We start from the raw sequence: 44,587 nt of genomic DNA, 5'->3' as shown, positions 1-44,587 counted from the left end.
TGGAGTCCAAATGATGTCCAATAGAACGTGTCTCAAGGACAAAAATGAGGGCTGAAGTCCAAATGATGTCCGATAGAACGTGCCTCAAGGACAAAAATGAGGTCTGGAAGAAGGCTTCATCACGCAATCGAAAGTGTGGAAACGGCGCTATGGCGGAGATTCGATCAGCCTGTATCCGTACAGCATTCCGGCCGACTATTATTTTGATAGACGAATAAACAAAATGGAGCAGTATTATGAAGACGCAAAGGAGCTGGCCGGACGTTTTAATTCATGCCACGGCGTTTCAACTGTGCCTTCCAGTTCCGGTTTCAAACATGTTTCACATCCATTTTAGCCTTCCGAAAGAAGAAATGGAGATGGTTCTGATCGAAGTCCAGCAACAAACGGGAATCGGCATCACCGGCTATTTAATCGAAGTCGACGAAAAAACATGCTACTTCGAAGCTAGCATGGGTGACTTGTACAAGAATGTCCCGAAAGAAGCCATCACGAACGCATTCAGCCGGCTTGATGAAGTGATGAAACAAAGATTCTACACACCAAAAGGATCGTAGGAGTAAAGTCGGCAAGGCAAGCCGGAGTCTGCAAAAATTACTATGGCTTGCCTCATTTTTGTTGCAAAACTTTTTTATTGTCTAAACTCCGTATCTTATTGCCTCATCCTCGCTATTAATTGTCCGAACCAGAAGATATATTATCCAAACTATGCGACTTATTAGCGGAATCCGAACTTTGACTTTGCCTTTAAAGCGGTTTTTGGCACTCACGGAAACGAATCAATCCTTGCCGCTTTTCTAAATGCAGCCTTGAATTTGCCCGATGATAAACAAATTACGACGGTTACGATCCTCGACCCGCAGTTTAATAAAGAAAACGACGAGGATAAAAAGTCTGTTCTGGATGTTCATGCCCAATTAGAAGATGGAAGTCGTATCAATATTGAAATTCAGCTGAAAAACAAACATGATATGGAAAAACGAACCTTGTATTATTGGTCAAGGATGTACGCGAGCCAAATGAAAGAAGGAATGGACTACGAAGACTTATGTAAAACGATAACGATTAATATTCTCGATTTTGTTTATCTTGATTCAACCTCACAGTACCACTCCGTATTCCGACCTTATGAACGAAACGAAAAATTTCTATTGACAGATATGCTGGAAATACATTTCATGGAGCTAACGAAACTGTATAAAAAGTGGCGCAAACGAGAGGTAGATCCAAAGGAAGATCGATTAGTTCGATGGCTGTTGCTGTTAGGATCTTCTGATAACGAGGAACTTACGAAAATATTGGAGGAGATCGCCATGCAAGAAGACCAGATGTTAAACAAAGCGTTTAAAGAATGGGATCGGGTAAGCCAGGATCCGGAAATGCTTCTCGCATATGAAGCTCGTCATAAAGCATTGTTAGACGAACAATCGGCCTTGAAGAGAGCGGAAAGGAAAGGCAAGGAGAAGGGTAGAGCAGAAGGCAAGGAGGAAGGAAAAATTGAAGTAGCCAAAAAAATGCTCGAAGACGGAATATCCCATGAAAAAGTAGCAGAATATACCGGGCTTTCTCTTAAGGAAATCAACAAGTTAGCGAAATCAAACTAGGTTCGATTTTAAAGGAGTCATCTTCATGCAGAACAAAGCGTTTAAAGAATGGGATCGGGTAAGCCAGGATCCGGAAATGCTGCTCGCATATGAAGCCCGTCATAAAGCATTGTTAGACGAACAATCGGCCTTGAAGAGAGCGGAAAGGAAAGGCAAGGAGAAGGGTAGAGCAGAAGGCAAGGAGGAAGGAAAAATTGAAGTAGCCAAAAAAATGCTCGAAGACGGAATATCCCATGAAAAAGTAGCAGAATATACCGGGCTTTCTCTTAAGGAAATCAACAAGTTAGCGAAGTCAAACTAGATCCGATCTAAAGGAGTAATCTGTATGCGAAAGAACTGAGGAATACAAGCACTTTAAATAGTAAAAGTCAAGTTTAGTTCTTCGCTGAATTTGCTAAACTGACAAAAATGTACGTCAAACAAATAATTTTGTAAGGAATAAAAGCCGGAGTGTGCAAAAATCACTCCGGTATTTATTTTTTGTTAGAAACTTTTATTTTATTGTCCAAACGTAACGACATATTGTCCGAATCAGGAAACATCTTGTCCAAACTAAGAGTTTATTGTCGGAAATCAACATTTTATTGTCCGATCGCCCTGGTCAGGATCGAACCTATGAAAATAGCTCCGCATTCAGGAAATTCTTTGCCCAAACAAATGCATAATCCTCCTGGGTGAAATGGTTTTCGAAGCGGCCAAACAGGTTCCAGTCACTTTTAGCGGGTCGCATGCTTATTCAACCAGGAAAGTGGCTACAATGGGAATGTAAAGCGAGCGAATTTCTGGGGGATAGACGATGTCTGACTTTATTGAAACGACTCTCCGCTCCATCGGGGCATTTTTTATTTTGATCATAACCGCGCGCATATTAGGGAAACAAACGCTGGCGCAAATGACCTATTTTAATTTTATAGCTGCGATCACGATGGGAGCGCTGGCAGCGAATATCGCGTTCAATACGACCTTAAAAGCGCGTCATCTGATCCTTGCATATGTCATTTTTGTTTGCGTCACCTATTTAATCGCACTTATTTCATTAAAAAGCCGAAAAGCCCCCAAGTTTTTTGCAGGTGATCCGACCGTTGTCATTCAAAACGGTAAAATATTGGAACATAATATGAAAAAGATGCGCTATACGCTGGATTATTTGAATCAAGAATTGCGGGAAAAAAATGTGTTCAATATTGAGGAAGTCTTATTTGCTATTCTTGAAATCAACGGGCAATTGACCATTTTGAAAAAGCCGCAGTACCGCAATGTAACGAGGCAAGACTTATGGGTAGCGACAACCCCTGAGCGCCAGTTGCCCATTGAATTGATCATGGATGGAAACGTAATCGAGAAAAATTTGAAGGAAAATCAAATTACGGATTGGTGGCTCGAGAATCAATTGAAGAACCGGAATTTACGAGTAGACGACGTGGCATACGCCGTTCTCGGAGCCAATGGAAATCTCTATATCGACACCTATGACGATCACTTGAAGTCTCCAATCGACCAGGAATAGCACGGCGATTTGGGGGGCATCGGTAAAGTGCACGGGCATATGAATTCGTGAAAGACATCGCTAAAATAGGCGGTGTCTGGGCAAACTTGTATTTCAACCGGGAGCATCTTCGTCTTATTAACCATTTAACCGCTATATTGTTCATGAAGCGTACAAGGTCCGAAGTTCGTAATTTGCATGCAAAGTCAATGACCGAGATCCAGCGACAGCCGAATCATATCCCGGCAATGGATCCCGTTTTCGATGATCGGCTCTGGATAGTGCCTGGTGAAAAAATCAAGATCGACGCCGATGATTCGAAAGCCGCATTTTTGATAGAGGGCGAGTTGTCCGATGCTTGAATTTCCGGTTCCGATTTCCATTGTTTTATAGCCTTGCGCCCGGGCTCTTTGAATAGCGTCCATCACCAGCTGTTTTCCTATGCCTTTCCCCTGATGGGCTTCAGCGACAGCAATGTTGACCAACTCCACGGTTTCGGGCCTTGTAGGAAGCAGAACATAGCACCCGACTAGTTTTCCTCCGCTTTCTGCAACAAAGCATTCCCCCCGTTTCAAATACCCTTCAACGATGGTGCGGGAAGGGTCGGCCAAAAGCAATAAATCCATCGGCGCTTTTTCATTCACACCTAGTTTTCTAATGTTCATGGTTCCTCCTTCATTCAGTAAAAATATACTTCCATTGTATCATTCCTGATCCACTATGCAGTAAGTAATCAAAGCCGAATTGAATTTCCGTCCTGGTTCGCGGAATGATTCTATAAAACAGGGCGCAGGTAGAACCAAATTTTTTGGCGGAATTATTCCACAATCCGACGGAAATCGTTCTCAGTTTGACGGAATTCTCGTTAAAATCGGCGGAATTCATTCTCGACCTGGTGAAATTAAGCAAAATCACAGTGTAAAACCCGCAAGTGTACACCCTATAAATATTTCATATAGCGAAATATTAAATATGTAACGTTATTGAACGGAAGAAGGGGTGTTGAAAGGGATGAAACGGTGCGTGATTGATAACTGTGAAAAACCGGCAGTCGGGCGCGGCATGTGCCACATGCATTACAAACGGTGGCAGCGGCATGGCGACCCTTTTGCGACGAGCGTCCGAAAAGTGTGCACGATCGAAGGCTGCGCCGGCAAGCACTTTTGCAAAGGATTTTGCCAGAATCATTATCGAAAGTGGAAAAGGAAACTTTCATCATAAAGAAGAGGGCCAAAGAAGCTCTCTTTTTTTGTCATGCCAAAATTTCGTTGCTATAAAAATAGCATTGGATAAAATGTTAAAAAATGGTGATGATAAAATGGAGAATTTTAATAGAGAAGGACTATTCAATGAAACGGTTAATATCATGTTTACTCATTTTGTCGATATCACTCATCCCGCTCGCCGGCTGCTGGGATCGTAAGGAACTGAATGAATTGGCGCTGACGATGGGACTTGGAATCGACAAAGTGGGGAATAAGTATGTCGTGACCGCCCAGGTTGTCAACCCGGGAGAAGTATCCTCGCAAAAAGGAGGGGCGGGCAGCCGCGCTCCTGTCATTACCTTCGAGTCAAAGGACCAAACCGTTTACGAAGCGATCCGGAAAATGACGAAAGAATCTCCTAGGAAAATTTACGCCTCACATCTCCGCATTCTCGTCATCGGCGAGTCAGTCGCCAGGGAAGGAATCGGCAGAGCGTTGGACTTGCTTTCAAGAAACCAGGAACTGCGGACGGACTTTTACGTCTTGATCGCCAAAGGGACAACGGCGAAAAAGGTGTTGAACGTGACGAGCAGCCTTGAGAAGATCCCTTCGAACAACATGTTTTATGCGCTTAAAACATCAGAGAAAGCATGGTCCGCCACGAGGACGGTGACATTGGATGAGCTTATCAACGAATTAGTCACCCCGGGCAAAGAACCGGTTGTGACGGGAGTGGTGATCAAAGGGGACAAGGAAAAAGGAAAAAAGTTGGAGAACATCATGAAGACGAATCCGGATGCGGCCCTCTTCATCACCCATTTGGGGGTCTTTAAAAAGGATAAACTGATCGGCTGGCTCAATCAAGTCCAAAGCAAAGCGTATGATGTTATTACGAATAAAGAAAAAACGTCGGCAGTCGGTGTGCCATGTCCTAAAGGAGGCTGGTCCGTCTATGAACTTCTTCGTTCCAACACGAAAACGAAAGTGAAGATGAAGAAAGGAAAGCCGGAGATCCATCTTAACATTACAGCAGAAGGCAATGTAGGCGAAGTCGAATGCCAGATGGATTTAATGAAAACGAGCACGATCAGGCAATGGGAGAAGAATTTCAATCAACAAACAGAGACCATCTTTACAAAAGCCATCAAAGAAGTGCAAAAAAAATACAAAGCGGACATTTTCGGATTTGGCGAGACGATTCACAGAGAGAATCCAAAAGCGTGGAAAACACTTCGGAAAAATTGGAACGATCGGTTTGCGGACTTGCCCGTCCATATCAAAGTTGATGCAAAAGTCCGGCGCGTTGGCACAATCGGCAACTCGTTCCTTGAAAAAGTGAAATAGCCAGAAGGTATCGCTATTATTCGGCGGTACCTTTTAAAAAATTGATAAATGCAGCGAAATGATTGATAAATTCCTTAAATGGATCGATAAGTGATCATTTAATTGACATCGGTGTGAAATTGATGGATAAATGTCTCAATTTGATCGATAGTTATACCGAATGGATCGAAATACAAATCGAGTGAATCTTTTTATGCCCTGCCAAAAATTCCTTGCTATTGCTGAAACCTGTCGATATGATAAAAAGAGAAGAGGGGGCATAACTAGAGATGAAAAGGGTTTTATATAGTGTCGTTTGCTTGCTTTCTATCTGCGCTGTTATTTTCGGGAATCGGTATTATCACCATAAACTCGAACAAACGGCGAAAGCGGCAAAATTAAAAATAGGAAAAACGTCCGCGGCTGAGGGCTCCAGTCCAGTCAGCCATCCCAGGGACGGCAACACGAAAAAGCTGACGAAAAACTTTCCTGATCCACTGAAAAAAATCATTCAAGCAAAAATTAAAAAAGGGGAGCCGGTCAAGCTTGCCATTATCGGTTCAGCCGATACATCGGAAGATCCCGGTTCCTGGGTTAACCAGCTGAAACAAAAGCTAGATGAACGTTACGGAGAAGGCGTTTTTGACGTAACGGCAAAAGGCTTTAAAGACGACTGGTCGATTACGATTGCCGAAAATAAAGAATACAAGGATGTCATCGAAACGAAGCCGGATATTCTTTTAATTGAACCGTTTTTGTTAAACGATAGTGGCGAAATACGCGTGGAAGACACGTTAGGCGCACTGGGCATTATTATCGATGATTTCAAGAAAAAGTCACCAAAAATGACAGTCATGGTCCAGCCATCAGTGCCAATCTATAAACCTCAAGGGTACGCTGAGCAAGTAGCGGAATTAAAAACATATGCAAAGAAAAACGGCCTCATTTATGTCAACCATTGGGACAACTGGCCGGATCCGAACTCGGAAAAAATTAAGGCCTACTATGACAAAGATTCGTTGCCAAACGAAAAAGGAAATCGTGCATGGGCTGAATACCTCGGCGATTATTTCACCGGAAACTAATAAAATCCCGTATCACCATCGGTGTGGTACGGGATTTTTATGTACGGCCTCAGCTTAATGCCATTTCTTCATTTTCTCGCGCAACGCTTCTTTAACTTCTTTCGCTTCCGCATCCGTAAGGCTTTTAAAATCGCTTTCGAATTTCACAACAAAGAAAGGGCGTTTCGGTCTGATATGGTTATAGTATAAGTTATAGCCTTCTTCAATATGGCAAACGAGCTTATAGCCGTCTTTGTAAAAGTTCAGCAGATCAACAGGGCCGCCTACCACATCTTCAAACGCTTGAGGAGAATTTTCGATCGATGTGAGGGAAAGCCGTTCTTTATTCGCCATGATTACCGTAATGTCCGACATGTATATTCCTTCTTTCTTTCATTTTGTAGATAAGTAGACCCATCCCCCGGATTCATCGTATAAAGTCAATCGATGAAACGACAAAAATACCGACCGTATCCTGGCAAAGTTTCTATTCTTTTTATCTTCTAAACTTTCCCGTTTTATCCAAAAATTAAACAAAAAACAACCAGAGAATGGATCCCTGGTTGTTCATCAAATGATTAACTCAACGACTGCTTTACTTTTTCCGTAATTTGCTTCCGCTCTTGATCAGAGACGAGCAAATACCAGATGTTGTTGATCATCTTGCCCTGGCCTTTCACTTCGAACGATTCGACATGGTGACGGACACCGGCATAGTTTTTCTGAATATCTTTCATTTCATCAAACGTTAAATTCGTCTTCACTTGATTCCCAAGCACGTCTAAAATATCGTCAATTTTCGTAAACGAAGAAAGATGGGCACCTTTATCAACAATCGCGCTAATGACCTGGCGCTGCCGCTCTTGACGGCCGAAGTCGCCGCGTGCATCTTGGTGGCGCATGCGTACAAACCCTAACGTTTCTGAACCATTCAACGAAATTTCACCTTTCTTGTAAACATGGCCATTTTCTTCATCTTTCCAACTTAACGTATTATTAACCGTAATACCGCCAAGTGAATCCACAATTTGGCTTAATGCTTCCATATTGACTTTAATATAATAATCAATGGGGACATTCAAAAACTTTTCAGCCGAATCAACTGCCATTTGTGGCCCGCCGAATGCATAGGCATGGTTAATTTTATCGACGGTTCCCTTGCCAACAATCTCCGTACGGGTATCACGCGGAATATTGAACATGAGCATTGAATTTTTCTTCGGGTTAAGCGTCATCACAATCATCGTGTCGGAACGGCCCCGGTCCCCTTTACGCTCATCCACCCCCAGGAGCAAAATCGAAATCGGCTTTTTCGCTTCCCCTGTTAACTTAGGCTTCGGTTTCGTTTCATCGCGTTTTAATGGTTCATGCATATTATTAGCAGCAGTTTTTACGGAATGGTATAAATAATACGCATACCCACCGGTTGCGACAATCAACAAACCGACAAGGCAACCGATAATGACCAACGTTTTCTTTAACATGTTTGTCCCATCCTCTACATAATTCTTACAGTCCTATGATAGAGTATAGCGGAAAAGTAAAGAATTTCAATAGTCTTGTAGAAGCCTTAGGAAAATTTGGGCACTTTACGAAATTCTCTACAAATTTTTCAAAATGGTCCCTCAATATGACAAAAATTATGCTATAATACCCTTTGTACTTATAAAAGTAAAGTTAATTAACGTAATATTGGAGGAGAGTATGGAGGAAACGATCAGTCTGAAAGACATCTATTATACGTTAAAGAAACGGCTGAACATTATTATTCTACTAACAGTAATCGCAGTAGCGGTAAGTGGGGTTGTTTCTTACTTCGTTTTAACACCGACATATGAAACGTCGACGCAAATTCTTGTCAATCAGCACCAAGAAAAGGGACAAATTGATTATAATCAGGTACAGACAAACGTACAAATGGTGAATACATACAGTACGATCATTAAGAGTCCTACCATTATGGAAAAGGTCATCGAGCAATTACATTCAAAATCTACAGTTGATGAACTAAATAACCAGGTAACTGTAAACAGTGAACAAAATAATCAGGTGTTTACCGTGACGGTACAAGATAAAGATCCAGCCCAGGCTGTGAAAATCGCAAACACGATTGCCGATGTGTTCCAAAAAGAAATTCCAAAAATCATGAAAATAGATAATGTGACCATCTTATCCAAAGCAGTTGTTAAAGACGATATGGCACCGGTAAAACCAAAACCACTCTTGAACATGGCAATTGCCGGGGTAGTTGGATTAATGGTTGGAGTCGGACTTGCGTTTTTATTAGAGTATTTGGATAACACATTAAAAACAGAGCAGGATATCGAAAATGTGCTTGAGTTGCCAGTACTCGGAACCATTCCAAAAATGAAAGCAGCAGATGAAAAAGCAGCAAAAAAAGTAACCGTGAACCAGGGGATAGGAAGTGAACCACTTTGAGCCGTAAATTACGAAAATCAATCGGTGATTTAACGCATAGAAGTTTAATCACCCATAATAATCCGATGTCGCCGATCTCAGAACAATACCGCACCATTCGGACAAATATTCAATTCTCTTCCGTTGACGGCGAATTCAAAACGTTAATGGTGACATCTGCTGGGCCGTCTGAAGGGAAATCGACAACGGCAGCGAACATTGCAGTTGTATTTGCCCAACAAGGGAAAAGCGTTCTTCTTGTTGACGCGGATCTGCGAAAGCCCACCGTACATTACACGTTTCAAGTGAGTAATATATTCGGATTGACCAATGTATTGACCCGGCAAAAATCGTTAAAAGAGGCGATTCAACCAACGAACGTTCCAGATTTAGATGTGTTGCCAAGCGGACCGATTCCGCCAAATCCTTCTGAATTATTAAACTCAAAAACGATGGATGCCGTATTGGAAGAGATGATCGCTGAATACGATTATATTATTTTCGACACACCACCGGTCTTAGCTGTTACGGATGCACAAGTGCTATCGCATCGCTGCGACGGGACATTGCTCGTCGTAACGAGCGGAAGAACAGGAAAAGACCCGGCTGTTAAGGCGAAAGAACTACTACAAACGGCAGGGGCGAAGATCGTCGGAGTCGTTCTAAACGGGAAAGAAATGGGCAAACAATCGTATTACTACTACTATGGAACGAAATAAGGGGGAATTCGACAAAATTCCCCTCTTTCGAGTGATACTAAATAATGTTATTCTTTTAAAAGAACGCTTTTTTAGGAAGTAGGAACTATTTTTTTGGCGAGATTTTGCAAAAATAGTTTATCTTTATTTTTTCTCAAACAGGAGTGAACTCTATGATTGACAGCCATTGTCATATTTTGCCCGGAATTGATGACGGGGCGCAAACAATTAACGACAGCCTGATGATGGCTCGACATGCAGCTAATGAAGGTATAACGAAAATTATCGCAACACCGCATCATCGCAACGGCCAATATGTAAATACGAAACTGGACATTTTAAAATATGTCGAACTCCTAAATGAAAAACTAAATCAAGAAAATATTCCACTTACGATTCTTCCCGGACAAGAAACAAGAATACATACCAGTCTTCTTGACGGATTTGACTCCGACGAATTACTTACATTAAACGATACAGGAAAGTATTTGTTTGTTGAACTTCCGTCGAACCACGTACCGAAGAATGCAAGTCAACTGTTTTATGAACTGTTATTAAAAGGTGTTACACCCATTATCGTTCATCCAGAGCGGAATAGTGAACTGATGGAAAAACCGGATCTATTATTTCACTTTGTAAAAGAAGGCGTTTTAACCCAGATTACATCCTCTAGTATTATCGGCAAGTTTGGGAAAAAGATTAAGTCTTTTACAGAAAAAATTTTAGAGCATCAATTAACCCATTTTATTGCCTCCGATGCCCATAATATTTCGACCCGTTCCTTCCATTTACGGGGGGCATATGACTATATTGAAAAACAATTTGGGACGCAAACGAGATACTATTTTCAAGAAAATGCCGAACAAATGGTGCTCGGACAAACTATTTTAGTAGAAGATCCGCAGCCGATCAAAAAGAAAAAGCTATTCGGTATCTTTTAAATTAGTTTATAAAACGGACCATGACATTACTAGAAATAGATTGTGTAATTTTTTTGATAAACGTTACAGAGTTGAAAGGGTGATAGGGATATGAAAAAGGTACGAAAGGCGATTATTCCGGCGGCAGGGCTTGGAACGCGTTTTCTTCCGGCAACGAAAGCGATGCCGAAAGAGATGTTGCCAATCGTGGATAAGCCAACGATCCAATACATAGTCGAAGAAGCCGTCCAATCCGGGATTGAAGACATCATCATCGTCACAGGAAAAGGAAAGCGGGCAATTGAGGACCATTTCGATCATGCGTTTGAACTCGAGCAAAACCTGTTTGAAAAAGGAAAAGTGGAGCTGCTCGAAAAGGTGAGAAAATCTTCGCAAATGGCAGACATCCATTATATCCGCCAGAAAGAGCCAAAAGGACTGGGACATGCGGTCTGGTGTGCGCGGAAATTTATCGGGGACGAGCCATTTGCCGTTCTACTAGGGGATGACATCGTTCAGGCGGATAAGCCGTGCTTAAAGCAATTAATGGAGCAATATGAAATGACAGGTGCTTCAATTATCGGAGTGAAAGAAGTTCCTCAAGAACAGACAAGCCGTTATGGGATCATCGACCCGAAATCAAAAGAAGGAAAGCTCTATGGTGTCGAAAACTTTGTTGAAAAGCCGGCGGCAGAAGAAGCACCTTCCAACCTGGCCATCATGGGCCGTTATATTCTTACCCCGCAAATTTTTACATACTTGGATAAGCAAGAAAAAGGTGCTGGCGGGGAAATTCAATTAACTGATGCCATTCAAAAATTAAATACATATCAACGAGTGTTTGCCTATGAATTTGAAGGTGTCCGGTATGATGTTGGAGAAAAGTTAGGATTCATTACCACGTCCATTGAAATTGCTTTGCAACAAAAAGAGATACGGTCGGAACTGCTCGAATTTATGCAAAAAACAATTGAGGAATCCAAGGTGAAAGTTGAAGTTTAGTCTGGGTGAACAAAACGAAGCTTGAATTTCGATGAAAGAGGGATGTGAATGGCTTATCAAAAAAGAGTGCCATTGTTGGTATTATTGGATTCAATCATTGTTTTATGTGCGGTTTATGCAGGGTATTTCACGCTAAACCCATATATGAATGTCTATACTGTACCGATGCTTTTAGTTAGTTCCGTATCGCTATTAGTAAGCCATCACCTATTCGCCTTTTTGTATCGTTTGTATCAAAAGGCATGGGAATATGCTAGTGTTGGGGAACTTATTGCCATTGTAAAAGCAGTTACTTTCTCTGTTTTAACAACGAGTCTTGTGCAATTCGCCCTTGCTCAAGATATTTATTTTCGTGTTCTGGGTATCACATGGATGCTCCATATCATTTTAATTGGTGGGTCGCGTTTTTCTTGGCGGGTCTACCGCGACCGATTTATTTCGAGTTCAACCGAGAAGAAACGGACACTAATCGTCGGTGCCGGAAAAGCCGGTACGATGCTCGTTCGGCAGCTTTTAAAAAGCAATGATACGGACTTGCAGCCAGTTGCCTTTGTTGATGATGACCCTAATAAAGTCAAGTTGCAAATCTACGGAATTACGGTAATGGGGAAAACTTCCGAAATTCCTAAAATAGTGGAAGAAAATGATATTGAAAACATCATAATTGCCATACCTTCCTTAAAAAAGGCAGCCATTAATCGCATTTACTTAGAATGCAGCAAAACGAATGCGAAGACGCAAATTATGCCGATGCTAGAGGATATCGTGTCCGGAAAAGTTTCGGTCAATCAATTCAGGGATGTTCAAGTCGAAGATTTACTCGGGCGTGATCCGGTTGAATTGGATATGGAAAGCATCTCGAAAAAATTGACAGGAAACACGATTTTAGTTACAGGAGCCGGCGGATCGATCGGATCAGAAATTTGCCGTCAGATTTGCAAGTTTAATCCGAATAAAATCGTGCTCGTAGGCCATGGGGAAAACAGCATTTACCAAATTGATATGGAGTTAAGGAATCTTTATAAAGATAAAATTACAATCATACCGGTCATTGCAGATATTCAAGACCGGGAACGGATATTTGAAGTGATTGATGAACACAAACCTGAAGTGATTTATCACGCGGCTGCACATAAACATGTGCCTCTGATGGAGTATAACCCGAGTGAAGCCGTTAAAAACAATGTGATCGGAACAAAGAACGTCGCAGAAGCAGCCGATACATACGGAGTGAAAACCTTTGTTATGATTTCTTCTGATAAAGCGGTAAACCCTACGAACGTGATGGGGGCGACGAAACGGATTGCGGAAATGGTGATTCAGCATCTTGATACGTTAAGCGAAACAAAGTTTGTTGCTGTACGGTTTGGAAATGTTCTCGGCAGCCGCGGCAGCGTCATTCCATTGTTTAAAAAACAAATCCTGGCTGGCGGGCCGGTGACTGTCACTCATCCGGATATGACGAGGTACTTCATGACGATACCGGAGGCCTCCCGCTTAGTACTGCAAGCTGGAGCATTGGCAAGAGGCGGGGAAATTTTTGTATTGGATATGGGTGAACCCGTTAAGATCACAGATCTCGCCAAAAATTTAATCAGGCTGTCAGGCTATACCGAAGACGAAATCCAAATTAAATATACAGGACTACGACCTGGAGAGAAAATGTTTGAGGAACTTTTAAATGAAAATGAAGTTCATGATAAACAAATCTACCCAAAAATCTATATCGGGAAAACGGCCAATCTCTATGTAGAAGAAGTAAATGAGATTATTAACCATCACGAAATGGATCGTGAAACATTAAAACGGAAAGTATTGGATCTAGCTAATAATCGAGTGAAGCGAAAAGAAGTTGAATTATTGGCTACTTAAATTTAAAAGTTTATTTTTTACCCAATGAATGACTTGACAATGGAAGGAAGTCAGAATTATGCCAGACAGAATATTCCTTTCATCACCACATATGAGTGATGAGGGGTATGAAAGGGAATACGTAAAGGAAGCTTTTGATACGAATTGGATTGCACCACTTGGGGAGAACGTAAACCAATTTGAAAAAGAATTAGCGGCTAAGGTAGGTTCTAAAGCAGCAGCAGCGCTTTCATCTGGAACAGCCGCAATTCATTTAGCACTTAAAGCAGCAGGAGTTGGAGAAGGAGATATTGTATTTTGTCCGACACTAACTTTTGCCGCAACGGCAAATCCAATTATATATCAAAATGCGATCCCTGTTTTTATTGATAGTGATTACAAAACATGGAATATGTGCCCGGACGCTTTAGAAGAAGCTTTCGAGAAATACCCTAATGTAAAGGCAGTAATCGTGGTGCATCTTTATGGTTTATCGGCAGACTTGGATAGAATAGTAGAAATTTGCAAAAGGCACAACGTTGCTTTAATCGAAGACGCTGCTGAATCATTAGGGACCTACTATAAAGGAAAGCATACTGGTACGTTTGGAGAGTACGGAATCTTTTCGTTTAATGGAAACAAAATCATCACGACATCAGGCGGCGGGATGCTCGTATCTGATAATGAGGAAAAAGTTGCAAAAGTACGATTTTGGGCAACACAATCAAGAGATCAAGCAAGGCATTATCAACATAGCGAACTAGGGTTTAATTACCGAATGAGCAATGTGGTTGCAGGCATTGGCAGAGGACAACTTAAAGTACTCGACCAACGAGTAGAAAAGAAAAAATACATTTTTAACTTTTACAAGAAAGAACTAGGTTCACTAGAAGGTATAGAATTTATGCCAGTAAATGAATGGGATAAACCTAATTTTTGGTTAAGTTGTATAACGTTAAACGGACAAGTAAGACCAATTGATGTAATAGAAGCACTAGAGAGGGAAAATATTGAGTCAAGGCCGATTTGGAAGCCGATGCATATGCAGCCGTTCTTTAAGAAGCATGATTTCGTTGGAACAAATGTATCAGAGAAGTTATTTGAAAACGGAGTGTGTTTGCCATCCGATACGAAAATGGCAGATAGTGATTTAGAAAGAGTCGTAGAGACAATTAAAGGATTGTGGTTAAAGTAATGAAAAAATCTAAAGGTGGTATCTATAGGCGATTAATAAAAAGGCCGATGGATTTTATATTGTCTTTAGTTGCTATTATCGTTCTTAGTCCTGTATTTTTAGTTGTTGCTATCCTTGTAAGAGTAAAACTAGGTAGTCCGGTGCTTTTTAAACAAAAAAGACCAGGTATGAATGAGAGGATTTTTACGATGTATAAGTTCAGGACAATGACGGATGAACGGGATAAGAATGGAGAGCTATTACCCGACAACGTAAGGTTGACGAAGTTTGGTAAATTTCTTCGCTCTACATCTCTTGATGAGTTGCCTGAACTCATTAATATTCTAAAAGGTGATATGTCTATAATTGGGCCAAGGCCATTATTAGTTCAATATTTACCGCTTTACAACGATTATCAAAAACGCCGTCATGAAGTAAGACCGGGTTTATCAGGCTTAGCACAGGTAAATGGTAGGAATGCTATTAGCTGGGAAGATAAATTTAACCTTGATGTTGAGTATGTTGATAACATAAGTTTTATTGGAGATTGGAAGATTATTTTTCAAACCATTAAAAAAGTTTTTGTTAGGGAAGGGATTAATTCAGAAACTTCAGCAACAATGGAGTTTTTTGAAGGTAATAATGTGGTGAACAATAAATGAAGGATATTAACATTTTAATTTTAAGTGCAGGAAGACGTGTAGAACTCATACAGCTTTTTCAAAAAGCGGCAAAAAAATTAAATGTAAAAAGTATTATTGTAGCTGGAGATTGTTCCAAAACAGCACCAGCTTTATATTTTGCAGATAGAGCTTATAAACTGCCGAGAATTAATGAGACAAATTATATTGATTCTATTATTGATGCGTGTATTCAAAATAACATTAAGTTAATTGTCCCAACCATAGATACAGATTTATTAGTTCTAGCAGAAAATAAAAATTTAATCGAAGAAAAAACGAAAGCAAAGGTATTAATATCAGATAAGAAAATTATAAAAATCTGTAGGGATAAGATTAATACACAAATATTCTTAGAAGAAAACGGATTTAGGGCTCCTAAAATGTATACGGATGAAGAACTTGTTAGTGAAAATATTAAATATCCATTATTTATCAAACCGAAATCTGGAAGTTCGAGTATAAATACGTTTAAAGTAAATAATTCTAACGAATTAGAGATTTATAAGAATATAATTGAAACCCCTATAATTCAAGATTATATAGAGGGGCAAGAATTTACAGTTGATGTATTTTTAGATTTTGGTAGCAATGTAATTACTGTAGTACCAAGACTAAGAATTGCAACTCGAAGCGGTGAAATTTCAAAAGGTAAAATCATAAAAGATAGGGAAGTTATGGATGACGTTATTCGATTAATGAAAATACTTAAGCCAATTGGCCATATAACTGTCCAACTAATGAAGACCGCAAAAGGAATAGAGTATATAGAAATAAATCCTAGGTTTGGTGGTGGTGCTCCAATGAGTATTCAAAGTGGAGCCGACTCATGTGAAAATCTCTTTAGGTTACTAATGGGACAGGAGCTTAGTTATAACGAGAATTATCGAGATAACATCATGTTTTTAAGATTTGATAAAAGTATTTGTCTTGATAAAAATATGGAGTTAATAAAATGGTAAAGGCTGTTATCTTTGATTTAGACGACACACTAATTTCCGAAAAGAAATATATTGAAAGTGGCTATCGACATATATCCAAACTGTTAAGTATTAGATTGGATAAAGATGAAATAGAACTAAATGAACTGTTAACCGAATTATTTAATCAATCTCCTACAAATGTGTTTAATAGGCTTCTTGACAAATTGGGGATTAGCTACACAAAAAACGAAATATTGGAACTTGTCGAAGAGTATCGTAATCATTTTCCGAGTATAGATTTTTTTGATGATGTATCTCCCTGTTTAAAAGTTTTAAAGGAAAAAGGGTTAAAGTTAGGTATTATAACAGATGGATATACAAATGCTCAACGCCAAAAGCTAAAGGCCATTAAAGCGTTTGATTATTTTGATGAAATTATTATTACGGATGAATTGGGAAGGGAATTCTGGAAGCCTCACCCTAAAGCATTTGAAATAATTAAAGATAAACTATGCGTGGAATTTAATGAAATGATTTATGTTGGTGATAATCCTGAAAAGGATTTTTATATTGGGAATTTATATCCAATTAAGACAATAAGGATTTTTAGAGAGGGTATTTATAAAAATAAGAGTTATTTAAAGGGTATTAGAGAAAATCATTTGCTATACAATTTAATTGAACTTACTTTAATTGTTTAAAAAAATTAAAATCATATGAAATACGAAGGCAGGTTATATCCTATACGATACCATGTTTTAGCAAAATACTACTATTTTTTGATAATTTCAAGAGAAAGTAAGTATCATTTGAGAATTTTTGAACAAGTCGATGTTAGTGGGCATGGGAAAATGGTAGCTGATGTCGCATTAAAATGAATAAATGGGATAGCAAAGCTTTCCTTGATGATGATAAAAACATTAAATTTTCAATAGGGATTGAAGTTATCAGAACAACTGCTAATATTCTAACACATATAGAAGATTATGATATTTTTGTAGGTATAGGGAATAATGCCACTAGAGAGAAAGGCTCGAAGATGAAGGAGCAAGTATTCTTACTTTTAATCCATCCAAATGCTGTGATTGGGGAACAAGTCGATTTAAAAGCTAGTGCAGTAATAATGGCTGGTGCAATAATTAACTGTTGTTCAAAATATTAGAAAAAGCTGTGTTGTTAATACTAGAGCTACAATAGATCATGATAACTTAATTGGAAATTAAGTTCATGTGTTCCCGGGTGCCATCTAGCTGGTACGGTGATTATTGGTAAAGGAACGTGTTTCGTATTGGGAGCACAATAAAAATTAGTAAGTGGATGCAAAATTAGTGCAGGTGCAGTAGTTATAAATGATTTAACTGAAACGGGAACTTATATAAGTGTTCCGGCTAGGAGAGTAAATTTTAATGAAAAAGATTCTCATATTGGCTAATAATGATATTGGCTTATATAAATTTAGAAAAGAACTTATTCAAGAGTTAGTTAATAAGTATAAGGTATATATCTCCCTCCCTTATGGTGATTTTATACCTAAGCTGCAAGAGATGGGGTGCAAATTTCTTGATACACCAATTAGCAGGAGAGGAACTAATCCAATAACTGATTTGAAACTCTTTTTAAGATATAAAAAAATCATTAAGGAAACTAATCCTGATGTAGTTTTAACGTATACGATAAAACCTAATGTTTATGGTGGCTTAGCTTGTAGAATTACTAAAACCCCATATATTTCCAATATCACCGGGTTAGGAAGCGCAGTTGAAAATGGGGGATTTCTACAAAAAATTACTTTGTTTTTGTACAAGATATCCTTAAAAAAAGCAAAGTGTGTATTTTTCCAGAATCAGGAAAATAAAGAATTCTTAAACAATAAAATCTCTATTAACAATTACAAATTATTGCCTGGTTCTGGAGTTAACCTTGAAGACTATTCATTATTAGATTATCCATCTACGAAGGTAATACATTTTCTATTTATAGGACGTGTCATGAAAGAGAAAGGGATTGATCAGTATTTAGAAGCAGCTCAATATATAAAAAAAAAATATCGAAATACAGAATTCCATATCTTAGGTTTTTGTGAAGGTGAATATCAAGATAAATTGAAAAATCTACAGGAAAAAGGAATTATTCAATATCACGGTATGCAAAGTGATATTATAAAATTTTTAAAGTTTTCGCATTGTACGATTCATCCTACTTATTATCCTGAAGGTATGTCAAATGTATTACTTGAAAGTGCTGCATCTGGAAGGCCTAGCATAACAACTAATAGAAGTGGTTGTCGAGAGATAATTGATGACAAAATAAATGGTTTTATAATTGAACAAAGGAATAGTAAAGATTTAATTGAAAAAATAGAGTATTTTCTAAGTTTAAGATATGAAATAAAAAAACAAATGGGATTAGCAGGTAGAAGAAAAGTAGAAAAAGAATTTGATAGACAGAAAGTTGTTGATTTCTACTTAAAAGAAATAGAAAAACTTGAAGTTGAAACAAAATAATAGTTGCTCTTTGTAAAACATTTTAAAACGGATTGGATCTAAGAACTTTTTTGCATTTCACATACTTTTGATCTAAGAAGCTTTAAAGTTAGAAGGAAAATATACGAATTATCAGTGATACTGTTGCCAATGAAATTTATAAAATGAGTGAGGTTTACTTTATTCTTCAGAAATTTTGAAGTGAAAGTATGATTTTTATTATCATTCTAATACAATGAATAAAGAAGACTTTAATATTTTAGAAAAAACATTATAAAACAAAAAAATTTAGTAGTTTTTACACTTAGATGTTCAGGTTTTTATGGGATTTTTAAAGATACTTTTCAAATTAACACATTCCAACTTTGCTAAGAGGTAAATAAAATGGAAAAGCCAATTAGAATATTACATGTTTTTGGTAGATTAGATCGTGGTGGAGCCGAAACAATGATTATGAATTTATATCGAAATATTGATCGATCTAAAATCCAGTTTGATTTTATAATTCATACCAATGAAAAATGTGATTATAACGATGAAATATTTAGCTTGGGTGGTAAAGTTTATAGTATTCCTCGCTACACTGGTAAAAATCATTTTATATATAAAAAGGTGTGGAAAAATTTCTTTAAAAAACATCCTGAATATAAGATTATTCATGGTCATATGAGAAGTACAGCAGCAATATATCTTAAAATAGCAAAAAAAAATGGGCTAATTACAATTGCTCATAGCCATAGTACATCTTCAGGAACTGGACTTTTATCGATTATAAAGAATACATTACAATATCCTATTAGATATATTGCAAATTATCGCTTTTCTTGTTCAGAAGCTGCAGGGATATGGTTGTTTGGTAAAAAAGGTTGCAGGAGCGAAAATTTTTATATACTTAATAATGCAATTGATACAAAAAAATTTATTTTTAATGAAACAATTAGGATAAAGAAAAGGAAAGAGTTTCAAATAGAAGGTAAGTTTGTAATAGGCCATATTGGCCGCTTTCATGCCGCGAAAAACCATGAATTCTTGGTTGAAATTTTTAAAATGATTCATGATAAAAATAAAAATACCGTATTAATGCTGGTCGGGGATGGAAGTAACCGGCAAGTGATTGAGAAAAAGGTGCAGGATTTGGGGTTAATTGACAGTGTTATTTTTGCAGGAGTACGTAGTGATATACCTGAATTACTGCAGGCTATGGACGTTTTTGTATTTCCTTCTCTCTTTGAAGGTCTTCCTGTTTCAGTTATTGAAGCGCAGGCTGCTGGTTTACCTTGTATTATATCAAAACAAATAACGCCTGAAGTGAAAGTATCTGATTTAGTAACAAGTATTTCACTTAGAGAACCGCCTGAACATTGGGCAAAAATAGTACTGAGCCATTCCGAAGGATATGATAGAGGAAATATTTATTCTGAAATAGTAAAGGCAGGCTATGATATCAAACATACAAGTAAATGGCTCCAAAAATTTTATTTAGAAAATAGAAAATGGAAATTCAATGGACGCATACAATAAATTCATTGAATTTCTAATAAAATATGTTTCATTAAGTGCTAAAATTTCACATGATAAACTTTTGAGGGTGTTAACATTTGAAGAATAGTCCTTTATCAAAAGGCTTGGTGAGCCTAATATTTGCTAATTTAATTACATTTGCTTCAAGCTTAATAAGTGGTTTTGTTGTACCTGGTATACTGGGCTTAAAAGAATATAGTTATTGGCAAACTTTCGTTCTCTATACGGCGTATGTAGGATTCTTTCATTTTGGATTTTTGGATGGTCTTTATGTTAAAAATGGAAAATATGATTATGTAGCCTTAAATAAAGGAAAATTTAAAGGTTATCTATATTTTACTGTAATTTTAGAATTAATTATTACGTGTATTGGTATTTTTATAGGAATATTTTTCTTCGATGGAATGACAAAGATCATCATCATTATGTTGTCTATTAGTGTTTTAACCCAAAATATTATTACCTATTTTAGTTATATATGCCAAATAACACAAAGATTCGGAATTTATGCCAAAAACACAATGATATCTAGATTGATTTTCTGGATATCAATAGGTTTAATTCTTCTTATAGGCTTTAAATATGCCTTACTATTTATGATTTCGCAGTTATTAATAGATTCCTTTATCATTATAAATTTTGCTATAAACAATAAAGAAATAGTGTTCGAACAAAAAGCTGAGTTCGATTTAAAAGAAATTAAACGGTTTTTTAGTATTGGGTTTATGATTTTACTGGCAAATTTTATTGTGATTTCAACCATGAGAGTTGGGAGTATTTATGTAAACAATGTATTTTCCACAACGGATTTTTCTATATACGCTTTTGCAAGCAATATTATGAGTATCATAGGATTATTTATTAATTCTCTAGCAATGTTTTTATTTCCATATCTTTCTCGCGTTGAAGAAAAATATCAGCTAAAAGATAATTACTCCAGATTTAGTAACTTAATCATTATTTCGGCAGGCTTTTTTATTAATGTATATTTTGCGGCAGAATTAATTATTAATTTATTTTTAAAAAAATTTGCTTTATCCATTGAATTATCTGCTTTTTTATTTACTACACAAATGTATACCGCACAAATTTACATTGTTTCAAATAATTACTTTAAAAGGCTTGAAAAGAAACAGACTTTTATTGTTTCCAGTCTAATAGGGTTGCTTATTAATATTATTTATATTGTAGCAGCAACTAAATTAGATAAGAGTTTATTTTCTGTAGGAATAAGTGTTTATTTAGCTGCAGTTACTTGGGTGTTTGTAAATGATCTATTATTTCATAAAATATTAGGAACCAATTTTTTTAAAAAAAACATAGGATTACTAGTACTGTCATGCTCCTTTCTAGTCATAGCTAACATGAAACAAACTATTTTTATACGAATACCACTCTATAATTTAGTATATTTCATTGTCATTAGTGTATTTTTTAGAACAGACTTTTTATGGCTTTTATCAATAATTAGAACTAAATTACCTGTTAAGAAAAAAATAACATTAAACAATTAGATAGGAGGTTTTCAATTTTGAAGGAAAAATATATTAGGTTATTTTGGAAGTTGCCTCTTTCAATTAAGGCAAAACGAAAAATTTTACAGTTAAGACGTAAAATCATTGGATATAAGAGGAGTATTTCAGAAGAAATATCAGTAGCTGCTGATGATGATTCTTTATTAAATAAGTATGTAAAACAAGTGTTGAGTATACCGGCCATTGGGAATAGAACAGACAGCTATGTTCCAGAGTCTGACGATTTTTATACTCGTGAAAATGAGGATCCAGATATTTTTGCATTTTATTTAACCCAATATCATCCAACAAGGGAAAATGATGAATGGTGGGGGAAAGGAACAACAGAATGGAATAATGTGAACAGGGGGATTCCTCAATTTTTAGGACATAATCAGCCGAGGTTGCCTGGCGAACTGGGATATTATGACTTACGAATAAAGGAAGTGTTTGAAAGACAAATTGAATTGGCTAAAAAATATGGTGTAAAAGGCTTCTGTTTTTATCACTATTGGTTTAATGGAAGGAGAATCTTAGAGAAGCCTTTAGAGATGTTTCTGTCCAATCATGATCTGGATATTCCATTTTTTTATTGCTGGGCAAACCATAGTTGGTACAAACGCTTCGAAGGGACGAGCGATGAAGTCTTGCTAAAAATGCCGGAAGATGAAGAGTCCTATCGAAACTATATACATGCCATCATTAATGATATGAAAGATAAACGGTATTATCGAATAAACGATAAGCCAGTACTAATGGTATATCAACCAACAGATGTCCCTAATACTAAAAGTACCCTTTTATATTGGAGGCAAGTAGCCAAAGTAAACGGATTTGTTGATTTATACTTGATCGCTGTTCATGAAGTAGGGGCCAACAATGATTATAGAAAATACGGTTATGACGGATCATCAGAGTTTCATCCTAAAACATTCTTTAATCTTTTAAATGTTATTAATAATCAAATAGATTTTATTAATAAAAACTTTGAAGGACGTGTATATGATTATAAGGAAATCGTGGAAAGCAAAATCTATAATCAATATCATGCTCCTGTCTTGTATAGGTCGGCCATGACTCTTTGGGATAATACAGCTAGGAAAAATAATAAGGGCCAGATTTTTTATAATGCAACCCCAGAGTTATATAAAAAATGGCTTAAAGACTTAATATTAATCACAAAGAAGAATAAGAATTTAGATGCAAAACTTATTTTTATTAATGCTTGGAATGAGTGGGGAGAAGGTGCTTATCTTGAACCGGATAGAAACTATGGATACGCAATGCTTAATGCAACTAGAAAAGCAATTGAAGAATCACGGACTGATAAATAGGGCTGCGATTCTAGTTATATGGATTTTTGTTATTTTCTATTTCCAATTAACCAATATTAACTTATTAATTATATCAATTTGCTTTTGTAGTTTATTTTTATTGAACATAGACTATTCGATTGGAACAATCATATTATGTTATGCACTGATCCCTTCTGATTATATAAATTATATGTTTGTTCCATCACCTTTTGGGAATTTTCCATTTTATGTTCTGTTAACCTTTGCTTTTCTAATTATTGAATGTATAAATAACATTTTTGTTAAAAAAAATTTCAAGATAAGTAAATCAAACTTTAAAATCACCTATTCATTTATACTACTAATTATTGCTATCCTAATCACAGTATTATTTAATGGTTTAAGTAAAGAAATGATCTCAAATACGATTAAATTTATTGTTCAAATTATGGGGATAGGCGGTTTAATTTTATTAAAAAATTTAAATAGGAAGGAAATTGATAAAATTCTCCTGTTCTGTATTTGTGTTTCTATGTCCGTGTCCTTTATTGCAGTAATTGAAGTAATTGGTAAAGTCAACATTTATAATTTTTATGGCCGTCAATATTATTCCCAATGGTATGATTATGTCTTATCCATTAATAGTTCATGGAGAGCCAAGTCCACATTGGGTAATCCGTTAGTATTTTCTTCATATTTAATTTTATCTATACCAATAATAGAATATTTCAGGCAAAAATGTTTAAATACATTTTGGCTTGTTATATTTATTTCCTCAATATCTGTGGGAATAATACTATCGGGTTCACGTAGTGCATGTTTGGCTTTGGTTATTTATTTTATTTATATTATTATCAAAAGTAAAATAAGGCAAAAAATAACTATCTTAATTTTTTCTGCTGCTGCTGTCGTAATAATCCTTTATAAAGTCGATTTAAGCCTTTTGCTGGAACGGATTTCAAATGCTGGATCAGATGGATCATTAGCTGATAGACAATTAGCATATAGTGTATTTTTAAATGTTATAGGTCTAAATATTTTTGTGGGGATAGGACTTGGAAATACTTATTCCGCTTTGGCTGGTATGGTTGGTGGCAATAATACTTTTGATAATGGGATATTAGAATTGCTTTATGCAATTGGCATCTTAGGGGTTATTCCAATTATTTATTTACTCATTACACTTAGATTTGTTCATAATAATGGACAGCAAACTTATAGATATAATTTGATCATAAATAGCCTTATAATTGCAATGCTCTATCTATCGTTCTTTTTAAATGTGACTAAATACCAATCCTTATGGGGTGTTTTCTGGGTGTATATGTTTCTTTTATATAAATTAAAAACTAGAGTGAAAGCAATAAACAAATAAATGTTTTTTTTTGAATAGGAAATTGGTAAGGGGGAATAAAAGTGGAGAATAATAAATATTACAAAGAATTAAAATCAAATGCAAAGAAAGTTGTTCTTTTTACAGCAAACTTTCAAGGAGGAATATTGCAGTTTTCAATGCAATTACATGAAGTTTTCTTAATGCTCGGATATACACCGATCCTTTTTGTGCCCTCCAATGCCAATGTGAAAAACCAAGATCATCCATCCGATTTGATTAAAAAGTTTAAAAAAGAAAAAAAAATTATTCGAAGCAAATCTTGTGAAAAAATTGCAACAGAAATTGAAAAATTAAATCCGAACTTAGTGGTTTTTTGTGATGATACCATTATTTCCACTCAGGTATTATTGTCGCTTGGTAAAAAAATTGCAACTTCGATGTATGTTCACGATGTCACGCCACACCCTGCAAGGTTTGAGATAAATGAGTTTTTAAAACAGCTTCTTAAAAAGAGAATGTTTAAAAAGGCAATAAAGCTGGTAGATCAAATCGTTTTATTATCTGAAAACAGTTATAGACTTTTTCAAAGCTATTACCCTACTTATTTAAAAAAGGCTACTTGGATGCCTCTTGGCCCTCATGTGCCGAAAGTCGAAATAGCTAAACCTATTGAATTTGGAGAAAAAATAAAGGAAGGCTATTACCTATTTTTCGGCCGTATTAGCAAATATAAGGGGGTTAAGAATTTACTTAAAGCTTATAATTCGATATCAACAGGAGAAACTCCTTTGCTTGTAATAGCAGGGGGAGGCGAATTGGAATTAGAAGAAATTAAGCTTATTCAAAGTAATAAAAATATCGTTTTAATTAATAGATTTATATCAGATAGTGAAATGTTGTACTTGTTTAAGTACTCGTTGGTTGTAGTTTTGCCCTATATCGAAGCCTCTCAAAGCGGGGTAATTCCTATTGCCTATTATTTTGGCAAACCAGTTATTACTTCAAATGTCCCTGGATTGGTTGAATTTGTAGATCAAGAGCATTCAGGCATAGTATGTTCAACTAACGAAGAGATAAAAAATGCGCTAGTAAAAGTTCGTGATGCCACCTTTTACCAAAAACTAAGTGGAGGTGCACGACTGTTTTATTTAGAGAGATTAAATTGGGTTAAGAATGTCAAGAATTGCTTTGAGTATTTAATGAAGGATCAAAAAGGTACGTAGCTTTAAAATAAGCCAGAACCGGGTTTATTAAGAAGAGCTTTATCCCAATTAGCTTTTTTACAAAAGTATTAAATTCTTTACTAAATTAAGATAGGAGTATATGAAATGAATTTAATCTTATTATCGGGTGGTTCCGGAAAACGTCTGTGGCCATTATCAAATGATTCTAGATCAAAGCAGTTTTTGAAATTTATGGAAAATAACGGTAAATTGGAATCGATGGTTCAAAGAGTCTGGAGGCAATTAAAAAAATTACAGTTAAACGAATCAACTGTGATAGCTACAAGTAAATCACAAGTAGAAATGATTCAAAGTCAAATAGGTAATGATATTCCTTTAATTATTGAACCTGAACGCCGGGATACATTTCCAGCTATTGTTTTAGCAGCCACTTATCTATACTCTGTAAAGAATATTTCCTTGAAAGAAGTAATAGGTGTTCTTCCAGTTGATCCTTTTGTCGATATTAGCTTTTTTAAAAAAATAATGAATCTGGAAAATACATTAAAAACCTCTAATGCTGACCTTGGATTAATAGGAGTAAAACCTACTCATCCTTCGGAAAAGTATGGTTATATGGTTCCATTAGAAGAAACTGAATATGAGTATATGCAGGTTAGTCATTTCAAAGAAAAACCGTCAGAATCTGAAGCTAGGGAATTAATGGATCAAAATGCATTATGGAATTGTGGAGTGTTTGCTTTTAAACTCGAGTATATTATTTCTCCATTGGAGATTAAGGGTTTACCTATTCAGTATGAAGAATTATTAAATAATTACCATAAACTGGAAAATACTAGCTTTGATTATGCAGTAGTCGAAAAGGCTGATAAAATAGTAGCACTTCCATACAATAAAGATTGGAAGGATATTGGCACTTGGAATACGCTAACTGAAGAAATGGCTACAAATCAAATTGGAAGAGGTATTATAAGCGATGATTCTACTAATACTCATTTAGTAAATGAGTTAGAAATTCCAATTATCGTATTAGGTATAAAAAATGCTGTTATTGCAGCAAGTCCTGACGGAATTTTAGTAACTGATAAGGAAGCCAGTCCAAGAATAAAAGAGGTACTAAAAGATTTTAAACAACGCCCAATGTATGAGGAGCATCGTTGGGGTTGGTATAAAGTACTTGATTATACCAAAGAAGAAGAAAATGAAGTTTTAACAAAGAAAATTTTTGTTAAGGCAGGAAATAACTTAAGCTACCAAAAGCATTATGCCCGAAGTGAAGTGTGGACAATTATTAAAGGGGAAGGTGAATTCGCTTTAGATGATGAGATCCGTTTGGTAAAACCCGGGGATGTTCTTCTTATTACTGCAGGATCTAAACATGGTATAAAGGCAACTACCGACTTGGAGTTTATAGAGGTACAAACTGGCTCTAAGCTTATTGAGGAAGATATTGAGCATATATTTATAAATTGGGACGAAGTTAAGTCCTGCTGTAAGTTGCCCCTAATTAGTATTTAGATATTAAGTAGAGTAATTTGCATGTAAAAAATACGTCTGTACCGAAGGGGGAATAAGGTTTATTATATGAAAATTAAAAAAATAAGTATACTTAGCATTATAATTATATTTGTGCTGTGTTTATACTTTTTAATAAGGATTAAAGATAAACCTAAAAATACAGTATCCACTGTTCAATTAAACTCAGTGAATGTCACTTCATTTGGAGCCAAAGGAGATGGGAAGACAGATTCAACGGAGAATATCCAAAAAGCTATTGATATAGTTAATCAAAGTGGCGGTGGAACGGTATACTTCCCAAAAGGTATTTATTTAATAGACGCTGAAAAGTCAATTGTCATAAAAGATAATGTCACTCTAAATTTCTCAGACAGGACTATTTTGAAAGTGATACCCAACAATTTGGAATATTACGCTGTTATTAAGATTGAGGATACAAAAAATGCATCTTTAATTGGTGAAGTGGAAATAATTGGAGACAGATATCAACATAAAGGGACTGAAGGGGAATGGGGATTTGGAATTAGTATTTTAGGATCTCAAAATATTTATATAGAGGGAGCTGATATAAAAAATTGCTGGGGGGATGGAATATATATAGGATCTACTAAACATAGAAGCTATAGCGAAAATGTAACTATAGTAAATCCTATTTGTGATAATAATAGGAGGCAGGGGATGTCTGTTATTTCAGTAAAGAATCTAAAAATAATCAATCCCACACTTATAAATACAAACGGGAAACCTCCTCAATCAGGAATAGATTTTGAACCTAATAATAGTAACGAGTTCCTAGAAAAAATATTGCTTGTCAACCCTATTATAAATAATAATAGGGGTTCGGGAATTCAGATAGTTTTAAACCGGTTATCAGGATCAAACAACTCTGTAGATATAAACATATTAAGCCAAACAGAAATAAGAGATGATATGCATATTTTGGGTAATAATAAAATAAATGCAAATATTACCTTTAACGGTCACCAATTATAAATACTATAAAAGATAAGACATTACGAAAAAAATAATATCAGTGTAACTGAATATTTTACTTAATTTTTTAATTAATTACTATAATATCGATTGTTATGCTTGTAGATTTTAGCTGAGCTTTTGCAGAAAAGTTTGTATCAAAAATACTTATAAAAGATGTTTTACTTAAATGTTAAAAAATTTAGCGGCAATCCTTACAGCTTGGTTTGTCTATTCTTTGTTGGGATAATATTCAAAAATTAGTGGATTAATAAGGGAATAATACAAATTGGTTATTACATTTAATGCATAAACTTTATGGTATAAGTTGGAAGTGGCTGAAATTCAAAAACTAATTATCTATTATATTTCTATAGAATTGATTTAGTAGGAAAAATAGGACTTGAAGAAATGGTCTAAATCGTAGGTTTTAAAATACTCCTTAAGAATGACTAACAATATAGCTCTGTTTGGGTAAGAAGAATTAAACCTATAAATTGGAAAAAAGGTGAAAAGGTAATATTGCCGATTTGTAAAATTTATAATAAGGAATATTCATTATTGAAATTATTTTTACAACTTAACTAAACTATAAATCATTTTGTTAATGCAATCGCTTAAAGTTATAGTTTAAATAAACAAAATTATAATAAGGCAGAAAGGGATTAATTATGAAAGGAATTATTTTAGCTGGAGGAAGTGGTACACGATTATACCCTTTAACAATGGTAACCAGCAAACAATTACTACCTATTTATGACAAACCAATGATTTATTATCCATTATCAACATTAATGTTAGCGGGAATATTTGAGATATTAATTATTTCAACACCAGACGATACACCTAGATTCAAAAATCTATTAGGTGATGGGTCACAATTCGGAATATCACTACAATATAAAGTCCAACCAAGTCCCGATGGGTTAGCCCAGGCTTTTATTTTAGGTGAAGAGTTTATTGGTGATGATTCCGTTGCAATGATTTTAGGAGATAATATTTATTACGGTAGTGGTTTGAGAAAAATATTACAACGTGCTGCAAATAAAGAACGTGGTGCGACAGTATTCGGCTACCATGTTCAAGACCCAGAACGTTTTGGCGTTGTTGAGTTTGATAAAAATGGAACAGTGTTAAGTGTTGAAGAGAAACCAAAAATTCCAAAGTCTAATTATGCAATCACAGGTCTATATTTTTATGATAATCGTGTAATTGAGATAGCGAAAAATGTCAAACCTTCTGCTCGGGGGGAATTAGAAATAACTTCAGTTAATGAAGCCTACTTAAACCTTGGAGAATTAGAAGTTGAACTACTCGGACGTGGGTTTACTTGGTTAGATACTGGTACCCATCAAAGTTTAGTTGATGCAACAAACTTTGTTCGAACCGTTGAAGAGCATCAGGGGATAAAAATTTGTGCTCCTGAGGAAATTGCCTATATTAACGGTTGGATAACAAAAGAAGAATTATGGAATTGCGGAGAAAGGCTCGACAAAACTGGCTATGGGCAATACTTAATGAAAGTTGCAAACGGAGAAATTCAGTATTAAACGAGAAAGTGGGAATAGCATGAAAGTGACAAAGACTGAATTAGAAGGTGTAGTTATAATTGAACCGGTTGTATTTGGTGACCACCGTGGTTGGTTCATGGAAACATATAGTGAAGTAAAGTTTAAAAATGCGGGAATTGAATTAACTTTTGTTCAGGATAATCAATCTTTTTCTGAAACAAAGGGAACATTACGTGGCTTGCATTATCAATTAAATCCGAAAGCTCAATCCAAACTTATTCGTTGTACACGTGGTAAAATTTTTGATGTAGCTGTTGATATTCGAAAAGGTAGTCCTACCTATGGAAAATGGTTTGGAATTGAATTAAGTGCGGAAAATAAAAAGCAATTATTAATCCCTAAAGGGTTTGCCCATGGTTTTATGACATTAACTGATGATGTAGAAGTTCAATATAAAGTGGATGAGTTATATGCTCCTGAATATGATCGAGGAATTATTTGGAACGATCCCGCTATTGGGATAGAATGGCCAATTCAAATTACACCTGTATTATCCGAAAAAGATAAAAAAACTCCTCTTTTAGAAAATGCAGAGAATAATTTTATATATGGGGAAAGATAAATGAAAATCTTAGTAACAGGTTATACAGGGCAACTCGGTTTTGATGTTGTAAAAGAAGGTTTAGATCGGGGATTAGATATGATTGGAGTTGGTTCCCGAGATTTAGATGTTAAAGATGAAAAAGCTGTTAATGATTATGTTAACGAAATAAAACCAAATGCTATTATCCATTGTGCAGCATACACTGCTGTTGATAAAGCGGAAGATGATAAAGAAAACTGCTGGAAAGTAAATGTGGATGGTACAAGTTATTTAGCTAAAGCTGCAAAGAAGATAAATGCTAAGTTTATGTATATTAGTACGGATTATGTTTTTGATGGAAAAGGGGACATTCCTTTTACGGAGGCGAATACACCTAACCCAATAGGGTATTACGGACTAACAAAATATGAAGGGGAAAAAATCGTAGAATCGCTTTTGACAGATTGGTTCATTGTACGTATATCCTGGGTATTCGGTATAAATGGAAATAACTTTGTTAAAACAATGCTTCGATTGGCAGAAACACGAAACGAACTAAACATAGTAGGAGATCAATTTGGCTCACCAACATACACTCATGATTTATCCAAATTATTATTGAATATGATCCAAACTAGTAAGTATGGAATCTATCACGTTTCCAATGAAGGATTTTGTAGTTGGGCAGAGTTTGCAAAAGAAATTTTTCAACAATCGGGTAAACGTATAAAAGTAAATACGATAAATACGGAAGAATATCCAACTCGTGCAGTACGTCCAAAGAATTCCCGTATGTCCCAGCAAAAATTAATAGAGAATGGGTTTAGTCCATTACCAAAATGGCAAGATGCAGTAAAACGTTATTTAAGAGAGCTTAAAGAGGTGAAAGAATGAGAAAAAAAATATTGATTACCGGTGGAGCTGGGTTTATTGGCGGTAACTTTGTTCAATATATGGTGAATAAGTATCTTGAGTATGATATTTATAACTTAGATTTACTAACGTATGCAGGTGATTTAACGAAACATAAAGAAATAGAAGACAAGAAAAATTACTTTTTTATAAGAGCAGATATCGCAGATCGTGAAACAATTCTTGCTCTATTTGAAAAAGAAAAGTTTGATTATGTTGTTCATTTTGCGGCAGAAAGTCATGTTGACCGCTCGATTACGGACCCGGGAGTATTTGTACGAACGAATGTACTTGGAACACAAGTTTTATTGGATGCTGCTAAACTAACAGGTATTACCAAATTTATCCATGTATCCACAGATGAAGTCTATGGAGAACTTGATTTTGATCCAACAACATTTTTTACAGAAGAAACTCCATTACAGCCCAATAGCCCGTACAGTGCAAGTAAGGCTTCTTCAGATTTATTAGTTCGCGCCTATCATGAAACATACGGTTTACCTGTTAATATTACTCGTTGTTCCAATAATTATGGACCGTATCATTTTCCTGAAAAGTTAATCCCATTAACAATTTCCCGTGTATTAAATGAACAAAAGGTTCCTATATATGGAGATGGAAAAAACATTCGTGATTGGTTACATGTTTTTGACCATTGTGCTGCAATTGATTTAGTTATGCATGAGGGTGTAATTGGAGAGGTATATAATGTTGGCGGGCATAATGAACGAACCAATTTAGAAGTTGTGAAAACAATAATTAATGTATTAGGAAAATCAGAAGAGTTAATAGAATTTGTAGCAGATCGCCTTGGGCACGATAAACGTTATGCGATTGATCCTACTAAATTGGAGAAACTTGGTTGGAAACCAAAATATACATTTGAAACGGGAATTGCTCAAACTATTCAATGGTATCTTGATAACAAAGAATGGTGGGAGCAAGTTATTAGTGGGAAGTATCAAAAATATTTTGAAAAACAGTATAGTATATAACTTGCATTTAAAGGAAAGGAGGGTTTTAACATGTTAAAAATAGCAGTAGCAGGAACAGGCTATGTCGGCCTAGTGGCTGGTGTATGTTTTGCCGAAGTGGGTCATCAAGTAACCTGTGTTGATATTGATGAAACTAAAGTAAATTTAATGAAATCTGGAGTGTCTCCCATATATGAGACTGATTTGGAAGGGTTAATGCAGAAGAATTATTCAGCAGGAAGAATTGATTATACAACTGACTATAAATCGGCTTACAAGGATGCCGATGCAATTTTCATAGGTGTAGGAACTCCAGAACAACCAGATGGATCTGCTAATCTTTCCTACATTGCAACCGTTGCAAGGCAAATCGCCGAAAGCGTAGAAAAGGATTGTCTTGTTGTTGTAAAATCGACGGTCCCAGTAGGAACGAATGATAAAGTAGAGCAGTTTATTCAAGACTTTTTAGTCAATGATGTAAAAGTAGAAGTGGCTTCGAACCCGGAATTTTTAGCCCAGGGTTCTGCCGTACATGATACATTGCATGCCCAACGGATAATTATCGGTACGGAAAGCAAATGGGCAGAAGAAATGTTGATGAAGATTTATGAGCCGTTTCATTTACCAATCGTTTCGGTGAATAGAAGATCCGCGGAGATGATTAAGTATGCCTCGAATGATTTCCTGGCCCTTAAAATATCGTATATGAACGATATTGCGAATCTTTGTGAGCTGGTCGGAGCGGATATTCAGGATGTTGCTAAAGGGATGAGTTTTGATGACCGTATCGGAAGCAAGTTTTTAAATGCAGGGATCGGTTTTGGAGGTTCATGCTTCCCTAAAGATACAAAAGCATTGGAGTATCTTGCAAGACAGCATGGTTATGAATTAAAAACGGTCAAAGCTGCAATCGATGTAAACAAAAAACAAAAGACAATGCTTTATAAAAAAGCAAGGCAACGTCTGATTACCTTCAATGGTTTAAAGGTAGCTATACTAGGATTAACGTTTAAGCCTGGAACGGATGACTTAAGAGAGGCACCATCGTTAGAAAATGTTCCTTTATTATTAGAGCAAGGCGCTGATATCTTTGCGTATGACCCTGTTGGTAAAGAGAACTTTGCCAGATTGTATCCTGAAGGTAAAAATGGCAACGGAAGTATAACCTATGTTTCGAGTATTGAGGAAGCTTTAGAGCGGGCAAATGTCTGCTTCATCTTTACAGAATGGGGAGAGGTAAAGGCAGTCTCGCCTGAAACGTATAAGAAGTTGATGAGAACACCATTAGTATATGATGGAAGAAACATTTACAGTGTTCATGAAATGCAAGAAGCTGGGGTTGAATATCACTCAATTGGGAGAAAACCTGTAGTTAGAGAAGGGCTAAAGGAGTCGAAAAATCTTGAATTACAAACCGTTGGATCCTAAAAAGACATATCTGATCACTGGAGCAGCCGGTTTTATTGGGTTTTTCTTATCTAGAAAACTACTAGAACAAGGTTGCAACGTAATAGGTATTGATAATATAAATGACTACTATGACGTCAATCTAAAATATGCCCGTTTAGAAAAACTTAAGCCCTATTCAAACTTTACCTTCATTAAAGGTGATATTTCAGATAAGCCAACAATCACAAAAGTCTTCGAACAGTACAAGCCTAATGTTGTGGTCAATCTGGCAGCGCAGGCCGGGGTTAGATACTCAATTGAGAATCCAGATGTTTACATTCAAAGTAATATAATTGGTTTCTACAATATTCTTGAAGCATGCAGGCACCATCCTGTTGAACATCTCGTCTATGCGTCATCAAGTTCTGTTTATGGAGCGAATAAAAAAGTTCCATTTGAAGAGACTGATTTTGTAGATCATCCGGTGTCACTTTATGCATCAACCAAGAAATCAAATGAATTGATGGCTTATACATACAGCCATCTTTATAAAATACCAGCGACCGGACTTCGGTTTTTTACGGTCTATGGTCCAATGGGACGGCCTGACATGGCTTACTTTGGATTTGCCGATAAATATTTTGCCGGGGAACCGATTAAGATTTTTAACAACGGCGATTTTGAAAATGACCTGTATCGCGATTTTACATATATCGATGATATTGTGGAGGGAATTGAGCGTCTTATAGGGAAGCCTCCTTTAGCCGATTCAGTCCCACATACTGTCTATAACATCGGAAATAACAGTCCGGAGAAACTAATGGTCTTTATTGAAACCTTAGAAAAAGCCTTAAGTAATGCTCTTGGGAAAGAAGTAGTATTTGAAAAAATCTTTGAACCGATCAAACCTGGAGATGTACCGGCTACTTACGCATCAACCGATCGCTTGCAGGAAGCCGTAGGATTTAAACCTAAGACTTCGATTGAAGAAGGATTGCAGAAGTTTGCGGATTGGTACTGCGAGTATTATGTAAAATAATAAGGAATAGTTTAATTTACCACAGGGATTATTTAAGTTAACTTAATGAATTACTGTATAGCAGTTAATCAACATATATAATTTTGCGTTCTTTTGGAGAATTTTTTTAATAAACCTAGGTTTAGATGCTAAAGTTATCAGTTGTCTAGGTTGTACTAGAAACAACTAAGGGAAGGGCAACAGGAAAAAAGAAAAGAGTTCAAAAGTATTGTTTTAATAAAAAAATTTTTATTTAATTTACTTATACTGTTTTTTAAAGGGATACAATCCCTTTAAAAAACAGTTTTTGAATCTCTACCTAAAATATTGGTTTTTGAAGTAATAATCCCTTAATTAAGATAATATTGTATTTTTTGGAAAATAAATTGTTACTATTACTAACTATTGAAACACAATAATTAGAACTACAATAATAAACATTGCAAAAAATAATGTATAAAATATATCATTGTTCATTGTAATCTCCTCCTTGTAAGAGGTAGATTTCAAAAACATATGAGCATAATATCATGAGTTATAATATAATCCAAGTGTAATTTTTGGTAATTTTTAAATTGCTTTTCACTATTATAAATTTGGAGGAATCAACATGGCAATACTCGTCACCGGCGGAGCCGGATACATAGGAAGTCACACATGCGTAGAATTATTAAATGCAGGGTTTGAGGTTGTTGTTGTTGATAATCTCTCTAACAGCAAGCCCGAGGCATTACATCGTGTCAAGCAGATTACCGGCAAAGACCTGAAGTTTTATGAAGTAGATCTTCTTGACCGGGAAGGGCTTGCTGCTGTTTTTGCCGATAATGATATTGAAGCAGTGGTCCATTTTGCCGGGCTGAAGGCGGTTGGTGAATCCGTCACAGTTCCGCTTCGCTATTACCATAACAACATTACCGGCACGTTGACGCTTTGTGACGTCATGCAGGAGTTTGGCGTGAAGAAGATGGTCTTCAGTTCATCGGCTACGGTGTACGGTCTGGCGAAGTCTGTGCCGCTAACAGAAGACAGCCCGCTCGGGGCCACGAACCCGTATGGACGGACGAAGTTGATGCTTGAAGAGATTTTCCGGGATCTTTACATATCGGACAACGACTGGAGCATTGCTCTCTTGCGTTACTTTAATCCGGTTGGTGCTCATGAAAGCGGGCTGATTGGGGAAGACCCGAACGGCATTCCGAATAACTTGACACCGTACATTACACAGGTGGCTGTTGGCAAGCTTGCGAAATTGAATGTATTCGGCAATGATTACCCGACGCCGGACGGAACTGGGGTAAGGGACTACATTCATGTTGTCGATCTCGCATTAGGCCACTTAAAGGCGCTTGATCACATCTTGACGACAACTGGTGTCGATGCGTATAACCTTGGGACAGGAAGAGGCTACAGCGTGCTTGAGGTCGTTCACACCTTTGAAAAAGTGTCTGGCAAGAATATCCCGTATGAAATGGTGGAACGGAGACCGGGGGATATTGCTGTAAGCTATGCGGATCCAATGAAGGCAAGAGAAAAGCTCGGCTGGGTAGCTGAACGAGATCTGGAAGAAATGCTACGCGATGCATGGCGCTGGCAAAGCCAAAATTTGAATGGATACGAAGAAGAGAAAGGGCTTGTAAAAACGAAAGCGTAAGCGAACGCACAACCCCTTTCAGGATTTTTTAATAGATATATAGAGATTTAGATTGATATTCAGGCTGATAGCGGGCCTGAATCTTTTTTAGGGGGAACGATCATGAGTTGGAAAGAAGACTATCAACGCTGGAATGAATGGGCTGAATTGGATCATGAAGTCAAGGAACAATTAAACGCTCTTTCGCATGACGAGAAACAGTTGGAAGATTGTTTTTATAAAACGTTAGAGTTCGGCACAGGCGGGATGCGCGGGGAGATTGGCCCAGGAACCAACCGGTTGAATGTCTATACGATTCGCAAGGCGTCTGAAGGACTGGCGCGTTACATTGAAGAACATGGGGAGGAGGCGAAAGTTCGCGGTGTCGCGATTGCCTACGATTCCCGCCATAAGTCCCCGGAGTTTGCGTTAGAGGCGGCATTGACGCTCGGGAAACATGGCATTCAAACGTACGTCTTTGAATCGTTGCGCCCGACGCCTGAATTGTCGTTTGCCGTTCGCTACCTTCACTGTTTTGCCGGGATTGTCATTACGGCAAGCCATAATCCGCCGGAATATAACGGCTACAAAGTATACGGTCCGGATGGCGGTCAATTGACGCCGGAGTTTGCCGATCGGTTGATTGCCAAGGTAAATGAGGTTGAAAACGAATTGACGATTGAAGTGGCGGATAAGGAAGAGCTGGTAAAGAACGGGCTTTTAACATTTATCGGTGAAAAAGTGGATCGCGCGTATATCGAGCAATTAAAGACGATTGTGCAAAATCAAGAACTGTTAGAGAAGCATGCCGCTGATGTGAAAATCGTCTTTACCCCGCTGCACGGGACAGCCAATCATCCTGTTCGTAACGGATTAAAAGCAGCAGGATTTACGAATGTGACTATCGTGGCCGAGCAGGAGAAGCCGGATCCGAACTTTTCAACGGTGAAGTCGCCAAACCCGGAAGAGCATGCTGCGTTTGAATGGGCCATTCGTTACGGAAAGGAAATCGGCGCTGATATTTTAATTGGAACAGACCCTGATGCTGACCGTGTTGGAGTGGCAACAAAGAATCTTGAAGGAGAGTATGTTGTTCTGACAGGAAACCAGACCGGGGCATTGATGCTCGATTACATCTTGTCGCAAAAAAAGAAAAAAGGAACTCTTCCGGCAAACGGCGTTGTCTTGAAAACGATCGTAACGTCGGAAATTGGCCGTAAGATCGCCGAACACTATGGCTTGGTGACGGTTGACACATTGACGGGCTTTAAATTTATCGGAGAGAAAATCGGGCAGTATGAACAAACGGGTGAGCATACCTTCCTGTTTGGCTATGAAGAAAGCTACGGCTATTTGATCGGCGATTTCGTCCGTGACAAAGACGCCGTCCAATCTTGTTTGCTTGCGGCAGAAGTGGCCGCCTATTATAAATCACGCGGAAGGACATTGTACGAAGCCTTGCATGAAGTCTTTGAAAAGTACGGCTTTTACAAGGAAGACCTTGTTTCCTTAACGTTAAAAGGAATGCAAGGAGCCGAGGAAATCAACCACATCATGTCCTCCTTCCGCGAAAATCCGCCTTTGGGAATCGCCGGGAAAAAAGTCGCTACTATCGAGGACTATATAGTCAGCAAACGAACGAATGTGGCCCAGGGAACAACCGAACCAATCGACCTCCCAACATCCAACGTCCTAAAATACATTTTAGACGACGAATCCTGGTTCTGCCTCCGCCCATCCGGCACCGAGCCAAAGATCAAGTTCTACTTCGGGGTGAAGGAAGATAGCATGGAGAAAAGTGAGCAGGCTATTGAATCGTTGAAAAATGATGTTTTGAAGCAAGTTGAGTCTGTGAGAACAAAAATCTCGTAATCATAAAAATATACTTTTTGTACACAGGCTAGGAAGGGGCATTTAATTTTATGAAAGAGTACTTATCGATAATTATAACGGTTTTATCGGTGGTCGCTGGTTTTATTACATGGGTACTAAATGAAAGAAGTAAACGAAAACAAGAAAGCTTCAAAAGAAAAGAAGAACGATATGCTGAACTGATCAGGAGTATTAAAGGTTTCTACGTTGATTCAAGTGATACAACTCTAATAACAAATTTCCTGGACCAAGTAAATTTATGTTGGTTATATTGTCCCGATAATATTATAAAAAAATTAGACGAGTTTCTTGAAGCTGTTAAGACTGATTCATTTACAAGTGAAAATAAAGAAAAAATACTCGGTGAATTAATGATAGCAATTAGACAAGATTTATTAAAAGATACCAAACTAAAAACTAATTTAACGTATCAAGATTTTAGGATATTTTCAGCTAACAAAAGCAAATAAATTGGGTAAAAACTAATATTTGCTTTAGGAAATAAAACGATTACGGAAAGGTTAAAAAACAACAGTTTATGGTATTTGGTAAAACAAAATTATGGCAGGCAACAGCCGATTCAAATGGAAATTCAAAGTGAAAATCAAAGCACAGAATAAAGGAAAAATACTGATTATCTACCTAAAGACAAAGCCGGAAACTAGAATAAGAAAAATATATATGAAGGTTCATTAATAGGAAGGGTGCTGCTCGCAGTAATGGGAGTAGCACTCTTTCACTTTAATTTCAAAAATTGGTATTAAAAATTTAACCTGAATCCATGATTTAAAATAGGAACGGGAAATCGGTAGATTCCTTCTTTCAAAAGAATTTACCAAGCCTTTTAATCGATACATAAAGATTGATCATTCCAAAAACGTGACACCAGGTTTTACAAATTATCAGAGGTTAGCTTTCCTATGTCTTTTTTAAAAAAGGATTTATTATTTTATAAAATAAATTATTTCGATTAAGTTGATAAAATATTATTTCTAAATAGAGATCAACAATAAGTCACGGATTCAGGTTATTAATAAAATGTGAATCAGACAATAAGCTGCCTTTAAAGGTCGTGAGATCGTTCGGAGGTCTTAATTATTTATTTAAAATTGATTTGAAAATACTTTGATCTACTTTTGTTGCACTGGCATAAAATCTAACAATATCTTTAGAAAGTTTTAGTGTAACATTAGAAAATGTAGCTCCAAAGATGTTCTGAAGGTCATAGGATTTCCCAGTAATGATTTCATGCTGAAAAATTTCTAAATAACGAATAATGTCTTTGGACATAGCTGGTTCCGTGAGTAAAGTTGCAATAAGTTCAGTTAGTGACTTATAGTAAAAAGGTTTAATTTCATTATCATCAACCTTAACATTTTCATCTGGATAAAGTTTAATAATAATATTTTGAACTTCCCGTATGATGTTCTTTTTGTTGTTAAGACCATTTACTCCTCCATGTGTAAACTCCAAAACTGCTTGAGGTATGTCTGCAATATTTCTATGAAGAACGTAGTTACAACATTCGAACAAAATTCTACTTAATAATATTACAATTTCTAACAATAAAAATAAATGTGTCTTATCATCCTGGGAAAACTTTCTATAAAATTCGCCTTTTCTAAGCATAGTTAAAAGTACGGCTAAATTCAAATGACTTGGATTATACCAATATCTTTGGCTTAGAAATTGGTAAATTTTTTTGTATTCAACACTTAATGAGTTTACGATCTTCTCTCTTTCTTGATAATATTCCACTGAAAAGACTTCACTTATTTCCTTAGTATCATATAATTTTTCAAGTTCATTAAGATTGGTATTATCAATTGCATAAATATTTAACTTGTCTAGTATCAACCTAATATTTGAAGAAATTCCCTTCTTAACCAAAAAACCTTTATTCGCTTGTGTGTAATCCATAACCCCACGTAACCAAAATACTCTTTCTGTATTTTTTACATTCCTGCCAGATTTACAATCGGTAATATATTTATTTATAGAAAAATCGAGATTTATATGTTCACCATATACATCTATATCTGTTAAATCATGTTTTTTTAAGTTATCTATATAGGTATCAATAGAATAGGCAAGAACCGGAACTTCTATCCTTGTCCAAAAGCCCATTTTCCATAATACTTTTTGAAATCGATGTTTATATTCAAAATCTTTATCCTTAGAAGACATTTGGCTCCCCCTCAGTAAATAAAAGATTCAAAACTGAATTAATAACTTTTTGTGACCTTGAAGACTTGCGAAGTTCCTTCTTTTCCTCAAGGGTTTTGTTAATGTTCTTAATATTCCTTAAATTTGGTATATAGTCATTAAATTGATACGTAGATAAATTTTTTCTTAAATCCCAAGCTTCATTTACAATTCCTCTACTCATTTCAGGATCAAAATCAGTTTGAGTAAATAGGATTTTTTTTGCTAAACGAACCACATCTTTTGCATAATCCGTGTCAGCTAAAAAGAAGCGAAATCGACCTTGAAAAACTTCTTCAATTCTCCCTAAACCACAATCCCGCAAAACCCCATATTGTGCCTCGATATCAGTATGAGGTGTTTGACCAATATAACCTCTATCCAAGAGTGAGTTTATAAATTTTAAAGGCGAGTGTAAATTTGAATACCTTGAGAATCTTTCACCATATCTAACTGCCGCAACAACGAATCGAGCGTGTTTCAACATTTGTCGTTCTTGTGCTTCTGTAAAAGGGCTGAACAAAAAATTAACAGTTCCTCCTGAGGCAGTTATTGCAGGGGTTTGATAGATGTTACTGTTCATTAATTCAAGTAACAACATATTGTTAATGTTATTCAGTTTAAAGACCGGATAGCCGGGCATTGCTGTAAGTAAGTTTAAGGTTTGCGAAACTTCGGCTTCACTATACTTAGAAATTAAATTTATCACTTGTTCGGGATTTTCCTCCATATAAATTGGTGAATACAAAACTTTTTCACCGGACCTTGTTCCCTCAAAAGTGTTGATTAATCCTCCTTGTGAGCCTATATCCATTAAAGCATCAAATTCTTGTTCGCTAAGATCGTATTGATCGGTCAAGCTATTAATTAATTTTACGCCTTTAGAAAGTTCATTAATCATTTGAACCATTTTTTGTTCAAATTCAGCTGGTTTATGTGTTTCCCACTTCTCTCCAAGTCTTTCATAAGTAGTTTGGAATTTACTAAGTAAAACTTCGATTCTGTCAGGTTGGTCTTTGGAACCAATAATATTTATATATCTAATATCATCTAAAATCTCCAAAACCTTTTCTAATTCGATCGCAGAAATACCTAGTTTTGAAGCAAGTGTAATTAGTCCTTCGAAGTTTTCAATAACTTGTACTCCTCTTAGATGAGATGCCAAACTTGCGGCTTTTCCTATGAGTATGGTTTTTCTAAGTTTCAAATCAATTAAAGCGTCTTGATATTTATATAGACCCGATTGGATATCTAAAGTACGAACTCCAATTTCCGATTTTTTCATTCTATAATCCCCCCACTATTAATATAATGCATTATTTCAATATGATGAGACTTTATTCCTGCTTTTGTGGAAAATGTATTAGTGATTGAGGAATTGTATTAGACAAGCATTATAAATTGTTTTTTAAAAATACCTCAAGAATACTCAGGGGAAAGTTGCATTAGTGGAAATTATCAAAGTCATTTTATATTATTTAATAATTTGCTTTCAGAGATATTCGATAAAGTTAAAAGCTTATCTACAAGAAATGGTGGTTTTGGTTAATCGTTATTATCGTAGTAGCAGCGGCTAACGGTGAAAGTGGCAGAGATTCTGCAAAAGATAAAGAAAAATCTGAACCAGCAAGTCCGGCTAAAAAAGAAGCTCCAAAAAAAGAAAAAGGGAATTCGGAATCAGCCAAGAGGTTAAAGTAGGGAAATTAGCTTACAAAGTTAAAGGCGTAAATGAATCCAATAAACTAACGAATGTTCTTGGTGATAAAACGACTGACGGTAAATTTGCTGTAGTGGAAGTTACCATTAAAAATGGTGATAAAAAAGCACGAATGGTTGATGGAGAAATGTTCCGTGTTTTGGCATATGGAAGTAAATATGACTCTTCTGCAGAACTGGATATGTACTTAAACGGTCGGGACGTCGGATTCTTCTTGCAAAAAGTAAACCCTAACATCTCTAAGACTGCTAAAATCGTATTCGAATTGCCGAAAGAGATTATACATTATAAGTTAGAAGTTTCGTTAGGCTTTGGATGGCAGAAATAGGCGAGACATTTAAATGCCCTACCTGATTATTTTAATTTAATGTTTTCGTATTTACGACCAGCCATTGAAATTATTGGGTAAAAAAGCTCAACTGAAAGTGAATCTTAAGGGCGAGGTAACTGACTGTTATCATATTCAGATGAGGAGAAGGGATATTACAGATATTTATAAATATCGCCACGGTTGCCTATTTTAACTATACTAACAACCAATTCGTTGTCGTAAACTTTGTAAATGATTCGATAATCACCAACCCGCTTTCTAAAACAGTTATCATTTTTTAGCTTCTGTATAAGGTGTTTCTTGAATTTCTAATAATGCTTCCTTCATTCGTTTTCTAGTCGATTTGTCTAACCTTTTTATAAATTTTGCTGCTTCTTTATCAATTTTCAAAGAATACATCATCAATCATCCCCGTCTAAATCTTTTAACAATTCCTCTAACGTCGTATACTCTCCGTTTGCTATACGCTTTTCCGCTTCTTTAATTGCTTTCAATTCTTCATCAGTTAATGGCTCATCATCTTCCGGAATAAGTGATTTTAAAAATTCAATTGGATCCGGAAGCTTTTCGTCAGGTAAATTATCTATGATGCGCTTTAATTCCTCTTTTTTGTTCATTTGATTCACTCCACATTCTTTTTTACCTATTCCGCTATACTAGCCAGGACATTCTTCCATTCAATAAGGAAGAGCGTTTTTATATTCTTTGTTATATTTTATTAAAGTAGTTGTAATTAAATTGTGATGTCGCCTTCTGATTTTATCTTTATAATCAAAGTATTGTGAGGGGGAGACATCATGTTTAAAAAAGCAGCCGGTTGGATCGCATTGTTCTTCGTTTGCCTGCTCATGAAAGGAAATCTTGCAATGGCTGCAACGTACACCGTTCAACAAGGGGATACCCTCAAGAAAATTTCCGATCATTATGGAACATCCATTGATCAGCTGGTAAACGCGAACCAATTGCAATCGACCATACTTAACCGGGGACAACAATTAAAAATTCCCGATACGTACAACGTGAAGGCCGGGGACACTTTCCGCAAAATTTCGGAAAAATTCGGTGTTTCTAAATCTGAACTCATCCAGGCGAACCCGCAAGTCAAAGATCCTCATTGGATCAATCCAGGGCAAAAGCTAAATGTGCCATCTAAGAATTCTGCCGGGATGGTTTATATGGGGGATTCCAGCAAGAAAAGAATCGCCCTTACGTTTGACGACGGCCCGGACAACAACTACACGCCGCAAATCTTGGATATCTTAAAGAAAAAGCATGTGAAGGCGACCTTCTTTGTGATCGGGAAGCAGGCCAAAGATTATCCAAACGTGCTGAAGCGAATTTACAAAGAGGGCCATGCGATTGGCAACCATACGTGGGATCACCCGCATTTGCCTGAGCTCACCAACCAGCAGTTTATGAAAGAAGTGGATTCCACAAGCGCACAAATTGAGAAAGTGATAGGATTCAAAACCAATTTGTTTCGGCCGCCATTTGGCGAAATTAAAGACGGGCAGCTCGCATGGCTGAAATCTCAAGGCTACCATTCGATCAATTGGACGATCGATACGATCGATTGGAGCGGCGCGCCTGCCAAAAAGATTGTTTCGACAGTGAACAAAAGCGCGAGCCCGGGGGCCATCGTTCTGCAGCATAGCTACCATGCAGAAGGGAATTTTGAAACGGTGAAGGCATTGCCGCAAATCATTGACCAATTGCGTGCGAAAGGATATACATTTGTTACCGTTCCAACGCTCTTAGGACAAGATGTTCAGAAAGCTTATGACGCCGGAAAAAAAAAGAGCCCTGATTCCCATTCCCCCAATGCTCTCCTTATCGGGGTCCTGGGGGCGCTCGTGATCCTCCTTGCTGCTAGAGCTTTATGGTGGCTAAGGAGAAAGAAAACGAGTAGAACGAGAGAATTGGATTGAGTGCCAAAAACATGAGGGAAAATTAAAAATAGAATGAGCCGGACGATCGGTGATTGAATCAATAGTCCCACAATAAAAAAGCCTGAAATTGGCCGTAAATAGCCAGCTTCAGGCTTTTTTGAATTCAGAGTACAATCTAAAATAAAATAGTAAATATGGTATCATATCATTTTAATGGAGGTGATCGTTTGAGTGAACTACCCGCCACTTAAAACCTAACGGTTTTTGAAGTGGGGGCTTCTCGACTTATCGTTGCTTTTAGTAGCCAACGAAAACTGACCGAGCTATCCCTCTCGTTCCAAGAGTTCTTTTTGCTATGCTAACGCTAATAAGCGCAATCCTTCAT

At 36.5% G+C, this 44,587-nt stretch carries 43 protein-coding genes and 1 pseudogene; 36 read left to right on the top strand and 8 right to left on the bottom strand.

Annotated features, from left to right (window positions below):
* Positions 1-236 precede the first annotated feature (236 nt).
* From H538_RS24810 to H538_RS0121835, 4 genes and pseudogenes are all read left to right on the top strand, one after another.
* Complete coding sequence (locus H538_RS24810; protein WP_026679393.1) at positions 237-557, top strand: hypothetical protein; 321 nt, start codon at positions 237-239, stop codon at positions 555-557.
* A 180-nt stretch (positions 558-737) separates the two neighbouring features.
* Positions 738-1,604 (top strand): annotated as a pseudogene (locus tag H538_RS24805) (Rpn family recombination-promoting nuclease/putative transposase); the annotation flags it as partial.
* A gap of 25 nt (positions 1,605-1,629) precedes the next feature.
* Entirely contained in the window at positions 1,630-1,905 is a 276-nt protein-coding gene (locus H538_RS0121840) for an Rpn family recombination-promoting nuclease/putative transposase (RefSeq protein ID WP_026679392.1), read from the top strand.
* Between the two features lie 495 nt (positions 1,906-2,400).
* Positions 2,401-3,111 (top strand): DUF421 domain-containing protein, encoded by a 711-nt coding sequence (locus tag H538_RS0121835; RefSeq protein ID WP_026679391.1) that lies wholly within the window; start codon positions 2,401-2,403, stop codon positions 3,109-3,111.
* A gap of 185 nt (positions 3,112-3,296) precedes the next feature.
* Here H538_RS0121835 and H538_RS0121830 read toward each other — a convergent pair whose 3' ends face one another.
* On the bottom strand, positions 3,297-3,755 hold the full coding sequence (locus H538_RS0121830) for a GNAT family N-acetyltransferase (protein ID WP_026679390.1): 459 nt from the start codon (positions 3,753-3,755) through the stop codon (positions 3,297-3,299).
* 346 nt (positions 3,756-4,101) lie between these two features.
* Between H538_RS0121830 and H538_RS0121825 the strand changes: the two genes are divergently transcribed.
* From H538_RS0121825 to H538_RS24800, 3 genes are all read left to right on the top strand, one after another.
* Entirely contained in the window at positions 4,102-4,311 is a 210-nt protein-coding gene (locus H538_RS0121825) for a hypothetical protein (protein ID WP_026679389.1), read from the top strand.
* A gap of 128 nt (positions 4,312-4,439) precedes the next feature.
* Positions 4,440-5,639, top strand: a complete 1,200-nt coding sequence (locus H538_RS0121820; protein WP_026679388.1) for a Ger(x)C family spore germination protein — start codon at positions 4,440-4,442, stop codon at positions 5,637-5,639.
* A gap of 269 nt (positions 5,640-5,908) precedes the next feature.
* Positions 5,909-6,703: an SGNH/GDSL hydrolase family protein gene (locus tag H538_RS24800; RefSeq protein WP_051291630.1), complete on the top strand. Its 795-nt coding sequence runs from the start codon at positions 5,909-5,911 to the stop codon at positions 6,701-6,703.
* A 54-nt stretch (positions 6,704-6,757) separates the two neighbouring features.
* On the opposite strand, the gene H538_RS0121810 is transcribed toward H538_RS24800, so the two are convergent.
* Both H538_RS0121810 and H538_RS0121805 read right to left on the bottom strand, forming a co-directional pair.
* Entirely contained in the window at positions 6,758-7,057 is a 300-nt protein-coding gene (locus tag H538_RS0121810) for a hypothetical protein (RefSeq protein WP_026679387.1), read from the bottom strand.
* Between the two features lie 203 nt (positions 7,058-7,260).
* Complete coding sequence (locus H538_RS0121805) at positions 7,261-8,166, bottom strand: LCP family glycopolymer transferase (protein WP_026679386.1); 906 nt, start codon at positions 8,164-8,166, stop codon at positions 7,261-7,263.
* A 220-nt stretch (positions 8,167-8,386) separates the two neighbouring features.
* Here H538_RS0121805 and H538_RS0121800 point away from each other — a divergent pair, with 220 nt between their 5' ends.
* The 27 genes from H538_RS0121800 (at position 8,387) to H538_RS0121670 (ending at position 38,530) form a co-directional block, all read left to right on the top strand.
* A complete protein-coding gene (locus H538_RS0121800) occupies positions 8,387-9,121 on the top strand; it encodes a YveK family protein (protein WP_026679385.1) in 735 nt (244 codons plus the stop codon).
* Entirely contained in the window at positions 9,118-9,819 is a 702-nt protein-coding gene (locus tag H538_RS0121795) for a CpsD/CapB family tyrosine-protein kinase (RefSeq protein ID WP_035351967.1), read from the top strand. Before H538_RS0121800 ends, H538_RS0121795 begins: the two co-directional genes overlap by 4 nt.
* Positions 9,820-9,971: 152 nt before the next feature.
* Positions 9,972-10,739, top strand: a complete 768-nt coding sequence (locus tag H538_RS0121790; RefSeq protein WP_026679383.1) for a tyrosine-protein phosphatase — start codon at positions 9,972-9,974, stop codon at positions 10,737-10,739.
* A gap of 90 nt (positions 10,740-10,829) precedes the next feature.
* A complete protein-coding gene (gene galU, locus H538_RS0121785; RefSeq protein ID WP_026679382.1) occupies positions 10,830-11,720 on the top strand; it encodes a UTP--glucose-1-phosphate uridylyltransferase GalU in 891 nt (296 codons plus the stop codon).
* Between the two features lie 48 nt (positions 11,721-11,768).
* Complete coding sequence (locus tag H538_RS0121780; RefSeq protein WP_026679381.1) at positions 11,769-13,592, top strand: polysaccharide biosynthesis protein; 1,824 nt, start codon at positions 11,769-11,771, stop codon at positions 13,590-13,592.
* Positions 13,593-13,650: 58 nt separating this feature from the next.
* Positions 13,651-14,766, top strand: coding sequence for a DegT/DnrJ/EryC1/StrS family aminotransferase (locus H538_RS0121775; RefSeq protein WP_026679380.1), 1,116 nt, complete (start codon positions 13,651-13,653; stop codon positions 14,764-14,766).
* Positions 14,766-15,407, top strand: coding sequence for a sugar transferase (locus tag H538_RS0121770; protein WP_026679379.1), 642 nt, complete (start codon positions 14,766-14,768; stop codon positions 15,405-15,407). The genes H538_RS0121775 and H538_RS0121770 overlap by 1 nt, the downstream gene beginning before the upstream one ends.
* On the top strand, positions 15,404-16,387 hold the full coding sequence (locus H538_RS0121765) for an ATP-grasp domain-containing protein (protein ID WP_035351964.1): 984 nt from the start codon (positions 15,404-15,406) through the stop codon (positions 16,385-16,387). The genes H538_RS0121770 and H538_RS0121765 overlap by 4 nt, the downstream gene beginning before the upstream one ends.
* On the top strand, positions 16,381-17,049 hold the full coding sequence (locus H538_RS24795) for an HAD family hydrolase (protein ID WP_051291629.1): 669 nt from the start codon (positions 16,381-16,383) through the stop codon (positions 17,047-17,049). The genes H538_RS0121765 and H538_RS24795 overlap by 7 nt, the downstream gene beginning before the upstream one ends.
* 173 nt (positions 17,050-17,222) lie before the next feature.
* Positions 17,223-17,510, top strand: a complete 288-nt coding sequence (locus tag H538_RS27080) for a PglD-related sugar-binding protein (protein WP_322786432.1) — start codon at positions 17,223-17,225, stop codon at positions 17,508-17,510.
* 244 nt (positions 17,511-17,754) lie between these two features.
* A complete protein-coding gene (locus H538_RS0121750) occupies positions 17,755-18,852 on the top strand; it encodes a glycosyltransferase family 4 protein (RefSeq protein WP_026679377.1) in 1,098 nt (365 codons plus the stop codon).
* Positions 18,853-19,215: 363 nt separating this feature from the next.
* Positions 19,216-20,352 carry a glycosyltransferase family 1 protein gene (locus H538_RS0121745; RefSeq protein ID WP_026679376.1) on the top strand — a complete coding sequence of 379 codons (1,137 nt, stop codon included), beginning with the start codon at positions 19,216-19,218 and terminating at the stop codon, positions 20,350-20,352.
* Positions 20,353-20,429: 77 nt separating this feature from the next.
* Positions 20,430-21,866 (top strand): oligosaccharide flippase family protein, encoded by a 1,437-nt coding sequence (locus tag H538_RS0121740; protein ID WP_026679375.1) that lies wholly within the window; start codon positions 20,430-20,432, stop codon positions 21,864-21,866.
* A 17-nt stretch (positions 21,867-21,883) separates the two neighbouring features.
* Positions 21,884-23,200 (top strand): glycosyltransferase WbsX family protein, encoded by a 1,317-nt coding sequence (locus H538_RS24785; protein WP_051291628.1) that lies wholly within the window; start codon positions 21,884-21,886, stop codon positions 23,198-23,200.
* Positions 23,121-24,536, top strand: coding sequence for an O-antigen ligase family protein (locus H538_RS0121730; RefSeq protein WP_161627227.1), 1,416 nt, complete (start codon positions 23,121-23,123; stop codon positions 24,534-24,536). Before H538_RS24785 ends, H538_RS0121730 begins: the two co-directional genes overlap by 80 nt.
* A 41-nt stretch (positions 24,537-24,577) precedes the next feature.
* Positions 24,578-25,720, top strand: a complete 1,143-nt coding sequence (locus H538_RS25270) for a glycosyltransferase family 4 protein (RefSeq protein WP_051291627.1) — start codon at positions 24,578-24,580, stop codon at positions 25,718-25,720.
* A gap of 105 nt (positions 25,721-25,825) precedes the next feature.
* Entirely contained in the window at positions 25,826-27,199 is a 1,374-nt protein-coding gene (locus H538_RS0121720) for a sugar phosphate nucleotidyltransferase (RefSeq protein ID WP_026679373.1), read from the top strand.
* Positions 27,200-27,265: 66 nt separating this feature from the next.
* On the top strand, positions 27,266-28,192 hold the full coding sequence (locus tag H538_RS24775) for a glycosyl hydrolase family 28-related protein (RefSeq protein WP_051291626.1): 927 nt from the start codon (positions 27,266-27,268) through the stop codon (positions 28,190-28,192).
* 650 nt (positions 28,193-28,842) lie between these two features.
* Positions 28,843-29,721 carry a glucose-1-phosphate thymidylyltransferase RfbA gene (gene rfbA, locus H538_RS0121710; protein ID WP_026679372.1) on the top strand — a complete coding sequence of 293 codons (879 nt, stop codon included), beginning with the start codon at positions 28,843-28,845 and terminating at the stop codon, positions 29,719-29,721.
* 19 nt (positions 29,722-29,740) lie between these two features.
* On the top strand, positions 29,741-30,304 hold the full coding sequence (gene rfbC / locus H538_RS0121705) for a dTDP-4-dehydrorhamnose 3,5-epimerase (RefSeq protein WP_026679371.1): 564 nt from the start codon (positions 29,741-29,743) through the stop codon (positions 30,302-30,304).
* Positions 30,305-31,159, top strand: coding sequence for a dTDP-4-dehydrorhamnose reductase (gene rfbD / locus H538_RS0121700; RefSeq protein WP_026679370.1), 855 nt, complete (start codon positions 30,305-30,307; stop codon positions 31,157-31,159).
* A complete protein-coding gene (gene rfbB / locus H538_RS0121695) occupies positions 31,156-32,172 on the top strand; it encodes a dTDP-glucose 4,6-dehydratase (protein WP_026679369.1) in 1,017 nt (338 codons plus the stop codon). Before rfbD ends, rfbB begins: the two co-directional genes overlap by 4 nt.
* Positions 32,173-32,202: 30 nt before the next feature.
* On the top strand, positions 32,203-33,579 hold the full coding sequence (locus tag H538_RS0121690) for a UDP-glucose dehydrogenase family protein (protein ID WP_026679368.1): 1,377 nt from the start codon (positions 32,203-32,205) through the stop codon (positions 33,577-33,579).
* Positions 33,554-34,579, top strand: coding sequence for a GDP-mannose 4,6-dehydratase (locus tag H538_RS0121685; protein ID WP_026679367.1), 1,026 nt, complete (start codon positions 33,554-33,556; stop codon positions 34,577-34,579). Before H538_RS0121690 ends, H538_RS0121685 begins: the two co-directional genes overlap by 26 nt.
* 589 nt (positions 34,580-35,168) lie before the next feature.
* Complete coding sequence (gene galE, locus H538_RS0121680; RefSeq protein ID WP_026679366.1) at positions 35,169-36,209, top strand: UDP-glucose 4-epimerase GalE; 1,041 nt, start codon at positions 35,169-35,171, stop codon at positions 36,207-36,209.
* 102 nt (positions 36,210-36,311) lie between these two features.
* Positions 36,312-38,060 carry a phospho-sugar mutase gene (locus H538_RS0121675; RefSeq protein ID WP_026679365.1) on the top strand — a complete coding sequence of 583 codons (1,749 nt, stop codon included), beginning with the start codon at positions 36,312-36,314 and terminating at the stop codon, positions 38,058-38,060.
* Between the two features lie 50 nt (positions 38,061-38,110).
* Positions 38,111-38,530, top strand: coding sequence for a hypothetical protein (locus H538_RS0121670; RefSeq protein WP_026679364.1), 420 nt, complete (start codon positions 38,111-38,113; stop codon positions 38,528-38,530).
* A gap of 625 nt (positions 38,531-39,155) precedes the next feature.
* On the opposite strand, the gene H538_RS0121665 is transcribed toward H538_RS0121670, so the two are convergent.
* Together H538_RS0121665 and H538_RS0121660 are read right to left on the bottom strand one after the other, a co-directional pair.
* Positions 39,156-40,247, bottom strand: coding sequence for a hypothetical protein (locus H538_RS0121665; protein WP_026679363.1), 1,092 nt, complete (start codon positions 40,245-40,247; stop codon positions 39,156-39,158).
* Positions 40,237-41,550: a hypothetical protein gene (locus H538_RS0121660; RefSeq protein ID WP_026679362.1), complete on the bottom strand. Its 1,314-nt coding sequence runs from the start codon at positions 41,548-41,550 to the stop codon at positions 40,237-40,239. The genes H538_RS0121665 and H538_RS0121660 overlap by 11 nt, the downstream gene beginning before the upstream one ends.
* Positions 41,551-41,941: 391 nt before the next feature.
* Here H538_RS0121660 and H538_RS25265 point away from each other — a divergent pair, with 391 nt between their 5' ends.
* Positions 41,942-42,310 carry a DUF4352 domain-containing protein gene (locus H538_RS25265; protein WP_081412774.1) on the top strand — a complete coding sequence of 123 codons (369 nt, stop codon included), beginning with the start codon at positions 41,942-41,944 and terminating at the stop codon, positions 42,308-42,310.
* A gap of 155 nt (positions 42,311-42,465) precedes the next feature.
* Here the strand turns inward: H538_RS25265 and H538_RS27200 are convergent, their stop codons facing one another.
* From H538_RS27200 to H538_RS0121645, 3 genes are read right to left on the bottom strand one after another with little or no spacing between them, the layout of a single operon-like run.
* On the bottom strand, positions 42,466-42,546 hold the full coding sequence (locus H538_RS27200) for a type II toxin-antitoxin system RelE family toxin (RefSeq protein ID WP_407636420.1): 81 nt from the start codon (positions 42,544-42,546) through the stop codon (positions 42,466-42,468).
* 37 nt (positions 42,547-42,583) lie between these two features.
* Complete coding sequence (locus H538_RS27020; protein WP_281172217.1) at positions 42,584-42,715, bottom strand: type II toxin-antitoxin system RelE family toxin; 132 nt, start codon at positions 42,713-42,715, stop codon at positions 42,584-42,586.
* Positions 42,715-42,930 carry a hypothetical protein gene (locus H538_RS0121645; protein ID WP_026679361.1) on the bottom strand — a complete coding sequence of 72 codons (216 nt, stop codon included), beginning with the start codon at positions 42,928-42,930 and terminating at the stop codon, positions 42,715-42,717. The genes H538_RS27020 and H538_RS0121645 overlap by 1 nt, the downstream gene beginning before the upstream one ends.
* A 180-nt stretch (positions 42,931-43,110) precedes the next feature.
* Between H538_RS0121645 and H538_RS25260 the strand changes: the two genes are divergently transcribed.
* The gene (locus tag H538_RS25260; protein ID WP_051291624.1) at positions 43,111-44,241 is read left to right on the top strand and encodes a polysaccharide deacetylase family protein; all 1,131 of its coding nucleotides are present in this window, start codon (positions 43,111-43,113) and stop codon (positions 44,239-44,241) included.
* Positions 44,242-44,587 lie beyond the last annotated feature (346 nt).

Source organism: Fictibacillus gelatini DSM 15865, assembly GCF_000430745.1.
Taxonomy (GTDB): Bacteria; Bacillota; Bacilli; order Bacillales; family Fictibacillaceae; genus Fictibacillus_A; species Fictibacillus_A gelatini.
This window is presented reverse-complemented; position numbering and strand designations above follow the sequence as displayed.

Bases quoted from the DNA above. Each gene is read 5' to 3' on its own strand.
- H538_RS0121765 (WP_035351964.1), top strand. From the start codon at position 15,404: ATGAAGGATATTAACATTTTAATTTTAAGTGCAGGAAGACGTGTAGAA.
- H538_RS0121780 (WP_026679381.1), top strand. From the start codon at position 11,769: ATGGCTTATCAAAAAAGAGTGCCATTGTTGGTATTATTGGATTCAATC.
- H538_RS0121745 (WP_026679376.1), top strand. From the start codon at position 19,216: ATGGAAAAGCCAATTAGAATATTACATGTTTTTGGTAGATTAGATCGT.
- H538_RS0121770 (WP_026679379.1), top strand. From the start codon at position 14,766: ATGAAAAAATCTAAAGGTGGTATCTATAGGCGATTAATAAAAAGGCCG.
- H538_RS24775 (WP_051291626.1), top strand. From the start codon at position 27,266: ATGAAAATTAAAAAAATAAGTATACTTAGCATTATAATTATATTTGTG.
- rfbA (WP_026679372.1), top strand. From the start codon at position 28,843: ATGAAAGGAATTATTTTAGCTGGAGGAAGTGGTACACGATTATACCCT.
- H538_RS0121720 (WP_026679373.1), top strand. From the start codon at position 25,826: ATGAATTTAATCTTATTATCGGGTGGTTCCGGAAAACGTCTGTGGCCA.
- H538_RS0121805 (WP_026679386.1), bottom strand. From the start codon at position 8,166: ATGTTAAAGAAAACGTTGGTCATTATCGGTTGCCTTGTCGGTTTGTTG.
- H538_RS0121810 (WP_026679387.1), bottom strand. From the start codon at position 7,057: ATGTCGGACATTACGGTAATCATGGCGAATAAAGAACGGCTTTCCCTC.
- H538_RS0121840 (WP_026679392.1), top strand. From the start codon at position 1,630: ATGCAGAACAAAGCGTTTAAAGAATGGGATCGGGTAAGCCAGGATCCG.
- H538_RS27080 (WP_322786432.1), top strand. From the start codon at position 17,223: ATGAATAAATGGGATAGCAAAGCTTTCCTTGATGATGATAAAAACATT.
- H538_RS0121750 (WP_026679377.1), top strand. From the start codon at position 17,755: ATGAAAAAGATTCTCATATTGGCTAATAATGATATTGGCTTATATAAA.
- H538_RS0121665 (WP_026679363.1), bottom strand. From the start codon at position 40,247: ATGTCTTCTAAGGATAAAGATTTTGAATATAAACATCGATTTCAAAAA.
- H538_RS0121660 (WP_026679362.1), bottom strand. From the start codon at position 41,550: ATGAAAAAATCGGAAATTGGAGTTCGTACTTTAGATATCCAATCGGGT.
- H538_RS0121670 (WP_026679364.1), top strand. From the start codon at position 38,111: ATGAAAGAGTACTTATCGATAATTATAACGGTTTTATCGGTGGTCGCT.
- rfbD (WP_026679370.1), top strand. From the start codon at position 30,305: ATGAAAATCTTAGTAACAGGTTATACAGGGCAACTCGGTTTTGATGTT.
- H538_RS24810 (WP_026679393.1), top strand. From the start codon at position 237: ATGAAGACGCAAAGGAGCTGGCCGGACGTTTTAATTCATGCCACGGCG.
- H538_RS0121775 (WP_026679380.1), top strand. From the start codon at position 13,651: ATGCCAGACAGAATATTCCTTTCATCACCACATATGAGTGATGAGGGG.
- H538_RS0121690 (WP_026679368.1), top strand. From the start codon at position 32,203: ATGTTAAAAATAGCAGTAGCAGGAACAGGCTATGTCGGCCTAGTGGCT.
- H538_RS0121830 (WP_026679390.1), bottom strand. From the start codon at position 3,755: ATGAACATTAGAAAACTAGGTGTGAATGAAAAAGCGCCGATGGATTTA.
- rfbB (WP_026679369.1), top strand. From the start codon at position 31,156: ATGAGAAAAAAAATATTGATTACCGGTGGAGCTGGGTTTATTGGCGGT.
- H538_RS25260 (WP_051291624.1), top strand. From the start codon at position 43,111: ATGTTTAAAAAAGCAGCCGGTTGGATCGCATTGTTCTTCGTTTGCCTG.
- H538_RS27020 (WP_281172217.1), bottom strand. From the start codon at position 42,715: ATGATGTATTCTTTGAAAATTGATAAAGAAGCAGCAAAATTTATAAAA.
- H538_RS0121835 (WP_026679391.1), top strand. From the start codon at position 2,401: ATGTCTGACTTTATTGAAACGACTCTCCGCTCCATCGGGGCATTTTTT.
- galE (WP_026679366.1), top strand. From the start codon at position 35,169: ATGGCAATACTCGTCACCGGCGGAGCCGGATACATAGGAAGTCACACA.
- H538_RS0121645 (WP_026679361.1), bottom strand. From the start codon at position 42,930: ATGAACAAAAAAGAGGAATTAAAGCGCATCATAGATAATTTACCTGAC.
- rfbC (WP_026679371.1), top strand. From the start codon at position 29,741: ATGAAAGTGACAAAGACTGAATTAGAAGGTGTAGTTATAATTGAACCG.
- galU (WP_026679382.1), top strand. From the start codon at position 10,830: ATGAAAAAGGTACGAAAGGCGATTATTCCGGCGGCAGGGCTTGGAACG.
- H538_RS0121825 (WP_026679389.1), top strand. From the start codon at position 4,102: ATGAAACGGTGCGTGATTGATAACTGTGAAAAACCGGCAGTCGGGCGC.
- H538_RS0121800 (WP_026679385.1), top strand. From the start codon at position 8,387: ATGGAGGAAACGATCAGTCTGAAAGACATCTATTATACGTTAAAGAAA.
- H538_RS24800 (WP_051291630.1), top strand. From the start codon at position 5,909: ATGAAAAGGGTTTTATATAGTGTCGTTTGCTTGCTTTCTATCTGCGCT.
- H538_RS0121790 (WP_026679383.1), top strand. From the start codon at position 9,972: ATGATTGACAGCCATTGTCATATTTTGCCCGGAATTGATGACGGGGCG.
- H538_RS0121820 (WP_026679388.1), top strand. From the start codon at position 4,440: ATGAAACGGTTAATATCATGTTTACTCATTTTGTCGATATCACTCATC.
- H538_RS24795 (WP_051291629.1), top strand. From the start codon at position 16,381: ATGGTAAAGGCTGTTATCTTTGATTTAGACGACACACTAATTTCCGAA.
- H538_RS0121675 (WP_026679365.1), top strand. From the start codon at position 36,312: ATGAGTTGGAAAGAAGACTATCAACGCTGGAATGAATGGGCTGAATTG.